General features: G+C 62.3%; 42 protein-coding genes and 1 pseudogene. 17 read left to right on the top strand and 26 right to left on the bottom strand.

Features of this window, described 5'->3' with window-relative positions; genetic code table 11:
• A partial coding sequence (locus KH208_RS04620) for a hypothetical protein (protein WP_291434245.1) occupies nucleotides 1-187 on the bottom strand: 187 nt, incomplete at its 3' end.
• Between KH208_RS04620 and KH208_RS04615 the strand changes: the two genes are divergently transcribed.
• The 5 genes from KH208_RS04615 to KH208_RS04595 all read left to right on the top strand — a co-directional run bounded on the left by KH208_RS04615 (nucleotide 186) and on the right by KH208_RS04595 (nucleotide 5,423).
• The gene (locus KH208_RS04615; protein ID WP_291434243.1) at nucleotides 186-1,331 is read left to right on the top strand and encodes a hypothetical protein; all 1,146 of its coding nucleotides are present in this window, start codon (nucleotides 186-188) and stop codon (nucleotides 1,329-1,331) included. The genes KH208_RS04620 and KH208_RS04615 overlap by 2 nt on opposite strands.
• Nucleotides 1,332-1,350: 19 nt before the next feature.
• Nucleotides 1,351-2,991 carry a glycosyltransferase family 9 protein gene (locus KH208_RS04610; RefSeq protein WP_291434241.1) on the top strand — a complete coding sequence of 547 codons (1,641 nt, stop codon included), beginning with the start codon at nucleotides 1,351-1,353 and terminating at the stop codon, nucleotides 2,989-2,991.
• Nucleotides 2,992-3,092: 101 nt separating this feature from the next.
• Nucleotides 3,093-3,698, top strand: a complete 606-nt coding sequence (locus KH208_RS04605) for a hypothetical protein (RefSeq protein ID WP_291434239.1) — start codon at nucleotides 3,093-3,095, stop codon at nucleotides 3,696-3,698.
• Between the two features lie 82 nt (nucleotides 3,699-3,780).
• A complete protein-coding gene (locus KH208_RS04600) occupies nucleotides 3,781-4,104 on the top strand; it encodes a hypothetical protein (protein ID WP_291434237.1) in 324 nt (107 codons plus the stop codon).
• A gap of 944 nt (nucleotides 4,105-5,048) precedes the next feature.
• Nucleotides 5,049-5,423 carry a helix-turn-helix domain-containing protein gene (locus KH208_RS04595; RefSeq protein ID WP_291434236.1) on the top strand — a complete coding sequence of 125 codons (375 nt, stop codon included), beginning with the start codon at nucleotides 5,049-5,051 and terminating at the stop codon, nucleotides 5,421-5,423.
• 143 nt (nucleotides 5,424-5,566) lie between these two features.
• On the opposite strand, the gene thiE is transcribed toward KH208_RS04595, so the two are convergent.
• Nucleotides 5,567-6,235: a thiamine phosphate synthase gene (thiE, locus tag KH208_RS04590; RefSeq protein ID WP_291434234.1), complete on the bottom strand. Its 669-nt coding sequence runs from the start codon at nucleotides 6,233-6,235 to the stop codon at nucleotides 5,567-5,569.
• A gap of 11 nt (nucleotides 6,236-6,246) precedes the next feature.
• Nucleotides 6,247-7,233 (bottom strand): DUF362 domain-containing protein, encoded by a 987-nt coding sequence (locus KH208_RS04585; RefSeq protein ID WP_291434232.1) that lies wholly within the window; start codon nucleotides 7,231-7,233, stop codon nucleotides 6,247-6,249.
• A 157-nt stretch (nucleotides 7,234-7,390) separates the two neighbouring features.
• Between KH208_RS04585 and KH208_RS04580 the strand changes: the two genes are divergently transcribed.
• The gene (locus KH208_RS04580; protein ID WP_291434230.1) at nucleotides 7,391-10,054 is read left to right on the top strand and encodes a mechanosensitive ion channel domain-containing protein; all 2,664 of its coding nucleotides are present in this window, start codon (nucleotides 7,391-7,393) and stop codon (nucleotides 10,052-10,054) included.
• Between the two features lie 73 nt (nucleotides 10,055-10,127).
• Entirely contained in the window at nucleotides 10,128-10,478 is a 351-nt protein-coding gene (locus KH208_RS04575; protein ID WP_291434229.1) for a cupin domain-containing protein, read from the top strand.
• Between the two features lie 101 nt (nucleotides 10,479-10,579).
• Here KH208_RS04575 and KH208_RS04570 read toward each other — a convergent pair whose 3' ends face one another.
• From KH208_RS04570 to hemB, 7 genes are all read right to left on the bottom strand, one after another.
• Nucleotides 10,580-11,401, bottom strand: a complete 822-nt coding sequence (locus KH208_RS04570) for a hypothetical protein (protein ID WP_291434228.1) — start codon at nucleotides 11,399-11,401, stop codon at nucleotides 10,580-10,582.
• 183 nt (nucleotides 11,402-11,584) lie between these two features.
• On the bottom strand, nucleotides 11,585-13,018 hold the full coding sequence (gene aldA, locus KH208_RS04565; protein ID WP_291434227.1) for an aldehyde dehydrogenase: 1,434 nt from the start codon (nucleotides 13,016-13,018) through the stop codon (nucleotides 11,585-11,587).
• On the bottom strand, nucleotides 13,005-13,691 hold the full coding sequence (locus tag KH208_RS04560; protein ID WP_291434225.1) for a tyrosine-protein phosphatase: 687 nt from the start codon (nucleotides 13,689-13,691) through the stop codon (nucleotides 13,005-13,007). The genes aldA and KH208_RS04560 overlap by 14 nt, the downstream gene beginning before the upstream one ends.
• 348 nt (nucleotides 13,692-14,039) lie before the next feature.
• Complete coding sequence (cycA, locus tag KH208_RS04555; protein ID WP_291434223.1) at nucleotides 14,040-15,461, bottom strand: D-serine/D-alanine/glycine transporter; 1,422 nt, start codon at nucleotides 15,459-15,461, stop codon at nucleotides 14,040-14,042.
• Nucleotides 15,462-15,692: 231 nt separating this feature from the next.
• Nucleotides 15,693-16,193, bottom strand: a complete 501-nt coding sequence (locus KH208_RS04550) for an AsnC family transcriptional regulator (RefSeq protein WP_291434221.1) — start codon at nucleotides 16,191-16,193, stop codon at nucleotides 15,693-15,695.
• 41 nt (nucleotides 16,194-16,234) lie between these two features.
• Nucleotides 16,235-17,410, bottom strand: coding sequence for a heme b synthase (ahbD, locus tag KH208_RS04545; RefSeq protein ID WP_291434219.1), 1,176 nt, complete (start codon nucleotides 17,408-17,410; stop codon nucleotides 16,235-16,237).
• The gene (gene hemB / locus KH208_RS04540; protein ID WP_291434217.1) at nucleotides 17,410-18,399 is read right to left on the bottom strand and encodes a porphobilinogen synthase; all 990 of its coding nucleotides are present in this window, start codon (nucleotides 18,397-18,399) and stop codon (nucleotides 17,410-17,412) included. The genes ahbD and hemB overlap by 1 nt, the downstream gene beginning before the upstream one ends.
• Before the next feature lie 618 nt (nucleotides 18,400-19,017).
• Here hemB and KH208_RS04535 point away from each other — a divergent pair.
• Nucleotides 19,018-20,340, top strand: a complete 1,323-nt coding sequence (locus KH208_RS04535; protein WP_291434247.1) for a DUF6056 family protein — start codon at nucleotides 19,018-19,020, stop codon at nucleotides 20,338-20,340.
• A 126-nt stretch (nucleotides 20,341-20,466) separates the two neighbouring features.
• On the opposite strand, the gene ahbC is transcribed toward KH208_RS04535, so the two are convergent.
• The 3 genes from ahbC to recA form a co-directional block, all read right to left on the bottom strand.
• Entirely contained in the window at nucleotides 20,467-21,648 is a 1,182-nt protein-coding gene (ahbC, locus tag KH208_RS04530) for a 12,18-didecarboxysiroheme deacetylase (protein WP_291434215.1), read from the bottom strand.
• A gap of 11 nt (nucleotides 21,649-21,659) precedes the next feature.
• Nucleotides 21,660-24,338, bottom strand: coding sequence for an alanine--tRNA ligase (alaS, locus tag KH208_RS04525; protein ID WP_291434213.1), 2,679 nt, complete (start codon nucleotides 24,336-24,338; stop codon nucleotides 21,660-21,662).
• 249 nt (nucleotides 24,339-24,587) lie between these two features.
• Nucleotides 24,588-25,685 carry a recombinase RecA gene (gene recA / locus KH208_RS04520; protein WP_291434212.1) on the bottom strand — a complete coding sequence of 366 codons (1,098 nt, stop codon included), beginning with the start codon at nucleotides 25,683-25,685 and terminating at the stop codon, nucleotides 24,588-24,590.
• Between the two features lie 357 nt (nucleotides 25,686-26,042).
• Between recA and KH208_RS04515 the strand changes: the two genes are divergently transcribed.
• From KH208_RS04515 to KH208_RS04505, 3 genes are all read left to right on the top strand, one after another.
• Nucleotides 26,043-27,140: a tRNA(5-methylaminomethyl-2-thiouridylate) methyltransferase gene (locus tag KH208_RS04515; protein WP_291434211.1), complete on the top strand. Its 1,098-nt coding sequence runs from the start codon at nucleotides 26,043-26,045 to the stop codon at nucleotides 27,138-27,140.
• A gap of 157 nt (nucleotides 27,141-27,297) precedes the next feature.
• A complete protein-coding gene (dksA, locus tag KH208_RS04510; protein WP_291434210.1) occupies nucleotides 27,298-27,660 on the top strand; it encodes an RNA polymerase-binding protein DksA in 363 nt (120 codons plus the stop codon).
• Nucleotides 27,661-27,892: 232 nt separating this feature from the next.
• A complete protein-coding gene (locus KH208_RS04505) occupies nucleotides 27,893-29,563 on the top strand; it encodes an NFACT RNA binding domain-containing protein (protein ID WP_291434209.1) in 1,671 nt (556 codons plus the stop codon).
• A gap of 52 nt (nucleotides 29,564-29,615) precedes the next feature.
• Here KH208_RS04505 and KH208_RS04500 read toward each other — a convergent pair whose 3' ends face one another.
• From KH208_RS04500 to KH208_RS04470, 7 genes are all read right to left on the bottom strand, one after another.
• Nucleotides 29,616-30,080, bottom strand: coding sequence for a YbaK/EbsC family protein (locus KH208_RS04500; RefSeq protein WP_291434208.1), 465 nt, complete (start codon nucleotides 30,078-30,080; stop codon nucleotides 29,616-29,618).
• 76 nt (nucleotides 30,081-30,156) lie between these two features.
• Nucleotides 30,157-30,585 carry a DMT family transporter gene (locus tag KH208_RS04495; RefSeq protein WP_291434207.1) on the bottom strand — a complete coding sequence of 143 codons (429 nt, stop codon included), beginning with the start codon at nucleotides 30,583-30,585 and terminating at the stop codon, nucleotides 30,157-30,159.
• A gap of 183 nt (nucleotides 30,586-30,768) precedes the next feature.
• Nucleotides 30,769-31,722, bottom strand: a complete 954-nt coding sequence (locus tag KH208_RS04490; protein ID WP_291434206.1) for a carbohydrate kinase family protein — start codon at nucleotides 31,720-31,722, stop codon at nucleotides 30,769-30,771.
• Between the two features lie 95 nt (nucleotides 31,723-31,817).
• A complete protein-coding gene (gene cutA / locus KH208_RS04485; protein ID WP_291434204.1) occupies nucleotides 31,818-32,141 on the bottom strand; it encodes a divalent-cation tolerance protein CutA in 324 nt (107 codons plus the stop codon).
• A gap of 131 nt (nucleotides 32,142-32,272) precedes the next feature.
• Nucleotides 32,273-34,846, bottom strand: a complete 2,574-nt coding sequence (locus KH208_RS04480) for a response regulator (RefSeq protein WP_291434203.1) — start codon at nucleotides 34,844-34,846, stop codon at nucleotides 32,273-32,275.
• Between the two features lie 308 nt (nucleotides 34,847-35,154).
• The gene (locus tag KH208_RS04475; RefSeq protein ID WP_291434201.1) at nucleotides 35,155-35,505 is read right to left on the bottom strand and encodes an Hpt domain-containing protein; all 351 of its coding nucleotides are present in this window, start codon (nucleotides 35,503-35,505) and stop codon (nucleotides 35,155-35,157) included.
• A gap of 10 nt (nucleotides 35,506-35,515) precedes the next feature.
• The gene (locus KH208_RS04470; protein ID WP_291434199.1) at nucleotides 35,516-36,619 is read right to left on the bottom strand and encodes an HD domain-containing phosphohydrolase; all 1,104 of its coding nucleotides are present in this window, start codon (nucleotides 36,617-36,619) and stop codon (nucleotides 35,516-35,518) included.
• A gap of 702 nt (nucleotides 36,620-37,321) precedes the next feature.
• On the opposite strand from KH208_RS04470, the gene nth reads away from it, so the two are divergent.
• From nth to KH208_RS04450, 4 genes are all read left to right on the top strand, one after another.
• Nucleotides 37,322-38,005 carry an endonuclease III gene (nth, locus tag KH208_RS04465; protein ID WP_291434196.1) on the top strand — a complete coding sequence of 228 codons (684 nt, stop codon included), beginning with the start codon at nucleotides 37,322-37,324 and terminating at the stop codon, nucleotides 38,003-38,005.
• A 103-nt stretch (nucleotides 38,006-38,108) separates the two neighbouring features.
• Entirely contained in the window at nucleotides 38,109-39,062 is a 954-nt protein-coding gene (locus tag KH208_RS04460; RefSeq protein WP_291434195.1) for a chemotaxis protein, read from the top strand.
• Between the two features lie 149 nt (nucleotides 39,063-39,211).
• Nucleotides 39,212-40,003, top strand: a complete 792-nt coding sequence (fliR, locus tag KH208_RS04455) for a flagellar biosynthetic protein FliR (RefSeq protein ID WP_291434193.1) — start codon at nucleotides 39,212-39,214, stop codon at nucleotides 40,001-40,003.
• A 292-nt stretch (nucleotides 40,004-40,295) separates the two neighbouring features.
• A complete protein-coding gene (locus KH208_RS04450; RefSeq protein WP_291434191.1) occupies nucleotides 40,296-42,623 on the top strand; it encodes an ATP-binding protein in 2,328 nt (775 codons plus the stop codon).
• Nucleotides 42,624-43,064: 441 nt separating this feature from the next.
• Here the strand turns inward: KH208_RS04450 and gltX are convergent, their stop codons facing one another.
• The gene (gltX, locus tag KH208_RS04445) at nucleotides 43,065-44,456 is read right to left on the bottom strand and encodes a glutamate--tRNA ligase (protein WP_291434190.1); all 1,392 of its coding nucleotides are present in this window, start codon (nucleotides 44,454-44,456) and stop codon (nucleotides 43,065-43,067) included.
• A gap of 84 nt (nucleotides 44,457-44,540) precedes the next feature.
• Nucleotides 44,541-46,544: an ATP-binding protein gene (locus tag KH208_RS04440; protein ID WP_291434187.1), complete on the bottom strand. Its 2,004-nt coding sequence runs from the start codon at nucleotides 46,542-46,544 to the stop codon at nucleotides 44,541-44,543.
• A 159-nt stretch (nucleotides 46,545-46,703) separates the two neighbouring features.
• Here KH208_RS04440 and argB point away from each other — a divergent pair, with 159 nt between their 5' ends.
• A complete protein-coding gene (gene argB, locus KH208_RS04435; RefSeq protein ID WP_291434185.1) occupies nucleotides 46,704-47,486 on the top strand; it encodes an acetylglutamate kinase in 783 nt (260 codons plus the stop codon).
• 387 nt (nucleotides 47,487-47,873) lie between these two features.
• Here argB and KH208_RS04430 read toward each other — a convergent pair whose 3' ends face one another.
• The 3 genes from KH208_RS04430 to zraS all read right to left on the bottom strand — a co-directional run bounded on the left by KH208_RS04430 (nucleotide 47,874) and on the right by zraS (nucleotide 51,656).
• A complete protein-coding gene (locus KH208_RS04430; protein WP_291434183.1) occupies nucleotides 47,874-48,488 on the bottom strand; it encodes an HD domain-containing protein in 615 nt (204 codons plus the stop codon).
• 143 nt (nucleotides 48,489-48,631) lie between these two features.
• Entirely contained in the window at nucleotides 48,632-49,999 is a 1,368-nt protein-coding gene (locus tag KH208_RS04425) for a sigma-54 dependent transcriptional regulator (protein ID WP_291434182.1), read from the bottom strand.
• Nucleotides 50,000-50,117: 118 nt separating this feature from the next.
• On the bottom strand, nucleotides 50,118-51,656 hold the full coding sequence (gene zraS / locus KH208_RS04420; RefSeq protein WP_291434180.1) for a two-component system sensor histidine kinase ZraS: 1,539 nt from the start codon (nucleotides 51,654-51,656) through the stop codon (nucleotides 50,118-50,120).
• Between the two features lie 398 nt (nucleotides 51,657-52,054).
• Here zraS and KH208_RS04415 point away from each other — a divergent pair, with 398 nt between their 5' ends.
• Nucleotides 52,055-52,528, top strand: coding sequence for a periplasmic heavy metal sensor (locus KH208_RS04415; RefSeq protein WP_291434179.1), 474 nt, complete (start codon nucleotides 52,055-52,057; stop codon nucleotides 52,526-52,528).
• Between the two features lie 12 nt (nucleotides 52,529-52,540).
• Here the strand turns inward: KH208_RS04415 and KH208_RS04410 are convergent.
• Nucleotides 52,541-52,621 (bottom strand): annotated as a pseudogene (locus KH208_RS04410) (IS5/IS1182 family transposase); the annotation flags it as partial.

Here is a 52,621-nt window from a genome sequence, read left to right as displayed (position 1 = left end):
GGCGGGGCTTTTTTTCTTCCTTCCGCCCTGTCGGCAATTTGTCGCGCGCCGTCCCGGCCGCGCGGCCCTTCGCCGCGCGAGGCCCGTGCCGCGTCGCTTGCCGGGCATTGGCACTGTACTTGCTTCGTTCTTTTCGCGCGGCAGGCCCGAAGCCCGTCTTCATTCGCCGCCGCAGGAGGAAGAGCATGTCACAGTCCGCATGGTTGATCCGGCCCCCGGCCGAGCAGCAGCAAAATCCGGCTTCCGCCGCGCCCCAGCGCCGCGCCCCGGCCGCCCCGACCACCCCGGCGGGCGGCGGCGTCTCGCCCTTTGCCGCCCTGATGGCCGGCCAGGAAAAAAAGGGCGCGGACAAAAGCGCCCTTGCGGCCGCCCGGCCGCAGGAAACGGGCAGCACTCTGCAATTGCGCAATCCCGTCCTGGCCGGACGCTCGCCCAGCGATCTCGTGCGCGCTCAGACCTTTACCAAGGCCCAGGCCGATCTGCGCCAGACCCAGGCCATGGAAGGGCTGATGCAAAGCGTTTCCGGCGGGGATTCGCCCCTGGATCTGGCCCGCAACATGGGCATGGCCCGGCATCTGCGCAGCATGACCAACACGTTTGAAGGCCGCCTGAACGGGCTGAGCATGGGCGATTTCATCCATACCCGGTCCGGCGCGGGACGCGCCCGGCGCGCCACGGCCCGGACAGAAGAGAGCGACGGCCTGGGCCGGCTTTCCGCCCGCTTCGAATCCGGCGGCGACGGCATCGCGGCCATCGGCTATGACCGCAACGGCGGCACGTCCTACGGCAAATACCAGATCGCCTCGCGTGTGGGCAGCATGAAGAATTTTCTGGAATTCCTGGACGGCGAGGCGCCGGACATTTCCCAGCGCCTGCGCAAAGCGGGACCGGCCAACACGGGCAGCCGCCGAGGCGGCATGCCCGACGCCTGGCGGAGCATCGCCAAGGAACAGCCGGAACGTTTTGAGGCCCTGCAGGAAGGCTTCATCCGCGAGAGCCACTACAAGCCCGCCGTGGAGGCCATTGCGGAACGCACCGGCCTGGAAGCCGGCAAACTCTCACCGGCCATGCGGGAAGTGATCTGGAGCACCGCCGTGCAGCACGGCCCGGCGGGCGCGGCCCGCATTTTCGACCGGGCCGACGACCTCAGCGGCAAGCCCACGGACCCGGCATATGAACGCAAGCTCATCAGCAACGTCTACAAGCTGCGCGCCGGGCAGTTCGGCTCATCCACCAGCGAGGTGCAGGCGGCGGTGCATAACCGTTTCCGACAGGAAAAGACCCTGGCCCTGAACATGCTGGACGGCGGCGGGCGCACCGCCCTGGCCTGAGGCGCGGGGGCGGCACGGCATGAGCGCTGACGTTCTGCTTCTCAACCTGACCCGTTTCGGAGACCTGCTGCAAAGCCAGCCCCTGATTCAGGACCTGCACGACAGCGGCCACCGCGTGGGCCTGGTCTGCCTGGACAATTTCGCCGCCGCCCTGCCTCTGCTGCGCCATGTGGACGCGGCCTGGCCCCTGCCCGGCGCAAAGCTCATGGCCGCGCTGGACCGCCACTGGCAGACGGCGGCGGCGGCCCTGCTGGATCTGGCCCGGCGCATCCGCGAGGAGGCCCGGCCGAGCCGGGTCGTCAATCTGACGCCCAGCCTGCCGGGCCGCCTGCTGGCAAAACTGCTGGCCCCCTCGCCGGAGGCCGTGCTGGGCTTCGGCCTGGACGCCGAAGGTTTCGGCGTCAACCGGGGCATCTGGTCCTCGTTTCTGAGCGGGGCCACTCTGCGCCGCCTGAACGCGCCCTTCAATCTGGTGGACATGTTCCGCATGGTGGGCGCGCCCCTGTGCGCCCCCGGCATTGCCGCGCGCCCGGGGCTTTTCAGCCTGCAAACGCCCCCGGCGGAGGCCCTGGCGCACGTCGACGCCCTGCTGGCCGAGCCTGAAAATCCGCCCGAGGGCGGCCGTGTTCAGGGATTTGTCGCCCTGCAGCTGGGCGCCAGCGAGGCCCGGCGGCAATGGCCCACAGCGTATTTCGCGGCTCTGGGCGACCGGCTCTGGCACGAGGCGGGCCTCTGCCCGGTATTGCTGGGCGCGCCCGCCGAGAGCCCGCTGGCCCAGGAGTACGCGGCCCGCGCCCGCGCTCCCTTCGTCAATGCCGTGGGACGGACAAATATCCCCCAACTGGCGGCCCTGCTGACCAGAACGCGCCTGCTGGCCACCAACGACACCGGCACCATGCACTTGGCCGCCGGTCTGGGCCTGCCCTGTCTGGCCTTTTTTCTGGCCACGGCCCAGCCCTGGGACACCGGCCCCTATCTGCCCGGCTGCTGCTGCCTGGAACCGGCCCTGGCCTGCCACCCCTGCCCGTACAATCAGGCCTGTCCGCACGACCAGGCCTGCCTGGCGCGCATCAGCCCGCGCCGCGCGGGCGATCTGATTCTGGCGCGCCTGGAAAGCGGGGACTGGCAGGCGGGCCTGAGCCCGGAACTTTGCCGCGAAGCCCGCGTCTGGCTGACGGAAACCGATGAGCTCGGCTTCGCCCGCGTGCGCAGCCTTTCCGGGCATGAGCGCGAGGACCGCAGCCTCTGGCTCAACCGCCAGCGCCTATTCTGGCGTCATATTCTTGACGACCTGGAAAGCACCGCGGACGGCGCGCACGGCCGGACGGCGCGGGCGGAAGCCCGGACGCCGGACGCCCCGCCCTGCTCCCCGGCCTTTGCCGCGCGGGTGGCCCCGGTACTGGACCAGGCCGCGCGCCTGCTGGACATGCTGGCCGAGCAGGGGCGTCTGACGGGCAAATCCCCCAGGGCAGGCCAACTTTTTCTGCTGAATTGCGAGCGCTTGCAGAATCTTCTGGACGCCTGCCCGCCCCTGGCCTCCCTGGGCTATTTCTGGCGCGAGCTGCGGCAGGCGCGCGGCGGCCGCATGGACGAGCTGCTGCGCTTTGTGGGCCTGCTGGCCGGGCATTTGCGGCGCTGGGCCGCGAACATGGCGATTTGAACCGTAATTCATTGTAATTCCTGATTTGGCACATGCCTTGCAATACTAAAGGCACGCAACGTATCGGCAAATAATTCCCCGTGGGGAGCAAGGAGGGCTGTATGATTATTGTTGACGGTTGCAAAAGCGATAAGGAAATTTCCAACTTCGCCAACCTGGAAGAAGTGCTGACTACCCTGATGGACGACGAAAAAATGGATGACCGGGTGGTCACCGATGTTTTCGTGAATAATGAAAGTTTTTCGGAAATCTACCCCCACCAGGCCGAGGATGTGTCCTGCGACACCATCACCTCGGTGGAGGTGCGCTCTGTGCCCGCCGCCGAACTGGCCGTGGACATGTCGGCTGAAATGGGCAAGGTGGCCCGGATGATGGGCAGCGGCGCGCGCAATGTGGCCCGCCTGTTCCGCGAAGCCTCGGACACCGACGCCCTGGAGCTGTTCCAGGATCTGCTGGACGTGACCCGCGACTTCATGGGCATGCTCGGCGTGCTGCGCGAGCGCTATCTCGGCGGCGCTGATGAGGAATTCACCCGCAAGGCCGAAAAGCTGGCCGAGCTGCTTTCCGAAATGAGCGACGTGCTGGAAAACGAAGACTGGATTCTGCTGGCCGACCTGCTGGAATACGAATTCCTGCCCCTGTGCGGCGAATGGCAGGAAGTCAGCGGGCACCTGCATGAGCAGATGGTCAAACGCGTCGCGCAATAGCCGCTGATTTACAAGACAAACCGCCCGGAACGGGCCGGGGCTGTACATGCCCGGCCGCCAGGGGCGGGAAAAAGGAGTGCCCATGAGTCAGGGACTATGCCTGCTGGACCAGGCTTTGGATCTTGCCCGCCAGGAAAAGCTGGCGTTGGAGGACGGAGCCTATGACAGGGCAGTGGAACTGGCGGAGCGGCGCAACGAGGTCACCAGTATGGCATGGCACCTGCTGGAATCCGGCAGCACCGACCAGTACAGGAACCGCCTCATCGAACTTACCCGGCTTCAGGAGCATCTGGCCGATCTCGCCGCCAAGGCGCAGGAGGTCATCCGTGCAAGCCTGCAACGCTCGCGACGGGAAAAACAGCGCATGCGGGGCTACCACCAGGCGGTGGGCCAGGCCCTGCAATAAATCGGCACCCTGCAACGGGAACGACGATGCCCCGGCCTCCAGACGGAAGCCGGGGCTTTTTGCGCGGCAACGGCTGACGCAACGCGCCCACAGGCCCAGGGTCATTCCGCCGGATAAGGTATTCCGGGCCCTGCGGGCACAGTGGCTTTACGCCTCCCGGCGTTTGGGCCGCCTGCGCGGCGCACGGCAGGGGGCCGGGGACGGCTGTCCCCAGGCCCCCTGCAACCCCCTGCCCCTGCTGTGCGCCGCAACGCGTTGGCGCGGCGTCCCACGGGTCTTGCTCGCGGGGCTCGCTGCGCCCCGAAATCGCCGCACGTCAATTTCCGGGAGCGAAAAACGTTTTGACTCCAAGCCCAGCCGCCAATGGCAATTGCGCGGCGCGGAGGGAGACCGCCTGAGCGTAGCAAAGGAAGCTCCCGCAGCAAAAGCCGCGCTGCCCTCGCAGCTCACGCGGAGGAAAGGGGTTGCGCGCAAGCCGTTGCCGCGCCAGCGGCTTGCTTGAGCCGTTCACGACGAAGCCGTGTTACGGATCAAAACAGCAATGACAGGCGGCCCAAACGCCGGGAGGCGTAAAGCCACTGTGCCCGCAGGGCCCGGAATACCTCATCCATACGACAAGCCCACTAAAACTAGGCTCTGCCCTCATTATCACTCTGGCTGCGGGCGGGGAACGGATTGCCCCTGCCCGCCCCGCCTTGCTTTATCCCAGGCCTTCGGGCATATTCTCCACAGGTGCTGATAACACCTTTCCCTAGGCGGACCCGCCGCCGACACACGCGGGGTTGCGCTTGCGCTGCAAGTGCAACCGTCTTTCCGCGTACGCTGTCGGGAGTGCGGTGAATACAACACCTCCTCGTGGGGGAATAAACCCGCTGTCCTAGGGCAGTTATCAGCTCCCGGCAATTGCTTTCGGCAATCGCCAACCAGCTACGCCGGAGAGCGCCATGTCTGAAACGCCCGCCCCATATGGCTTCCCGCCACAAAGAGATTTTGCCTCGCAATACCGCCGCGTTTTTGAGGCCGCCGCGTGCAGGACGCGGGCGGAACTGGCTGTTGCCCTGGGTATCCGGCTATCGGCCGTTTCCGACGCCGAGCGGCGCAAGGCCGTGCCGTCCGATTGGCTCATAACGCTTTTCGAGAAAAAACGGATCAATCCTGAATGGGTACGCACGGGACTGGGCGGCAGAATGGCGTGGACCACGGATGAGACCGGCGTCAGCCCCGCTTCCGCCGCCGTCACAAGCAGACCGGCGACGGAATGCACGACTGAAGACCTGCTGGCGGAAATTATGCGCCGCGCGTTGAAAAGCGTCGGCTAGAGCCTGTTGACACTATAGAATTTTTGTTCGCCCGCAAGGAAGATAAGCCTGTTTTGAGGGAGTGTACTCTTTTGGTGCTCGACCGAAAAAGCAGGTGAAATCTGACGTAGCGAGCGGGCAAAAAGGCATAGTGTCAACAGGCCCTAGCGGGCCGCCGGTGTGCCGTCCGGGCCGAGCCCTTGCTTCATGGCCCGGCGCACCGCCTCCACCTTGGCGTGGATGTCCTGCGCGCCCACCAGTTCCGAGACCAGGGCGCAACAGCGCGCGCCGTGGCGGGCCACCTCCGCGATATTGTGCTCCTTGATGCCGCCGATAGCCACAAAAGGCAGCTCAATGTTGCGCGCCACCCACTCCAGATAATCGAAGCCCACCGGGTCCACCACATCTTCCTTGGTCTGGGTGGCGAAGATGGGCCCCACCCCGATGTAGTCCGCGCCCGCGTTCACGGCGGCCACGGCCTGCTCCGGCGTGTGGGTGGACAGGCCGATGAGCATGTCCGGCCCCACCAGGCGGCGCACCTCGGGCACGGGCAGGTCTTCCTGGCCGATGTGCACGCCGTCGGCCCCCACCAGCATGGCAATGTCGATGTGGTCGTTGACGATGAAGCAGGCCCCGGCCCTTTCGGTCAGGCGGCGCAGCAGGCGGCATTCCTCAAGCATCTTGCCGGCTTTGAGCTTTTTTTCCCGGTATTGCAGAATGCGCACCCCGGACTCCAGCAGGGCTCCGGCCACCACGGCCAGGGGGCGGCCCAGGGAAAGGCGCGAATCGGTCAGGGCGTAGATGTCGGTCCGGCCGGGCAGAATGGCGGGCATGGCGGTCTCCTTCAGGGTTTGCACGCAGCCCAAAGGCGGCGCACGCAGCTTTTCACAAAGCGTGCCGGGTGAAACGAGGTATGGGCCAGTTCACGCGGCAGTTCAAAGCCGCGCGCGTCGAAATCACAGGGCCGCAGCAACGGGTATTCCGCGCGCCAACCGGCTGTGGCGCAGCCCTCGGCCTTACGCCGCTCCAGAGCCGCGCCCAGAGGCGTCTGGGCGGGCGCCAGGCCCAGCACGGCGCAGAGGGCTTCGTCCAGGGCCACGGCGGACGGGCTCGCGCCGATGAGCCCCAGGGCGAAAGGCCGCCCCCGGCTGGGGCCGGTGACGTGCATGGCCCGCACGCCGTCGGCCAGTGCGGCCACCGGCGGCAGGGCCGCCCAGAGCGCGGCCAGGCAGTCCGCGAAACAGCCGGGGTCGCGCCCCTCGCGGGCATGGACAAAGGCCTTGCGCAGGCCGCTGACGCAGCCGAAACAGTTTTTTACCGCCAGGGTGAGCAGCATCTGGCTGTGGGCCTTGACCCTGGGCACGGAGAGGATCAGGTCGCACTCCAGGGCCCGCCGGGCCACCATGAAGCGCGCGCCGCGCCTCCCAGGAGCTTCGGGCAGGGGCAGGCGCACGGGCACGGGCCGGTCCAGGGCGCGCACCTGGAGCTTCAGGGGCCGCAGGGCCGCTTCCAGGCCGATCTTGCGGGCCACGTCCTCGGCACGGCCGAAACCCGGCGAATCGGCCACCTCCACCCTGGCCCCCCGCTCCAGCAGCCAGGCGCAGGCAGCGGCCGTCACTTCGGGAGCGGCGCAGGCCAGAGACCGGGCGGTGAGCAGATTAGGCTTGACCAGCACGCGCAGGCCCGCGCCCACGCGCGGCCCGGCGCTCTCCAGAACCTGGAACACGGCCTGCCGAAGACGCGGCGCGGCGTAGTCCGGGCAGGACAGCAGAGCCACGGGCAGGCCGCGCTCCACAGGGACGCGGGGCGCGGCAGGAGGGATGTCGGTCATGCGGCGACTATGCCGTCAGGGGCCCGATTTGTAAAGACAATCATCCTTCCGCGCAGCTCCGCGCCCCCCTCCCGCCGGCCGGGGGCGCTCTTTTCAAGCCGCCCCTCTTGGCGTAGAGATAGACAAGCGCACGAAGCGCGGACCATAAGGATATACCATGCGCCATTATTGTTTTTCGCTCATAGTTTCGTTCTGTCTGCTGGCCCTGCCTGCTCTGCCCGGCCTGCCTAACCCGGCCGTGGGCCCGGCCCTGGGGGCCGCGTCCCAGGCCACGGCCCCCAAGGCCGCCAAAGCCGAAAAAAAAGCCGCGCCCCAGGCCGAAAAAAAGGACAAGGCCGCCAAAGCCGAGGACGCGGACAAGGGGAAAGCCGACGACGCCGCGCCGGACCAGAAAGCCGAGGACGCCAAAGCCGAGGAAAAGCCCGCGCTCCCGGAGCACGACCCCTGGGAAATGGTTTGGGCCGGCCAGCGCGGCATGCTCAATGAAATCAAGGAAACCGCCGCCAAGCTCAGCGACAGTTTCGCCGATCAGGCCGCCAATCTGACGGGAAGGGTCCAGCCCTTTGAAGAGGAAGCCCGCCGCCTTCTGGTGCTGACCAATACCTTCAAAAACTGGCCCAATCCCATGGAAGCCGTGAGCCGCCGCATCACGGTCACGGTCAACCAGCTGAATGAAGTGCTGGAGCCGGTCATGCTGGCCCGCTCCGAGGCACAGGGCCTGCTGGAGCGCGTCAACTACATGGCCGACAGCCTGCCCGAGGATATGCACGACGGGCGGCTGAGCGCGGAAATGCAGAGCTACATTCAGGACATCGGCCAGGCCCGGCTGCGCCTTGCCGCCGTGCTGGCCCAGTATGATTCGGCCCTGGCCCCTTCCCTGGCCCTGCTCAAGCGCCTGGAAAAAACCCAGGAGAACATCAGCGCCCAGCTGCCGTCGCTCTGGAAAGATTATTATCTGCAAAGCCCGGTGCCCTATCTCAGCCCCCAGGCCTGGGCCGATTTCGGCCAGCAGATGCTCAATTCCTACCAGGGAATGATGCTGCGCCTGCCCGTGGAAATGCCGGTCACGCCCGCCCAATGGGGCACGGCGGTGCTGCGCTTCGTCATCTGCCTGCTGTTCACCGGCGTGCTCAGCCTGCTGCTCTACAAACGCTGGATCAGCCGCAGCGCCAATCCCGCCAGCCGCCACATTTTCCGTGTCAGCCTGCCCTGGCTCTGCCTGGGCCTCTCCCTGCTGGGCAGCTCCCTTTCGGCCTCGGGAGAGTTTTTCCGTCTCTTTCTGGCCCTGGGCAATCTGTCCATCATCCTGGGCCAGGTCTTTCTGGCCTGGGATCTGCGCCTGCTGAAATACCCGGATGTGGAGCAGCAGCCCGCGCCCTTCAGACGGCTGATGCCCCTGACCCTCTGCGCCTACGCCCTGCTCTACCTGCCGCTGACCAAACCGCTGGTGCTGGTGATCTGGATGGGCCTGGTCATCGCCTCCCTGGCCTGGCGGCGGCGCTGGACCAAGGGGGACTACGGCTCACTGCAACTGGAAACCAGCGTGCTGGACGGCGATTCCATTGTGCTCTGGCTCTGCCTGCTGCTGGCTATTTCCGGCCTGCATATCTACAGCATGGCGCTCTACCTGCTCTTTGTCTCCTGCTCCCTGGCCCTGGAACTCAGCCTGGGCGGCATGGCCCTGATCAGCAACGTCAACGAGCATCTGCCCAAGGAAGGCGCGCGCGCCGCCCTGGCCCGCCTGCTGGTGGCCCTGGCCGCGCCCGTGGTGCTGGTGGTGGCTGTGGTGGGCGTGCTGCTCTGGGTGGGCACCCTGCCCGGCGGCATGTATCTGCTGAGCGAATACGTGCTCAAGGGCGTGAACGTGGGGGCCACCCAGTTCAACATCGTCCAGATTCTGCTGATCATCAGCGTATTCTATCTCACGCGCACGGCCGTCGCCATGGGCTCGCGTTTTCTGGCGAAGCTGCCGAAACAGGGCCTGCAGATCGACGCCACCCTGATTCCGCCCATGCAGACAGCCTTCACCTACGCGGTATGGGCCATCTTCGGCCTGTTCGTGCTGCGGGCTCTGGGCATGGAGCTGAGCAATCTGGCCATGGTGGCCGGCGGCCTTTCCGTGGGTATCGGCTTCGGCATGCAGACCATCGTGAACAACTTCCTCTCCGGTCTGATCCTGATCTTCAGCCGCACGCTCCAGGCCGGGGATGTGGTGGAAGTGGGGGGCACCACGGGCCGGGTGCGCAAAATCAGCGTACGCGCCACCATGGTGGAAACATTCGACAATGCCCTCATCTACGTGCCCAACTCCGAATTCGTGGCCAGCCGCCTGATCAACTGGACGCGCAACAGCCGCACCGTACGGCGCGAAATCACCGTGGGCGTGGCCTACGGCTCGGATACGGCTCTGGTCATGAAGCTCTTGCTGGCCATAGCCAACGGCCACGAAAACGTGCTCAAATACCCCACGCCCACGGTCACCTTCAATGATTTCGGGGCCAGCACCCTGGATTTCGTGCTGCGCTTCTGGGTCAAGGATTATGACGTGGGCGTGTCCACTTCATCGGACATGCGCCTGGAAATCGAAAAACAGTTCCGCCAGCACCGCATTGAGGTGGCCTTCCCGCAGCTGGACGTGCATATCAAGGACATGCCGCCGCGTGTCAGGGCCCCGCAGGCCCCGGCCCGCGTCCGGGCGGGACGGCCCACTCGACGGCCGCGCCGCCGTCCGGCCGCCGCGCCAGCCGGGGAAAATGCCGCCGGAACAAGCGTGCAAGCTGAAAAAGAAACCGAGGAGAAGGACGTGCCGCAGACCGCCTGAAGCCTTTCGGCATCCAGGATGTCAACGTGCTCCGGGGGCTGCCCCCCACCCGCAACCGTCAAAGGAGGCCGCAATGATCCGCCGCGCCCAGGAACGTGAAACGTGTGACAAAACCATGTTCGGCGGGCCGGGTATGGCCCATTTCACCAAACTCCTGAACGAAACGGAATTCGAGGACAAAGGACGGCTGTACAACCACGTCCTGCTCCGGCCCGGCGACGCCGTGGGCAAGCACCGCCACAACGGCGACTTTGAGGTTTTTTTCATCCTCAAGGGCGAAGGGCTCTATGACGACAACGGCTGCGAAACCACGGTCAGGGCCGGTGATGTGACCATCTGCCGCCACGGCGAGGAACACGCCCTGCTCAATAACGGCCCGGACGACCTGGAAATGATTGCCCTGATTCTCTATGCCGGAAAATAAAAGTGGCGCAGGCGAAGGAGGCGGCCTCAGGGCATTTCAACTTTGAAGTGCTCCAAGGCCGCCTCTTTCGCATTTTACGGCTCAAACCGTCAGCGAACGGCTCAGGCGGCTTCGGCCTTTTTCTTCTTTTTCCGGTTGACCACCCAGCCGACCAAACCGCCGACCAGGCCGCCGATCAGCGCGGCCAGCACCAGCTTGCCCGCAAAGGAATCCAGGTACGACGCCCAGGGCACGCTGTGATCGATATTCAGTTCCTTGAGGATTTCCCCGGCGTGGGCTTTGGCCGCGTCCAGTTGCGCAGCCATGTTCTCGGCCGGGTTGAGAATCTGGTACTGGTTGACGATGACCAGTTTCCCCTGAGCCAGCAGATAACTGGAAATCACGGCCTGCTTGTCCACTTCCCGCTGCCCGCCCGCGCGGCTCACCTGGTCCATGACCGCCATAAAGGAAAGGCTGGTGTCGCTGGTGTCGAAAACGCCCAGCGTGTCAATCTCGCCGATGCTCATGCTGCCGTCGCCGGCCTTGCCCAGTACCTTGTTGATCTTCTTTTTAAGCGTTGTCTTCAACTGCTCCTGCGCCTTGGCGATGCCTTTTTTTACCTCGGCGAAATCCTTTACGCTCAGATTTTTGTCCGCAAGCGGCCGCAATGTGGAAATGATGAAATATTTTTCCAGGCGCTGCCCGTTGGGGTCCACGAACTTTTTGTGGCTTTCCTCGTCCACGTAAAGCGCCAGGATCTGCATGTTTTTGGGCGAAATCCCGGTCAGGAATCTGCGCACGCTGAGATAGGGTTCCTTGTCGCCTGGCAGATAGCCTTGCGGCACGGTGTAGCTGATGCTCTCGCCCCCGATGGACAGGCTGGCCGCATGGGCGGTCCCGGCCAGCAGCAGACAGACGGCGCAGGCGAACAGAATTTTTTTCATGACGGTTTTTCCTTTTCCGGCAATGAGGGGATGGCGGGGCACGCGTGAGGCGCGCTCCACTGTTGGACAGCAACGTCGATGCGCATCAGAACCCACCGGCGCGGTTTCTTGGCCTTGCGGCACGCACCCGGCGCGGAGGTTCCATAACATGCGCGCCGGGCGATGTTATTTTTGAAGCCGCCCTCAATACTGGATATACGCCACGTGCGTCTGCAGATATTCCAGAAGACCGTGCTTGCCGTCAGCGCCGCCGATGCCGGACTTGCGCCAGCCCGCATGGAAGCCCTGCATGCCTTCGAAGTTTTCGCGGTTGACGTAGGTCTCGCCGAACTTGAGCCGGTTGACGGCCTCCATGGCCAGGGAAACATTGCGCGTGTAGATGGAGGAGGTCAGGCCGTATTCGCAGTCGTTGGCCAGGGCAATGGCCTCGTCGAAATCGCGGAAGGTCAGCATGGGCAGTACCGGCCCGAAGATCTCCTTGCGCACGATTTCCATGTCCTGGCGGCAATTGCGCAGGAGCGTGGGCGTGTAGAAATAGCCCGTCTTCCTGTCTGCGGGCGCGCCGCCCGTGACCGCCTCCGCGCCGTCGGCCCTGGCCCGGCGGACCATGCCCTCAATTTTCGCCAATTGCTCGGCATTGATCTGGCTGCACATGTCCGGCGCGGGCTCGTCAAAGGGGTCGCCCAGGCGCACGGCTTCAAAAGCCTTGACCAGTTTTTCCGCAAAGGCGTCGGCAATGCTCTCGTGCACATAGACCCGCTCGGCGCAGTTGCAGACCTGGCCGCTGAAGATCACCCGCGAGGCCGTGACGGCCTTGGCCGCCAGATCCAGGTCCGCGTCCGCGCAGACGATGGCCGGGGCCTTGCCGCCCAGTTCCAGGGAAACCTTGGTGATGTTGGCCGCGCCGGCCGCGATGATGCGCTGCCCGGCCTCCACGCTGCCGGTGAGGGACACCATGTCGGTCAGCGGGCTCTTGGCCAGGGCCTCGCCCAGGCGCGCCCCGCCGCCGGTAACCACGTTGAGGATGCCCCTGGGCAGATCAAGCCCGGCGGCGATCTTGGCGAATTCCATGACCGTGACCGGGGCCACGCTGCTGGGTTTGACCACCACGGTACACCCGGCCAGCAGGGACGGGGCCACCTTGCGGGCCGTGACGAAGAGCGGGAAATTCCAGGGGCAGATGCCCGCCACCACGCCGATGGGCTGGCGGTAAAGCAGAATGTTTTCGCGCGGGCGGTCGCTCTGGATGGTCTCGCCTTCGTAGATCCGAGCCCAACCCGCGTAGTAGTCGAAATACTCGGCGGTGAAATCCACTTCCACCTGGGCCAGGGGCAGGGTTTTGGCCTGTTCCTCGGCCAGGATGGCGGCCAGTTCGGTTCGACGCCCGCGAATGCCCTCGGCCAGTTTTTTCAGCGCCGTGGCGCGTGTGGGCGCGGGCAGCGCGGCCCAGGCGTCCTGCGCGGCGCGCGCGGCCTCCAGCGCGGCCTGGGCGTCTTCCGCCCCGCCGTCCGGCACCTGGGCCATGATTTGGCCGCTGGAAGGATTTTCCACATCAATCATGCCCTCGCCGGGCCTGCTGACCAGTTCGCCGTTGATGAATTGTTTATACGTGCGCATGGGCGTTCTCCTTGAAAAGGTTTTCGATATGAACGAGGGCGGCACCCCGTTGGAGCGCCGGAACGGCGGCCGTGCTTTGCTTTTTGAAAATCCGGGCCCGGATGGCCGCGATATCCGCCGTGTCTATTCTCCGCGTGATATTGACCCAGACGGCATGAAAGCCGTAGCCGCCCTCAAGCATTTCCTTCTTGGCCTGTTCCTTTGTCCAGCCCTGAAAAACCACCCGGTACATGGCCATGATCAGGCCCGTCCTGTCCGCACCGTGCCGACAGTGCACCAGGATGGGCTTGGGCGCGTCGTGGATGACGCGCAATGCGCTGATGATATCCTCATCATGGGTGTTCCAGGAGCGCATGGGCACATTTCTGAGCAGCAGGTCCGCGCTCTTGTCCAAGGCTCCATCCCTGTTGGTGGAGCGCAGAGACAGAACGGTTTTGACGCCCAGATTTTCCGCGCTGCGCAGGCCCGCTCCCTCGGGCTGGCCGGAGCGATAGACTTCGGAATTCACCCGGTAAAGATTGGGCAGCCCCTCCGCCCGCACGGGCTCGGCCCATCGGCTGTCCCTCTGGACGGCCTCGGCCCGGGAATCATGTACGTTTGCGGCGTGCGGCGCGTATCCGGCGGCCGCCGCAAACAGCAGCAACAATACCATCGCTTTTGCCAAAAACCGCATCTGTCTCTCCCGCCGGGCTCGCGCCCGGCCCGCATTTTCGATTTTGAGGCAGGCATGCTTTGAAACTGTGTCCGGGTTCAAAGCATGCGCGGTCCTCAAGCCGCGGCGAGAATGCGGTCCCGCCTTATTTGCGAACATACCTCCAGAGCGGCAAAGCCGTAAAGAGCGCGGCACCCCTCAAACGATAATCCCCAATCCCCGGTTCCGCAGTTCCGTGATTCCGTAGCTCCGTGATTCCGTGGTTCGCCGCTTTTCAGACGGGCAGCGGACGGGACACGAAGCCGGGGAATTATTACAGTCCGGGCCTGCGGCAACTTCGAACGTGTCAATTCTTAACGTTACTCCGCTCTATGGCCGGGTATTTTCCTTCCTGTAGCTGATGTGGTTCTTGCGACTGCAATAATAGCCGACGCCCAGGACGATAAACCAGAGAGGCGTGGCCAGCAGCGCCATTCTGGTATCGTGCTCAAGCGCCATCAGGACAAGGATGCCGATAAAGAACGCCAGGACCGCCCCGCAGGAAAACACGCCGCCGGGCAGCCTGAACTTCGATGCCGCATGGCGCTCGGGATGTTTCTTGCGATACACATAATAGGCCACCATGATCATCGACCAGATGAAAACAAAGCACACTGACGAAACCGACGTCATAATCGTGAATGCGGACATGATGGTGGGCATGATGATCAGCATGGACGCGCCGAGCAACAGGCAGATACAGGAAAACAGCAGCCCGTCGGCGGGCACCCGGCGGGACGAAAGCCTGCCGAATCTCCGTGGGGCCACTCCTACCAGCCCCAGGCCGTAAAGCATGCGGCTTGTGGAATAGATGCCGCTGTTTGCCGAGGATGCCGCGGACGTCAGCACCACAAAATTGATGATGCTGGCCGCGGCCGGAACGCCCACGGCCACAAAGGTGTTCACAAAGGGGCTGCTCTGGCTGTCGATATCCGACCAGGGCGTGATGCACATGATGGCCAGCAGCGCGAAGACATAGAAGAAGACGATACGGTAAGGAATGGTGTTGATGGCCCTGGGCAGGCTGGTTTCAGGGTCCTTGGCTTCCGCGGCGGTGGTGCCGATGAGCTCAATGCCGACAAAGGCGAACAGGGCGATCTGGAAACCGGCGAAAAATCCGAGAGCGCCCTTGGGGAACCAACCCCCATACTCCCACAGGTTCGCCACGGAAGCCGTGTGCCCGGAAACGGAAGAAGTGAACCCCGTAAGCACCATGTACACGCCCACGGCGATAATGACCAGGATGGCCATTACCTTGATGGAAGCGAACCAGAACTCCAGTTCGCCAAACAGGTTCACGGAAACGAGATTCAGGCCCATGATCAGGAGCACTACCAGAATCGACGGAATCCAGACGGATATGGCCGGAAACCAGAAGTGAAAGTATGAGGTGATGGCGATGACGTCCGCCGTGCCTGTCACCACCCAGCAGAACCAGTACGTCCATCCGACAAAAAAACCCGCCCACGGGCCGATGATGTCCTCGGCCATGTCCATGAAGGATTTGTAGCGCAGGTTGGAAAGCAGCAGTTCGCCCATGGCGCGCATGGCCAGATAGATGAACGCGCCGATGATCATGTAGACAAAGACGATGGACGGCCCGGCGAGATTGATGGTCTTGCCCGAACCCATGAAAAGGCCGGTGCCGATGGCGCCGCCGATGGCAATAAGCTGGATATGCCTCTGACTCAAACCACGCTTGAGCGCGTGCGGTGGATCCTGCCCGTCGGGGTTGACATGATGCTCGCTCATTCTGTTTTTCCTCAATGGCGGCAATCGGTTGTCACCCTCCCGTCTTAAGCATGCCAAACTGCCGGAGATAGGTCGAGAAAAAAATCCGGCGCAAGGACGCTTTCCGTCATCGCGATGACGGAAAGCGTCCTTGCGCCGGAGTGCGATTGCGGCTTCGGGCTCCGGGCTAGGGGCTGATCGTGAAAATTTCGGGCACAATTTATGCGCGAAATTTTCACCGACTCACAGCGGCTACGCCTCGTCCCCCATGCGGAAATCCACGCGGATCTTGTACAGCTTGGTGGCCGGCAGATTGAGAATGCTCACGCCGGTGCGCGCGCTGATGCCGTCCAGAACGGCCCGGCTCTCCTCGCGCGAAGGGCTGATCAGGGTGAACCAGACGTTGTAGCTGTGCTCGCGCAGATAATTATGGGTCACGCCGGGCTGGGCGTTGACCTCGGCAATAAAGGCGTCCAGCTTGTCCTCGGGCACCTTGGACGCGCAGAGCGTGGACACGAAGCCCAGTTTGGCGGATTGGAAATTGGCTCCCAGTCGGCGGATGATCTTGCGGCCGCGCAAAGCCCGCACCCGCTCCAGAGCTTCCTCCTCAGGGATGCCCAGGCGTTGCCCCAGCTCGGCATACGGCCGGGATACGAGTGGAAAGTCCGTCTGGATGATGTCCAGCAGATGTCTGTCCACGCTGTCCATCTGACCGGCGGCATTGTCCGTGATGCCGCGGCTCTGCTTATCCATGCTGCGATCCTGCTGTTTGACTGTTATCTTGTTGTCCGGATTCAGCGTGTCTTCATTTTCGAGGGCACGTAGGTGCACAGGGGCTCAGGCCCCATATGGTCGCCGCTCATGCTCCGGGCGCGGGCCCGGCAGCCGCCGCAAACCTTGTGGAACTCGCAGACGCCGCATTTGCCCGTGTAACAGGACTGGTCGCGGAACTGACGAAAGTATTCGCTCTTGCGCCAGATCTCCGGGAAGGGCATTTCGCGCACATTGCCGCAATTCAGCTCCAGATACCCGCAGGGCTGCACCTGGCCGGTATGGCTGATGAAGCAGAAACCCGTGCCGCCCAGACAGCCCCTGGTCATGGCGTCCATGCCGAAGGTTTCCGGCGTGACGCTCAGGCCTTCCTCATGCGCGCGCTGGCGCATGATCCGGTAATAGTGCGGCGCGCAGGTGGCCTTGAGGTGCATGTTTGTGCCCTTGCGGAAATCATACAACCAGTGCAGCACGTCCTCGTATTCCTGTGCGGTGATGACCTGATCCGCCAAGCCCGAGGCCCGGCCCATGGGCACCAGCAGAAAGATATGCCAGGCCGCCGCGCCGATGCGCTCGCAGAGCTCGAAGATCTTCTTGAAGCTGCTCAGGTTGTTGCGGGTCACCGTGGTGTTGATCTGAAAGGGCACGCCCACGTCCTTGAGATAGCCGATGCCGCGCATGCTGTCCTCAAACGCGCCGGGCACGCCGCGAAAGGCGTCGTGACTGGCCGCGTCGGCCCCGTCGATGGAAATGGAGCAGCGCTCCACGCCCGCCTCTTTGATCCGGCGGGCGCTTTCCGGGGTGATCAGGGTGCCGTTGGGCGAAAAGGCGCAGGTCAGGCCCTTGGAGTGGGTATAGGCCACCAGTTCGTAGACGTCCGGCCGCATCATAGGATCGCCGCCGGTGAAGATGATGATGGGATTGCCCACCTGAGGAAACGTGTCGATGAGCGCCTTGGCCTCGTCCGTGGACAGCTCGCCGGGATACGGCTCTGGGTGGGCCTCGGCCCGGCAGTGCTTGCAGGCCAAGTTGCAGGAGCGGGTCACTTCCCAGGCGACCAGACGGCAGACCGGGCTGCCGTCTTCCAGAACGCGGGCGGGCATGCCCGGCGCATTGCCGGGCTCACTCCCCGGATGGCCGCCGGGATGGCCTTTAGGCATGGCTCCCGGATGCCCGCCGTGTTGCTCGTGTCCGTGCATCAGCGCGCCAGCCTTTGCCTTAGGATTTCCTCGGCGAAATAGGTGATGATCATGTCCGCGCCCGCCCGTTTGAGGCCCAGCAGGCTTTCCAGCATGACCGCGCGCTCGTCGATCCAGCCGTTGAGCCCGGCCGCGCGGATCATGGCGTATTCGCCGCTGACCTGATAGGCGCAGAGCGGCACTTCCACATGCTCGCGCACCAGGCGGATGATGTCCCCGTACGGACCGGCGGGCTTGACGATGAGCGCGTCCGCGCCTTCGGCCAGATCCGCGCGAACTTCAATGAGCGCCTCGCGGGCATTGCCGGGGTCCATCTGATAGGACTTGCGGTCCCCGGCGGCCGGGGCGGATTCCGCCGCGTCGCGGAAAGGACCGTAATAGGCAGAGGCGTACTTCACGGCATAGGACATGATGGGCAATTCCTTGAGGCCGCCCTCGTCCAGGGCCGCGCGGATAGCCGCCACCCGCCCGTCCATCATGTCCGAGGGGGCCACCATGTCCGCCCCGGCGGCCGCGTGGCTGACGGCCGTCTTGGCCAGCAGGGGCAACGTGGGATCATTGAGCACCGCGCCGTCGGGCATCAGCACGCCGCAGTGGCCGTGGCTCATGTATTCGCAGAGGCAGACGTCGGTGATGACGATGAGCTTGGGCCAGCGCTCCTTGAGGCGGCGCACGGCCTGCTGCACAATGCCGTCCTCGGCGTAGGCCGAGCTGGCTTTTTCATCTTTTTCAGCCGGAATGCCGAAGAGCAGCACGGACATCAGGCCCGCGTCCACGGCCTTTTCCACCTGCTTTTCCAGTTCAGCCAGAGAGAGCTGGTACTGGCCGGGCATGGAAGCCACTTCCTTGCGGAAGGATGCGTCTTCGGTTTCCACCACAAAATAGGGCATGATCAGGTCTTCCACCAGCAGGGGCGGAGTTTCGCGCACCAGGGTGCGGAGTTCCGGGGTCCAGCGCAGCCGACGGCCGCGATGAAATGTCTGGGACATAGCAGATACCTCGTATAAAATTTCCGCAGTTGCGGTCATTGACGTCCTTTTCAGGATAACGCAAAATTCTCTGAGGGGAAAGTATGTCCAGTTGCGGGCGATTACTGACATACAGAGAGATGTGGCAGCATGATGGCGTATCCCGGATATATCGGGAAAATCCCTTTCGTGTCCGCCCGCTCTTCTGAACCAGCGCTCCCAGAACTGATTCTCTTTGAAACGCCACACGGTTAAAAGGTGTCATTCCGGCAAAAAAACGCGGTTATCGCTACTGTCGATCCCCGTATGGCTCCGTTGTCGCCAACGGGGACAGCCCTTCGGGCTGCCTTCGGTCGCTTTGCCGGAATCCACACCCCTTCGTAGCGTGCCTCACCGTGTTCGGCGTTAGAGCATTTCAAAGATGAAATGCTTTAACGTTCTTCCGGCCTGCGACGAGCTCTTGACGGCGAGGTAAAATGTTAAAAAAAACTCTGGACAGCAACCCGTCCGCCAAATGTTGCCGCCAAACAAAAACAGCCTGATGTGATATCAAAATGGGAGGAACAATGAGAGAGAGAGAGAGAGAGAGAGAGAGAGAGAGAGAGAGAGAGAGAGAGAGAGAGAGATGTATACGTTTTTATCTTTATACTTCTTCTAACATACTTTCAGAGTAAATACATTGGTTTTTATCATGATGATTATGGATATGGTTCGCTTGTTTATGGTGTGACAGGGGAATACAGTGGTCGCGGACTTGCTGATATAATAGCCTTTTGCAAGGATCATTATATGAATTGGGGAGGACGTGTCCTCTTCTTTTTTTTTCAAATTCTGAGCATGAAGCTCGGTATGCAGGGCTTCATGCTTGTTCAGGCATTCGTTACGGGAACAGCGTTATTTTTTGCCTATAAAACAGTCCTGACCGTCGTCAACGATCATGAAAAAAACTGGTTATATGTTCTTTGCGTTCTACTGGGCAGCTATCTTCTTTTTTATCCGGACACATACAAAAATGCTCTTTTCTGGGCTTCTGCGTCCGTACTATACGTCTGGCCGTTATGCCCCCTAATGATCGGAATATACCTTGTCTATGCTTGGCATTTTCAGCATGCCCAGTCTTGTGGGCGCCTTTTTCTGATGGGTATGATGTTCTTTCTTGCGGGCTTTTCGCAGGAACAGATCATCTTGGCGGCAATCAGCTTTGCACCGCTGTTTCTTGTGAGTGCTTCTTCCATCAGCCAGTTCAGGATACTGAAAAAACCGCTTCTGACAGTGCAGTGTGCGGCATTGCTGGGCTCATGCTGCATGCTGGCGGCACCGGGAAATTTCAAAAGGCTTGCTTCCGGGCATGACGGAGGAATGCACACGCTGGCAGAATTGCCCGCAGTGACATGGGAACTTGTCCGGGATATGCTGCGGGCACCGGGGGCAGTGATCTGGCTACTTTCCCTAGCGGCGGCTCTGTTTCTGCTGCGGGGGACGGTCATTCGGCGCCTGCTGCCCTTCTTGGGAATGGCAGCCGCTACGCTTGCTATTTTCTACGTTATCCGCCTGCGTTATATCTCGCCCAGAATCTATTTCCCAGCCAGCTTTTTACTGGCCATATTCTGTAGCGGAGTTTTTCCTGTCCTTGTCTCTAAATACAGTAGTATGAAAAAATACGCGACGAAATTTGTACTAATGCTTCTTATGTTGGGGGTGCTGCATCATTCATATTATGTTATCTATGGATACTATTTAAACTATCCAACTGTCATTGCAAACGACATGAATTTTAAAAAAGCGGGAGAGCTCCCTACACCGCCCCATGAAGTCATTTTCTACAAATTACCGGCACGTTATTACCATGAATGTATGCCGTATGATAACAGACCATATATCGAAGCGTGGATCAAATCTTACTATGGTCTGCCAGCGACAACCATTATCCGCTATGAGGATTCCCCTATTGGAGTAGATTAACTTTGAGCATTGGCATTCTCAAAAATTTTAAGACGCTCACTCTGGCGCAAAACGACGCTCTGCCCCCTAATTTACACCGGGCAGAGCGTCGTAGTTCATTCGATTTGCAACAGGCAAATGCCTTACTTACAGGCCGATCTCTTCATCGGTGAGATAACACGCCGGATCCTGCGCCCATTCGTCGCCGTAAAAAGCCTCGGCCCGAGCCCGGAAGTTGCCGCCGCAGATGTTCAGATATTTACATTTCGCGCAACGCCCGCCCACATGGACCTTTTTGTTCTTGAGCTTGTGCAGCAGTTCGATGTCCGGGTCGTCCCAGATCCGGGAGAAGGGGCGCTCCAGCACATTGCCGAAGACGTGCTCGCGCCAGAACTGGTCGGCGTGCACCTTGCCGTCCCAGGAGATACAGCCGATGCCCCGGCCTGAATTGTTGCCCTCGTTATACTGCAACAATTCAAAGACTTCCTCGGCCCGCTTGGGGTCTTCGCGCTTCAGGCGCATCCAGACGTAGGGGCCGTCGGCATGGTTGTCCACGGTGAGAATTTCCTTGGGATGGCCCGCGTCGAACAGGGCGCGGGTTTCATCCATGATCAGGTCCAGCACGGCGCGGGTTTCGGCGTGATCCAGGTCTTCCTTGATCAGTTCCGAGCCCCGGCCCGAATAGACCAGATGGTAGAAGCAGGCACGCGGCACTTCCAGCTCCTTGAGCAGACGGAAGATGCCGGGAATTTCCGCCACATTGCGCTTGTTGATGGTGAAGCGCAGGCCCACCTTGAGGCCCTCGGCCTGGCAGTTGGCAATGCCCTGCAGGGCTTTTTTGAACGCGCCGGGCACACAGCGGAAATGGTCGTGCACGTCTTCCATGCCGTCCAGGGAAATGCCCACGTAGGAGAGGCCCACTTCTTTGAGTTCGCGCGCCTTCTGGGGCGTGATCAGGGTGCCGTTGGTGGAGACCACCGCGCGCATGCCCTTGCCGGTCGCATGGCTGGCCAGCTCCACCAGATCCTTGCGCACCAGGGGTTCGCCGCCGGAAAAAAGCATCACCGGCGCGCCGAAGGCCGCCAGGTCGTCGATCATGGCCTTGGCCTGTTCGGTATTGATATCATCCGTGCCGTCCACTTCCACGGCATGGGCATAGCAGTGCACGCACTTGAGGTTGCAGCGCTGGGTCATGTTCCAGACAATGACCGGTTTCTTGTCCTTGGAGAATTGCAGCAGATGCGAGGGCAGTTTGCCGGATTCACGGCCGTAGCGCAGTGCGTCCGAAGGTTCCACCTGTCCGCAGTACAGTTTTGAAATGCCTATCATGGAATATGTCCTTATTTTTCAATCAGAGTTTTCAGTACGGCAAAGGCCTCGTCAATGCCCTCGGGCCTGGTGCCGCCCGCCTGGGCCAGATCCGGGCGGCCGCCGCCCGCGCCGCCGCAGGGCGCGGCCACTTCCTTGATCAGGGCCGGAGCCGTGAAGCGGCCGTGCAAATCTTTGGAGACATAGAGCAGCAGGCCCACCTTGCCTTCTTCCACCGTGGCCAGGCAGGCCACCCCGGCGCTGGAAAGGCGCGAGCGCACGTCGTCCATGATCTCGCGCAGGGCCTTGACCGGCACGTTTTCCAGACGCGCGGCCAACAGGCGCACGCCGTTGACCTCCTCGGCCCGGCGCAGCAGGTCCGCGCCCGTCACAGGCGCGGCGGCGGCCTTTTCCGAGGCCTTGCGCATTTTCTTGACTTCCGTCTGCAAGGTCTGTACGCGCTCGGCCAGCTGACCGGGTTTGGATTTGAGCAGACCGGCCAGGGCCGCGGCTTCGGCGCGCTGTTCCACAGCCAGGCCGTAAGCGTTCCAGCCGGTGACAGCCTCAATGCGGCGGGTTCCGGCGGCCACGCCGGTTTCAGCCACGATCAGGAAGGAGCCGGCCTGGCCGGTGCGGCTGAGATGGGTGCCGCCGCAGAGTTCCACGGATTCGGGCTCCCGGCCTTCGCATCCCACAGTAAGGACACGCACGGTTTCGCCGTATTTCTCGCCGAACAGGGCCATGGCCCCTCCGGCCAGGGCTTCCTCGCGCGGCATTTCGCGCGCGGCCACCGGCAGATCGGCCATAATGGCGCGGTTGACGTCGCGTTCCACGGCGGCCAGCTCCTCCGGGGTCAGGGCCGTAATATGCGAAAAGTCGAAGCGCAGGCGCCGGCTGTCCACCAGGGAACCGGCCTGCTTGACGTGTGTGCCCAGCGTCCGGCGCAGGGCCGCGTGCAGCAGATGGGTGCAGGTATGGTTGCGGGCAGTGGACTGACGGCTGTCCGCGTCCACGCTGAGAGTCGCTTCCTGCCCCAGATGCACTTCGCCGCGCAACACTTCGATTTCATGGACAATGAGATCCGGCGCGGGCTTGCGGGCGGTCAGCACTCCAGCCTCGCCCGACACGACGGCAAGCAGCCCGGCGTCGCCCGCCTGGCCGCCGGATTCGCCGTAAAACGGCGTTTTTTCCGTGACGGCAAAGCCTGTTTCGCCTTCGCCCAGGTGGTCCACGGGCACGCCCCCGGCGTCCAGCAGAGCCGTGACCGGACTTGCGGCCGTAAGGCTTTCATAGCCCACAAAGACGCTACGCAGACCGTCGTCGGCCAGCTTTTTGAAGGCCGCGTCGCCCTCGCCCGCGCCCTGGCCCAGCAGGCCGCCCTTTTTCTGGTGCTCGCGGGCGCGTTCGCGCTGTTCGCGCATGTGGGCCTCAAAGCCCGACCCGTCCGCCGTAAAGCCGCGCTTGCCCGCCACGTCCGTGACGATGTCCAGGGGGAAACCGTACGTATCGTAGAGCTTGAAGCAGAATGCGCCCGGGATGACAGTCTGCCCGGCGGCTTCCAGGCGTTGCAGCTCTTCTTCCAGCAGGTGCAGGCCCTTTTCCAGGGTCAGGGAGAAGCGCTGTTCCTCCTCGAAGACCGCGCGGTCGATGAAGTCCGCGCTCTCCAGAAGATCGGGATAGGCCTCGCCCATGACTTCCGTGACCTTGCGGGCCACCTTGTGCATGAAGGGTTCATGCACGCCCATGAGCGTGGCAAAGCGCAGGGCCCGGCGGATCAGGCGGCGCAGCACGTACCCCCGGTTTTCATTGGAGGGCAGCACGCCCTCGGCGATGAGAAAGGCGGCGGAACGGCTGTGGTCGGCGATGACGCGCAGGGCCGTGTCCACGTCGTTGGTGTCCGGCGCGCTGAAGCTGTAGGTCACGCCCGCCAGCCCGGCCGCGTACTGGATGATTTCCTGAAAGAGGTCGCAGTCGAAATTGGAGCGCTTGCCCTGGCAGACCGCGGCGATGCGCTCCAGGCCCATGCCGGTGTCGATGTTGGGCGCGGCCAGCAGAGCGCGGCTGCCGTCGGCGGCCTGATCGAACTGGGTGAAGACCAGATTCCAGATTTCCAGAAAGCGGTCGCAATCGCACTTGCCGATGCCGCAGTCCGGCCCGCAGGACATGTCCTCGCCCTGATCGATATAGATTTCGGAACAGGGGCCGCAGGGGCCGGTGTCGCCCATGGTCCAGAAGTTGTCCTTCTCACCCATGCGGATGATGCGCGCGTCGGTAAGCCCGGCCACGTCCTTCCAGATCTCGGCGGCCTCGTCGTCCTCGCGGAAGACCGTGACCCAGAGTTTTTCCTTGGGCAGTTGCAGTTCTTCGGTCACGAACTGCCAGGCCCAGGCAATGGCCTCGCGCTTGAAGTAGTCGCCGAAGGAAAAATTGCCCAGCATTTCGAAAAAGGTGTGGTGGCGCGCGGTGCGGCCCACGTTTTCCAGGTCGTTGTGCTTGCCGGACACGCGCAGGCATTTCTGACAGGAAGCCGCGCGGGTGTAGGCGCGCTTTTCCTCGCCCAGAAAGAGCTTTTTAAACTGGACCATGCCCGCGTTGGTGAACAGAAGGCTGGGGTCATTGGGCGGGATCAGCGGCCCGGAAGGCACGATTTCGTGCCGGTGGCGCAGAAAAAAGTCCAGATAACGGCGGCGGATTTCTTGGGCAGTCAGCATACGGGCTCCGTGGCGGCTGCACCCGGCCGAAACTGCAACGGCCGGGGAAAGGATTACGGCCGGGGGATGCCCCCGGGTCCAGGCTGATGACAAAGTCCGCTTCGCGGCCTTTGCGCCGCCGGCGGCGGAGCCGCCGGGCGGAAAAACACGAAAATCGCTCGTCTTACGGCGCGGCACGTCCTGCTCGCGTTTTTCGATTTCGTTGGCGTTGTCAACGCTCTTTGGCCGGGGGATGCCCCCGGCCTCAAACTACTCGTATTCCGGCGTGGCCGGGGAATCCAATGGGGCAGCGCCTTCGTCCAGATCCTCGGCGTTGGGCGTGAACTCCTTGGGATGCATGCCCAGAAATTCAATGACCTTGGCCTCGACCTGATTGCGCAGATCCAGGTTTTCATCCAGCAGGGCACGCACCTTTTCCCGGCCCTGGCCCAACTTTTCGGAACCAAAGGCGAACCAGGAGCCGCTCTGCTCGATGATCTTGGCCTCGATGCCCAGGTCCAGCAACTCGCCGGAACGGGAAATGCCCTGGCCGTACAGGATGTCAAAGGTGGCGATGCGGAAGGGCGGGGCCACCTTGTTCTTGACCACCTTGACCTTGGTGCGCGAGCCGAAGGCTTCGTCCTTGTCCTTGAGGGTCTGGATGCGGCGGATGTCCATGCGCACCGAGGAGTAGAACTTGAGCGCGTTGCCGCCGGTGGTGGTTTCCGGGCTGCCGTAGCCCTGCACGCCGATCTTCATGCGGATCTGGTTGATGAAGATCACCGAGGTGCGCGATTTGTGGATGGTGCCGGTGAGACGGCGCATGGCGTGGGACATGAGGCGGGCATGGCCGCCCACCTGGGTTTCGCCCATGTCGCCTTCCAGTTCGGCCTGGGGAATCAGGGCCGCCACCGAGTCGATGACCACCATATCCACCGCGCCGGAGCGCACCAGCATGTCCGCAATGTCCAGGGCCTGTTCGCCGTAATCCGGCTGGGAGATGAGCAGTTCGTCGGTATTCACGCCCAGACGCCGGGCATAGGCCACGTCCAGGGCGTGCTCGGCGTCCACAAAGGCGCAGGTGCCCCCCAGCTTCTGGCATTCGGCGATGATGTGCAGGGTGAGCGTGGTTTTGCCCGAGGATTCGGGCCCGAAAATTTCCGTGACGCGCCCGCGCGGAATACCGCCCACGCCCAGGGCCAGGTCCAGGCCGATGGAACCCGTGGGGATCACGGGAATATCCACCTGCACGTCGTCGGACAATTTCATCACCGCGCCCTTGCCGTATTTGCGCTCAATGGTGGACAGCGCGGTGCTCAGGGCTTCGGCGCGGGCGTCTTCAGGGCTCAAGGCCGGTTTTTTGGCCATACTGCTGTTGCTCCAGGTAAAAGATATCGCAAGCATCGGCATGGCCGACGCGACCGGGGCTCAGAAACGAGCCGTGACTTTTCGTCCGCAGGGCGCCCCACAGAGGCATCACGTGCCGCACGCGGCATGACTTGCGGAGACGAAAAACGGCGCAAATGCCGCCACGCGGCCTTTGCCGTCAGTCCGGATATTCAAGCGCACCATAATAACAAAGCACCCGGCGCAAGGCAAATCCCCTTTCGCCCTATGGCTGGCCGCATTCTAACTTAACAGAGATAATTATCAATAGCTGGAATGCCGGACTTTTCCGAGCAAAAGCCTTGCCTTTGAGCGCGTCCTTCGCGTACAAAGCCGGGCATGACTGCAACGCCGGACGTTATCGTACTTTTTTCCGGCGGCCTGGACAGCATCCTGGCCGCCAAGCTGCTGGAAGACCAGGGACTGAAGGTGCGCTGCCTGCACTGCGTCTCGCCCTTTTTCGGGGATGAAGCCGCGTTGCCGCGCTGGCGGCGGCTGCACAATCTGGACATTGTCAGCCTGGACGTCAGCGAGGATTTCGCGGCCCTGCTGCGCCGCCGCCCTGTTCACGGTTTCGGCAAGGTCATGAACCCTTGCGTGGACTGCAAGATCCTGCTGCTGCGCCACGCCCGCCTGTATATGGAAGCCGTGGGCGCACGCCTGCTGGCCTCGGGCGAGGTGCTGGGCCAGCGCCCCATGTCCCAGCGACGCGACACCCTGCATGTGATCCCGCGCGACGCGGGCGTGGCCGGCCTGCTGCTGCGCCCGCTCTGCGCCCGGCTGCTGGCCCCTACCCCGGCCGAGGAAAGCGGCCTGGTGGACCGCTCGCGCCTGCTGTCCATTTCCGGACGCGGGCGCGGCGAACAACTGGCCCTGGCCGGGCGCTTCGCTCTTAAGGAAATTCCCACTCCCGGCGGCGGCTGCCGCCTGACCGAACGGGAAAACGCCCGGCGCTACTGGCCCGTGCTCACGCGCCGCGCCGACGCCGGGCCGTCCCTGGCAGAGGATTTCGCGCTGGCAAATCTGGGGCGGCAGTTCTGGCGGCAGGAAGACGGGCGCGACTACTGGTGCAGCGTGGGCCGCAACAACACGGACAACAAGCGTCTGGCGGCGGCCGCCGGGCCGGAAGACGCCCTGCTCAGCCTGACGGGCCTGCCCGGCCCTCTGGGTCTGGCACGCCGGGGCGCAACCTGGCCGCGTCCCCTGCTGGAGGAAGCCGCCGCCCTGACCGCCTCATACGCGCCCAAGGCCGTGGCCGCCGGCGGCCTCACCGCCCTGCGCGCTTCCTGGAAGAACGGCGGCCTGGAACTGGCCGTCCCGCCGCACCGCGCGGGCACGCTCTGGGCCGAGCCTTCCTGGGAAGAGGTACGGGCCGAAATCCGCGAAGAAGCGCGCCTCAGGCGGGAAATCCCTCCCGGGTCCGCCTCCGGAGCCTGAGCCGCGCCGCTGGCGCAAGCGGGCGCGACTTTCCCTTTCTGAAGACGACGGCTCTTTACAAAAGCGCCTTTTGCAGCTATACATTCCTATTGCAATCTAGAGAAGTTTATATGCCGAACCGATATCGTGCAAACGATACAACCCGGCCGGAGGATATATGGACCACAAGGACCTTGAATTTTTCCGCAAACTCCTGTCCGAGATGCTGGAGGAAGCCCAACAGAAGGGCGACAGCACCATCGAGGAGCTTACCGACAGCAATGAAGTCTTCGCCGACCCGGCGGACCGGGCCACGGCCGAGTCCGACCGTGCCTTCACCCTGCGCATCCGCGACCGCGAACGTCGCCTGATCCGCAAGATTCAGGCCGCCCGACAACGCATCGACGACGGCACCTACGGCATCTGCGAGGAATGCGGCGAGGAAATCAGCATTCCCCGCCTCAAAGCCCGGCCGGTGACGCGTCTGTGCATCAACTGCAAGGCCAAGCAGGAAGAGGACGAACACCTTCGCGGGGATTAGGACGGCCGCGTAAAACGCGTCTTTTGCCGTCTGGACAGCGCCAGCGGACCGGCGCGGCCCGGGTCTGTACTGTTTTGTACTATCCCCGAGCCGCGCCGGTCCGCTTTCTTGCCGGATAACAAAATCCATCGTTTTGCACGGCCGTCCAGTCCCGGAGAGGCCGCTTCCGTAATCTTGTAATTTTCATCCCGCAATTCCCATCCCGCTGCTCAGACGGAATTTTTCATGGTCAATGACGCGGCGGGAACGGGGCGCGCCGCTGTTGCCGCCCGGCCCGTTCCGCTGTAGTCTCCCGCGCATGGACGCCCATCTTTTTCGCCGTTTCTGCGACCTGCTGATCCCGCTGCTCACCGGCGCGCGCCTGGAAAAATTCCAGGAACCCGCGCCGGGCATCCTGACCCTGACTTTTTACGGCGCGGGCCGCAAGCGTCAGCTCTGCCTGCGCTTCGGGCGCAAGGAGCCCTTCTGCTTTCTGACCGAAAGCCGGATCAGCGCGGGGCACGCGCCCACGGCCCGGCTCATGCGCCTGCGCAAGTACGCGGCCGACCGCCGGGTGGCCGCCTGCGTGCCGCAGTTCTGGCAGCGCAGGCTCTGGCTGTTGCCGGGCGGAGCGGCCGGGGCCGCGCCGGGCACAAGCCTGACCTGGCTGTTGCTGGACCTGCGCGAGGGCGCGTCCCTGCATTTTCTGGATGCCCAGACCGGGCCGGAGACGGAAGACGCGCGCTGGCCCGCGCCCGCCGAACTGGCCCAGGCCCGCAGCGACTGGCGGCAGTGGCCCGTGCTCACGCCCGCCCTGCGCCGCAGCCTGGAGCGGATGGAGGAACCCGAACAGTGGGCCCTGCTGGAAGATCTGCGCGTGGGCGGGGGCGATGTTTTTCTCTACAGCGCCGAGGGATCTGACGGCCTTCGGGGCGGTTGCGGAGACATCCGCTCCGTCTCGGCCTGGCCCCTGCCGCCGGACCTGCGCGGCGGTCTGAAAGAGGAAAGCGGCCCGGACGTCCTGTCCCTGCTGGAGCGGGCCGGGCAGAGCCTGGTGCTGGAGCGCCTGGCCAGGGACAAGGCCGTGGCCGCCGCCCTGCCGCTGACCCGGCGTGGCCGCAAGCTGGATCGCCTGCTGGACAAACTGCGGGAGGAAGAAGCCCGGCTCACGGCCATGTGCGCGGCCCGGGCCGACGCCCTGGCCCTGCGGGAAAACCTCTGGCGCTGGCCCGCGGAGTTACGCGCGCCCCTTGTCGATGTGCCGGAAACGGAACACAGCCCGGCGAGGGAGATCAGGCTGGACCCGCGCTATACAGTGCGCGAAGCCATGGAACGGCTTTTTCACACCGCCCGGCGCGGGCAGCGCGGCCTGGAGCATCTGGCCCAACGCCGCGCGGCTCTGGAAGCCGAAGCCGCAGCCCTGGAACGCGCGCGCCGGGAAAGTCTGGCGGGCATATCAGGCGGGGATGCGGACAAGGCGGATTCCGCCTTCGGTCCGGGAGAAGCAATGCGCCGGCCCCTGCCCGGCGGTTTGCCCAAAAACGTGCAGCTCTTTATCAGCGAGGACGGCTTCGCCCTGCTGCGGGGCCGCGACGCCAAGGGCAATCTGGCGGCGCGCAAGCTGGCGGCGCCCCATGATCTCTGGCTGCACGCCGACAACGGCCCCGGCTCGCATGTGATCATCCGGCGGGCTCATGGCGGCCAGCCCGTGCCCGAGCGCACCCTGGACCAGGCCGGGGGCCTGGCGGCCTGCAAAAGCTGGCAGCGCGACGCGGCCAGCGCGCGCATCATCTATGCCGAGGTGCGCCATGTGAAGCCCCTGCGCAACGCCCCGGCGGGCACCGTGCGGATAGACAAGGTATTCGCCTCGCGCGAGGTGCCCGTGGACCATGAGCTGGAAACGCGCCTGCTGCCCGGCGTATAGAGCATTTCAAAGTTAATCTGCTCTGGAGGAAATGCGCAAGCTGGGGCCGCCGTCACTCCGCCTTGCAGACGTCCACCCAGACGCCGCCGGTGACGCGTTCCAGGTCCGCCAGGGAGATTTCCACGGCGTTGTTGGGCGCGCCCGCCGCCGGATAGACCGGGTCAAAATTCTTCAGGCTTGCGTCCAGATACACGGGCACGCCCTCGGGCAGGGCAAAGGGGCAGACCCCGCCCATGGGATGGCCCACCAGGCTTTCCACGTCCTCGGCCTTGATGAAATGGGCCTTCTGGTGAAAAACATCCTTGAACTTGCGGTTGTCCAGCCGGGCCGTGCCCATGACCACCAGCACCAGCGGGCCGTCCTTGCCCAGCAGGGAAAGGGTCTTGGCGATGCGCCCAGGCTCGCAGCCCACGGCCTGCGCAGCCAGATCCACGGTGGCGCTGGAGACCTCAAACTGGCGGTAGGCCGCGCCCAGCCCATGCCGTTCCAGAAATTCCCGTACCGCATCCACCCGCATGTTTTTTCCTCCCGGCGGATATGGCCGACCCGCCGTCTCGCATTGCAACGTTATCGAAACCTTCCAGGGGCTGAGCCTAACGCCGGAACACCAGCAGCAGCCCCGCCAGCACCAGGGCAAAGCCCGCCAGCCGCCGCCAGCCGAAGGGCGTCACCGGCAGGCCGAACCAGCCGAAATTGTCGATAACCGCCGCCATGACCAGATTGCCGAAAATCATGGCCAGCACGGTGGTCAGCACGCCGATGCGCGGCACGGCGATAATGGTGTTGAGCACCATCACCGCGCCCAGGATGCCGCCGATCCACTGCCAGGGCGGCGTTTCCGTCACGCGCGGCAGCTGACCCCGGCCGAAGAAGAGCACCGCCAGAGCCAGAAAGAGCGTGCCTACCGCAAAAGAAATCAGGCTGCTTTCCAGCACGCCCACCGTGCGGCTCAAGGCCGCGTTGATAGGCGACTGCATGGCGATCATGCAGCCGGCCAGCAGCATCAGCAGAATATACAACATGGCATCTTTCTTGTCCGCATTTGAAACCATTTACACCGGAGCGCATCGTCACGGGATGGATTTTCGTGTTATATCAAGGAAAACGAACCCGCTTTGAAGGAGTGTACTCTTTTGGTACTCGACTGAAAAAGCGGATGAAGTTTGACGCGGAGATAACCGAAAAGACACCCGTGACGACGAGCGCTACGGCAGCAGTCCCTCGGGCAACGCCCCAAACACCGCCTCATAGCGCTCCCGGAACCGGGCCGGGGTATAGATGTGCTCCTGGGTGCCCATCTTTTCCAGGGCAAAGCTGGCGCTCACCGAGCCCAGCTTGGCGGCCTCGGGCATGGGCAGGCCGTGGGTCAGGCCCTTGAGCAGGCCCGCGCGGTGGGCGTCGCCCGCGCCCGTGGGGTCCACCACGCCCGCGGGCGGCACCGGCGCAATGCGCACTTCAGTGCCGTCGGCCCCGCGCACCAGCGCGCCTTCCGCGCCCAGAGTGGTCACCAGCCAGAGGGTGCGGCCCAACAGCTCGTCCTCGCTCTTGCCCGTGGCCTTGCAGATCATGTTCAGCTCATAGTCGTTGGTGATGCAGGCCAGCGACCCCTCAATGGCCGACAGCAGGTCCGCGCCGGAAAGCACGGGCAGCTGCTGGCCGGGATCATAAATATACGGCACGCCATTTTCCTTGTAGAAGGCGGGCAGGCGGCGCATGTCCTCCACATTGCCGGGCGAGACGATGGCGATGTCCGTATCCGGGTCCAGATCGGGGAAAGAGTACTGGGCGGGCAGGGTCATGGCGCCGGGATAGAAGCCGGTGATCTGGTTGCTGTTCATGTCCGTGGTGATGTAGCAGAGCGCGGTGAAAATGTCCGCGTCGCGCCGGATGCCGTCCAGGGGCAGGCCCAGCGTGCTCAGGGCTTCGGCGTAGGGCACGAAGTCGCGCCCGGCGGCGGCCACGATGACCGGCTTTTCGTCGAGCAGGGCCAGGGAATAGGCGATATTGCCCGCGCAACCGCCGCGCCGCTCGTCCATGCCGTCCACCATGAAGCTGACGTTGATCATGTGCAGCTTGTCCATCAGGATGTGGTCCTGAAAATTGCCGGGAAAAGTCATGATGCGGTCAAAGGCCAGAGAACCGGAAACATAGATGGACATGGTCGCCTCACTGTTGCGGATATATGCCGCCTCGGCCGCTTCAGGGCTGTCGCTCACTTGAGAAACGGTCTAAAGCAGATCAACGTTAAAATGCTCTATCCCACGGACGGCAGGCTGTTTTCCTCAATCCAGCGCAAAAAGGGCTGGTGCCCGGCCTCCAGGGGCAGGGCCACAATACAGGGCACTTCGTAGCTGTGCGCGCGGCGCACCGCCGCGCAAAAATCCTCAAAAGCCGCGCGCCCGACCTGGGCCAGCAGCAGGCATTCCCCGGCCTCGCGCACCTCGCCTTGCCAGCGGTAGACCGACCGCGCGCCGGGCAGCACGTTGACGCCCGCCGCCAGCCGAGCTTCCACCAGCATACGGGCCAGGTCCAGGGCTTCCCGCTCATGGGGCACGGTGACGTAAACCAGAAAGGACATGCTTCCTCCGGCGCGCCGGGAAACGGCACGAAGTTCAGTTTACACGGCAATGCCGCGCCGGTCCAGAAGCAGAGGAGAAACAGCCCGGCCGGGCGCATCCAGGGTCAGTCCTCATTAAAATGCCGCCCGCGTCAGCCTCCAAGATGCGAGGCAATCAGCCGGTACAGGGCGGCCACGTCAATGGGTTTGGCCAGATGGCCGTTCATGCCCGCCGCGGCCGCGGCCGCGATGTCCTCGGTAAAGGCATTGGCCGTCATGGCAAGAATGTGGATTGTTTCCGCGTCCGCGTGGTCCGAGGCGCGGATGGCCCGTGTGGCCTCATAGCCGCTCATGACCGGCATCTGCACGTCCATAAGAATAAGCGCATAGTGCCCGGGCTCGGAAGAAGTGAATTTTTCCAGAGCCTCCCTGCCGTCCCCGGCGCACTCGACGGCGGCCCCCGTCATTTCCAGGAATTCCTTGGCGACTTCCCGGTTGAACTCGTTGTCCTCGGCCAGCAGGATCCGCCTTCCGGAAAAGTCATATTCCCGGCGGTTGGGAATGCCCACTTCGGCCTTTGCCGGGGCATGCCGCGTTATGGAAAGAAGCGTGTCGTGCAAGGTGGAGGCGAAAAACGGTTTGTTGATAAAGGCATTGACTCCGGCCTCGCGCGCCTCCCGCTCAATGGGAGACCAGTCATAGGAGCTGATGATAATGATCAGCGTATCCGGCCCGACTTCCCGGCGGATGCGCCGCGCTGTCTCCACGCCGTCCATGTCGGGCATCTGCCAGTCAATAAGGCAGACGTCGTAGTCATCGCCGCATTCACGCGCCCGCAGGATGATATCCACGGCCTCCTTGCCGGTGAGCACCCATCTGGCGCGCAGCCCCATCCTGCCCAGCAACAGCGAGGCATGCTCGCAGGTGCCGGGGTCGTCATCCACCACCAGCACCTTGAGCGGGTCCAGAGCGGATAATTCCCGTGAGGTCTGGCGGCCGCTCAGGCCGAAGGGAAGCTCCACGGTAAATTCCGTGCCCCTGCCCTCCTTGCTTTTTACCGAAATCATGCCGCCCAGCAGGGAAACAAGGTTTTTGGTAATGGCCATGCCGAGCCCCGTGCCGCCGAACTTCGAAGCGGTGGAAGCCGTGGCCTGTTCAAAGGGCATATACAGGCGGCTGATGAATTCCTCACTCATGCCGATGCCCGTATCGCGGATAATGAAGCGGAACCGGACATTATTACGGTTTTTATGAACTTGCCGGATATCCAGCCGGATGGAGCCGCCCCTGGGCGTGAACTTGACGGCGTTGGAAAGGATGTTGATCAGAATCTGATTCAGGCGCATGACATCGCCGTTCAGCTCTTCCTCATCAACTTCAGACAGGGAGACCTCGAAATTCTGTCCCTGTTCCTGGATCTGCGGCTGAATGAGATTCACGACCCCCTGGAGGGACAAGCGAAAATTGAACGGCTCGTGCGCGATGGACAGCCTGCCCCCCTCGATCTTGGACATGTCGAGCACATCGTTGATGAGACCGAGCAGATGGCGCGAGGACTGGGCGATTTTGCCGAGGCAATCCTCAAGACGGGCCCGGTCATCCAGCCTGCTCATGGCAATGGTGGTCATGCCGATGATGGCGTTCATGGGCGTGCGGATCTCATGGGACATGTGCGAAAGAAAATTGCTTTTGGCGGCATTGGCGTTACGCGCGCTTTCGAGGGCGTCGCTCAGTGTCCGCTGATAGCCGATGGCGTCGGTCTGGTCGGCCAAAACCGTAATATAACGCTCCAGCGCGCCGTCCTGGCAAACGGGATAGACCCGGATTTTGAATTGCCGCCCGCTCTCCGCAAGCGCGACATCCCGCTCCACCGGGCCGCGCAGGCTTCCGTCGCTGAAAACGGCCCGCAGCCAGTCGCCCACATCGGGCGGCAGCAGGGAATACAGCGTATTGTTGTCCCGGTACAGTTCGTTCGAGTCCAGGCCGATGATGCGTTTGCTGTTGGAGCTGATGTATTCAAAATTTTCTTTGCTGCGGGCGATGAGAAAAACTTCATCAATATTTTCGGCCAACAGATTGAAGAGTCTCTCGCGGTACGCTATCTCCTTGTTTTTCTTGCGCTCAAGCCTGTTTGTGAAAACGATCAGCCAGATGATCAATCCCCCCATCAGCAGGGTAACCAGAATGGAGAAAATCCGTGTCCTGTCCATATCGGCCAGAATCATCGCGCTTCTGAGGTCGGCGGATTTGCCGAAACGGTTCAGCACGCTGTCCAGCGTGTCCAGATACGGAAGCACCTCACGCTTGTAGTAGGCGTTTACCTCGTCAAACGTTGCGAGACCGGCGCCGGCAGCCGCCTGGACCGCCCGCCTCCGGGCCTGCCGGAAATCACGCAATGCCCTTTCCAGAGCGCTCAGATCCTCTTTGTCACCCAGATAGAGAGTCTTGATCCTTGCAATGGAATCATTCTGCGCCTTCTCCTGCCGGTTCAGTATTTCTTCAAACTTCTCGGGGGCCAGGTCAGGCGTGGCGAGCATGGCGGGAAACGTGTTCCGCATCTCATATATGCGGGCTTTCATTTCACGCGCCTCGCGTGAAACCAGATATGGATGCTCATAGAGCGTCGCCGTTGACTCTCCCATCCGGTACATGGCGACAACCACAAAGGCCACATAACAGGCAGTGATGGCGCAAAGGCCCAGCATCCGCAGGTTTCTTGAGGACACGGCGCCGTGCTTTCCGCCGGCAACGGCCCCGCCGGTCTTTGGAAAAGGCTCTGTCGCCGCCCTGTCCGGGATTGCAGTGCGAAATTTCATAGGATCATCTCCAACCCGTTTCGCCTGCCGGCCCCTGCGGGTTCATCAGTTGTAAAAATGTCCGGCACGCCCCGCCGGGCACTACGGCGGATAACGCCTGAAATGCCCGTTTACCCGCGTTTCACGGCAATACTCCGACGGAAGCCGCAAGACAAAAAAAGCGATGTAGCAACACGCCCTGGTCCGTGCCCCCGGGCGGACACAGCCGGACCGTTGTCCTACGCGCGCAGCACCGCGCAGATTCCGTTGTAGCTGCTTGCAATCTCCGGCATCATTGTGACGGCTTCATCCCAGTTGCCTGCGCGGATGCACTGTTCCTGCCGCAGCACCAGCTTTTGCATGGTTTCGCAGCCCAGAGTGCCGCAGACGCTTTTCAGCGAATGCGCCGCGACGCCCGCCGCTTCCCGGTCACCGGCCGCAACGGCCTCCAACAGTTGGGCATAACTTTTTTCAGTAAGAAATTTTTCCAGATAGCGCTCGAGCATGGGTTCATTGCCCATAAAACGCTCCAGAGCGCCGCTCAGATTGATCCCACCCTCTTCCAGCCGCGTTTTCCTGTCCTGATCCATCTCTTCAACCTCATTCCCCGGCATCCGCCGCGCCGGTCAGGTAAAGATTGCGTATTTGGCCTTCAATAGCCTGAAAACACTCCAGAAGCCGCGGATTGAAGACGCCGCACGCTCCGCCGGAAATCATCTCGACCGCCTTGTCGAAACCGAAGGCCTCTTTGTACACCCGCTTGCTGACCAGGGCGTCGTAAACGTCGGCAATGGAGACGATCTGCGCCCAGAGGGAAATATCCCCGCCCCTGAGCCCGTCCGGATAGCCGCCCCCGTCCCAGCGCTCATGATGATGCCGGGCGATGTCATAGGCACAGTCAAAAAAGGGAAGCTCACGCATCTGGGGAATTTGCGCCAGAAGGCGGCATCCCTCGGTGGTATGCGTCTTCATTATGTCAAATTCTCTGTCGGTAAGCCGCCCGGGCTTATTCAGTATGGCGTCGGGAACGGATATCTTCCCCACGTCATGCATGATGGCGGCCAGGGAAATCTGCTCAATCGCATCCTCCGAAAAACCTTCTCCCAGCGGGGAACTCGTAAGAAAGAGGCTGGTAATGTCGTGAATCCGCCGGACATGCTCGCCGGATTCGCCGCTGCGGAATTCAATGGCCGTGGCCAGGGAGGCTATCATCCCCATGTTCAGCTTGAGGATGCGCTCGGCCTGCCGCTGTATTTCAGCCTTTTGTCGGTCGACAATATCCGCGAAACGCTCACGCGCCACAAAAAGCTCGATGACGGAGTTGACGCGGCGCCGCACGATATGGGGAGAAACAGGCTTGGGGATGACATCCATCACGCCGAGATCATAGGCCTTCTTGATAACGCGGTCGTCCGTTTCGCCCGTGATGAGAAATACGGGAATCTGGTTGACCACATTTTCTCTGCCGAGTTCCTCCAGCATGGCGATGCCTCCCATCACAGGCATAACCACATCAAGAAGAACAGCGCAGACTTCCCGCCTGCGCATCCGCAGTTTATCAAGGCCTTCCCTGCCGTTCTCCGCTGTTTCAATGGAATGAGCCGCCGCGAAAATGTTCGCCAGCACTTCGCGGTTCATTTCGTCATCGTCGACAATAAGCAGCGTGTTTGGAGCATCCGCCTGACATTTAAATGAATTTTCCATGAATATTTACGGTGAGTTATACAGCATACCACACTGTGTTTTATTCGCCGCCGTATATCATGCCGCCGTTCTTTCCTTGAAGCCATACCTTATTTAATTTCATGATTTAATTTCATGTCATGACGTTATTTAAACAAAATATGCATATAAATTTATGACTCATAATTATATAAAACATATAAACATAGTTAATTATTTTAATTTGTCTGACTTTATTTATTTACTAAATACAAACAATTTTTTTTAGATACGGAATTTTTCCGATCCCGGCAAGTGTTCCCAGGCGGTTTCCACCCGGCGGCCGCCCTGCCTCCGTACCCCCCCCAAAGTAACCTCAGCAAATACGTAAGAGAGACTTTCCCGTTGCCGGTCTGCGCGGAACAATCGCGGTATTTCGCGTGGGAAAAGGCATGAATGCTGTACGGAATATCGTCTCCATGGCGACGCTCTGCTTTGTTTTTTGTTGCTCCTCCCGGTTCCGGCCGCAAGCTGGCGGAAGCCATGCACGGCAAGGGCACCTGATTCAGCTTCACGGCCCCGTTCGATCCGGGCGGGACGCAAAATACGGCGTCGGAACCGGGTATTCCCGCCGCCGCCCCGGTAAGGGGCGCGGCTTTGGCCGACGTGTCTCCGGCCATCCGGGACAAGGCCATCCTGCCGGACCGCCTTGCGGGCCGCTGCCGCCTGTGGCATAGCAGGGACATGACAAAAGCAGATCCCCGCCCGGCTCGGGCGCAAAAAGTCCTGGCCGCCCTGCGGGCCCGTTACCCCAGGCCCGAAACCCATCTCAATTCCCATAACGCCTGGGAACTGCTGGTCGCCACCGTGCTGGCCGCCCAGTGTACCGACGCGCGGGTCAATACCATCACGCCGGAACTTTTCCGGCGCTGGCCCGGCCCGGCGGAGCTGGCCGGGGCCACCCGGGAAGAGCTGGAAGAGGTCATCCGTTCGGCGGGTTTTTACCACAGCAAGGCAAAAAACCTGTTGGGCGCGGCCCGGCGCGTGCGGGACCACTTTGAATGCCGGGTGCCCCAGGCCCTGGAGCATCTGGTGACCCTGCCGGGCGTGGCCCGCAAAACAGCCAATGTGGTTCTGTTCGGCGCGTTCGGCATCAATGAGGGCTTGGCCGTGGACACCCACGTGAAGCGGATCAGCTACCGGCTGGGCCTCACGGACCAGACCGACCCCGTGGCCGTGGAACGGGATCTGATGGCGCTGTTCCCGCAACAGGAATGGGGCGACGTCAACCACCGCATGGTCTGGTTCGGGCGGGATGTCTGCCACGCCCGCAAACCCCGTTGCGGGGAATGCGAAATGGCCTCCTTCTGTCCCCGCCTGGAGCCGCCCAAGGAAAAAACCGGGCGCAACAGCGCGGGACGGCGCTGAACGCGGCGGAAATTTTGCGGATATTTTCCCACGCGTCTTAAGGAAAGCGTGCGGCCGCCGATAAGGTTCATTGACGCCGTTTCAGCCAAGGACGAGGAATGCCATGACCCAGAACAGCTTGCTCAACGTCAATAATAATGAGCTCGAAATCATAGAATTTCTCATTGATGAAAAGCAGCCGGACGGCAGCGCCTACAGCGGGCACTATGGCATCAATGTCGCCAAGGTGCTTGAAATCATCCGGCTGCCCAGCGTGACCAGCGTGCCCAGCAAGCATGACTCCTCTGTGCTCGGCACCTTCAATTTGCGCGGCAAGGTGCTGCCCATCCTGAATCTGGCGGCCTGGCTCGGCAAGGAAATGGCCAGCGATGAGAACAACAAGGTCATCGTCACCGAATTCAGCGGCGTACAGGCCGCCTTTCTGGTTTCCTCGGTGACCAGCATCCACCGGATGACCTGGGACCGCATCGAGCCGCCCAACAGATATGTGCAGGCCTACTCGCGCGAGAGCATCACCGGCGTGCTGCGCATCCAGGACCGGGTGCTCTTCATTCTGGATATGGAAAAAATTCTTGCCAGCCTGGACAGCACCCTGGACATGTCCCAGGTGGAGGTGGACACCACCCCCGTGGAAGGCGCGGGCCAGTTCCACCTGCTGGTGGCCGACGACTCCAGCTCCTTGCGGCATATCCTCAAATCCTCGCTGGAAAAATCGGGTTTTCAGGTCACGGTGGTGGGCAGCGGCCGGGAAGCCTGGGACTATCTTTCGGAACTGCGCAACGATGCCCAGTCCAAACAGGTGGAACTCACCGAACTGGTGCATCTGGTCATTTCCGACATCGAAATGCCGGAAATGGACGGCCACGCGCTCACGGCCAAAATCCGCGAGACGCCGGGCATGCAGCAACTGCCGGTGATCCTCTTCTCCTCCCTGATCACCGAAGCCCTGCACGCCAGGGGCGTCAAAGTGGGCGCGGACCGGCAGGTTTCCAAGCCCGATCTGCCCGGCCTGAACAAAATCATCCGCGAGCTGATCGCCGAAAAGCTGCATAAGTAAGCTCCCGGCGGCCTGATCCGGCCGCAACCGCCTTTCAAACAATCCCGGCCCGCGCCCTGGCGCGGGCCTCTGCTCGTCTTTCTCCCGGGCAAAGCAACTTTTCAAAGTTGCTTTGCTCTATCTGGCAGCCTTTTTGCATACTGCCCGGCATGGATGCCTTCAACTATGATCCGGCGGCTGTGCTCAGCCTGCTGCTCACCATGATGCGGGTGAGCATCGTCATGTTCATGCTGCCGGTCTTTTCCACCAACAACATCCCCATCCCGGTCAAAGCGGCCGTCACCATTGTCTTTTCACTGGGCGTGTGGCCGCATCTGGCCCTGTCCGGCGCGGCCATGCCCGCCCACCCCTTTGATATGGTTCTGATGCTGCTGGGCGAGGTAGTGCTGGGTCTGGTGCTCGGCATGGCCGTCAATTTTTTGTTCATGGGCATCCAGGCGGGCGGCGAGCTGCTGGGTTTTCAGATGGGCTTCACCATGATCAACTTCGCGGACCCGCTCACCGGCAACCAGACCGGCGCCACGGCTTTTTTTCTCTGGATGGTCTCTCTGCTGGCCTTTCTGGCCCTGGACGGGCATCTGTACATGATCAAGGGCTTTGCCGCCTCCTTTGCCCTGGTGCCGCCCGGCGGCCTGTTCATCGGCGAGAATCTGCTCTGGCAGGTATTGCATCTGGCGGCCCAGGTCTTCGTGCTGGCGCTGAAAATCGCCGCTCCGGTCATGGTGGCCCTGTTCATGGTGGAGGTGGCCCTGGCCCTGGTGGCCCGCACCTCGCCGCAGATTCACATCATGGAATTCGGCTTTCCCATCAAGATCGGCGTGGGCTTTTTCTTTGTGGGCCTGCTGCTGGTGGTCATGGCCGACCATGTGGAGCACTTCATCAACGGCATGGGCGGGCTGTTCACCCATCTGCTGCGGGCCATGAGCCCGCTGTATCAGTGACGGACTCGGCACAACGCCACACGACAATATTTCGTCATTAACCTTGTTATTCAGTTATTTTTAGAGGTTTTGATAATTATACCATATTTAATATATTTTTTATGTCCATATTGGATCCGTCATATGCTCCAGCATGGAATACAATCCTCTGGAAATTCAAATTTCAACTGAATACCACATATTGAACTATCTCGCCCCTTGCGGTAATGACATTTCGTGGAACATACGGCATATCCGTATGCTTCGCGAGGTTGCACATTTCACACGCTGCCAAGTGTCCGGGGGGGCCAGCATGAGCCAGAATGGGAATGGGCAGGAACGCCTGCTGGATGTCTTTGGCGAGTTTCTTTATGTGGCGGACGTTCACACCTATGAACTGCTGTACATGAATGAGCGTGCCATCAACCTCCTTAATCTCAATCCGAAAAACTACAAATACAGAAAATGTTATGAGGTCATCCAGGGAACCGACGCCCCATGTTCCTTTTGTACCAATAGATATCTAAGTTATAATAACGTCTACATCTGGGAATATGAGAATAAATACCTTGGACGCCACTTTTCCATACATGACAAACTTATTGACTGGGATGGACGCAAATCACGCATTGAGCTGTCTTTTGATATTACCAAGTTCAAAAATAAAGTACATAAGCTCGAAAATAAAGTCGCTTCCATAGTTGGAAGCATACCTGGCGGCATCTGCCAGATGGCTGACGATGGTTTTCTGACTATTCTGTGGTATAACGACACATTTCTTAAGCTCATCGGCTATACCAAGGAACAGTTCAAAACGGAGCTGAACGGCACGGCGGACTATATTCTTCCGCAGGACATGGCAATGGTGGCCGCCGCTCTGGAAAAAACAAAGCGGACGCATCAGACCCAGCTTCTTGAAATGCGCATCCGGCGGCGCGACGGAGAAGTCCGCACTCTGCTGACCACCATCGGCTACAGCCACGCCTCGGAGAGCGCGCCCCATCCCGCCTATTACAGCGTCATCATCGACATTACCGAATACAAACGCCTGCTGGAACGGAACGAGCGGGAAGTCAAGGATGCCCTGTTGACCAGAGCGCAGGCGGCCAGCGAGTCCAAAAGCCGCTTTCTGTCCCGCATGTCGCATGAACTGCGCACGCCGCTGAACGCCGTCATCGGCATGAACCGCCTTGCCATCCACCGGCAGGACGACGCAAAGGAATTGCAAAACTGCCATGCGAAAATAGAAGCCGCCGCCCGGTATCTGCTCTCGCTCATCAACGACGTGCTGGACTTTTCCCGCATTGAAAACGGCAAACTGCAGTTCGCCATCCAACCCTTTTCGCTCCCGGCTTTTCTCTACGACCTTTACGACCTGTTCTCCGGCGAGGCGGAACAGAGACTGCTGGACTTCACCCTGCGCGTGGAGCCCTTTGAGGAAGAGCATTTCAACGGCGACGCGCTTCACCTGAAACAAATTTTCGTGAATCTTCTGTCCAATGCCTTCAAGTTCACCGAAAAGCATGGGCGCGTCACCCTGGCGGTCCGCAAGCTGACACGCAGGGGCCGGACAAGCGTGCTGGAATTTACCGTTTCAGATACCGGCATCGGCATCTCCCCTGACGGCCTGACGCGGATTTTCAACATTTTTGAACAGGAAACCACCGAGATCGTCAACCAGTACGGCGGATCAGGATTGGGGCTTTCCATCAGCAAGTCCCTTGTGGAACTGATGGACGGCACCATCAGCGTGCGCAGCGAAAAAGGCCGGGGAAGCTCCTTCACCATTGTCCTGCCGCTTGGCGCCGTGGCGGCACCGCCGCCATCCGCCGTGGCGGAGGGCACTTTTTCAGGTGTGCTGGTGGTTGACAACAGGGAGGACGGGGAGACGGCGACGCGCATCCTGAACGCTGCGGGCATCAAAACGGTTTTCGCCTCCGACGCTTCCGAGGCCATTCGGCATCTGGAGGCCTCGGCGGCGGGCGGCGAGCCCCTTGGCACAGTGTTGCTGGCTGCCGCCCTGCCCGGCGCGGACGCGGTCAGGCGGCATCTTCGCAACCGGCCGAAGCCGTCATGCGTCCGGCTGGCGCTGACAGGCGGCCGGCTTCCCGATCCGGAAGCAATGGCCGACGACAGGCCCGGTTTTATCCGCAAACCATTTTTCCGCACGTTCCTTCTGGACGGTCTGCGGGAACTCCACGGAAACGCGCCCAAAGAAAGGCCGCAGGAAGACCTCTTTGATTTTAGGGGGAAAAGCCTTCTTCTGGTTGAGGACAACGAGCTCAACATGGAGATCGCCCGCGAGCAGCTCAAGGCCTGCGGGTTCAGCGTCGAAGCGGCCTGTAACGGAAAAGAAGCGGTGGAACGCTTCGCGGCCAGCCCGCGGCATCACTTCGACGTCATCCTCATGGATGTTCTCATGCCGGTCATGGACGGCCTGACGGCGACCAGGAAAATCCGCAATCTGCGCCGCGACGACGCGCGCACCGTGCCTATCGTCGCCCTCTCCGCCAACGCCTTTGAGGAGGACCGCCAGAAATCCCTGGCCAGCGGCATGAACGCCCACGCCAGCAAACCTCTGGAAATCGACGCCTTGTGCGCACTGCTCAGGTCGTATTTCAGCGTGCCGTCCAAGGCATAAGCCCCGATTCACGCGGAAACGCTCCCACCCGGGCCGGAACGGCGTAACGTTAAGCAAGCCCGCTCCCGGCGGTGTCCTGACAAGGCCGGACATGGCCTTTGCCGCGTTGCGCGGCTCCCCGGGCAGGCCGCCCGCCGGGGTATCCTCACAATCCAACGCATACACTGTTTTTCGGGAGCGGGAAGCGCATCGCCACAGTTCGGAATTATTCTTCCCGCTTTGCCGTGACCCCAGGGTCAGCCCTCATTAAACCACCTGCTGCAAAGCTGCCTTTTTCCGTGTGGCGGCCTTGCAAAGCGAAATTGACCTCGCGGTATTTCAATACAGCTTCGCACAATTTCGGTTTTGCGCCGTGCCGCCATGATACGGAAAAGGGATTCGGAGGGGCCTGCCCCCTCCGAATCCCTTTTCCGTCCTCAGGACATAAAAACGTCGGACAGCCTATCCGGCGGCCCGGTCCAGTCTCGCCAGCGTCGCATCCCGGCCCAGAAATGCCATGATTTCGTTGAGATGCGAGCCGCCCATAAAGCCCATAAGCGCCGTGCGCAGAGGCGGGGCCACTTCCTTGAACTTCAGGCCGTTGTCCGCCACATAGGCGTTGAGCGCGGCCTCCAGGGCCTCGGCGCTGAAGGGCTCACAGGCATTGAAGACCGCGGCCAGCGCGCGCAGATGGGCCTTGCCCGCGTCCGTAAAATGCTTGTTGGCGTCCTTTTCCGTATACACCAGCTCGGCGGCGGGCACGAGCAGGGGGCGGAAACTCTCGGCCAGGGCCTTGAGATTGTTGGCCCGCTCGCGGAACATCACGCACAAGGGTTCCAGGCGCTCCCTGGGCAGTTCGCCCAGACCGGCCTCCCGCACAAAGGGCTCCACCAGTCCGGCCAACTGGTCCAGAGGCAGTTCGCGCATGAAGTGGGCGTTGCACCATTCCAGCTTGGCCGGGTCAAAGGCCGCTGCCGCCGGGTTGAGATTGCTGCCGTCGAAATACCGCACCAGTTCGTCCAGGCTGAACAGCTCCTGATTGCCGTGGGACCAGCCCAGGCGCACCAGATAACTGACCAGGGCCTGGGGCAGCAGACCGTCCTTCTGGTATTCAATGACCGCCCGGGCGCCGTGGCGTTTGGAAAGCTTCTGGCGGTCCGGGCCCAGAATCATGGGCACATGGCCGAAGCGGGGCACGGGCAGGCCCAGAGCCTCATAAAGCAGGATCTGGCGCGGGGTGTTGGACACATGGTCATCGCCCCGGATCACGTGGGTGATGCCCATTTCATGGTCATCCACCACTACGGCCATATTGTAAGTGGGCATGCCGTCGGCGCGGCGGATGACCATGTCGTCCAGCTCGCTCACATCCACCGCGATTTTGCCCTTGACCATGTCGTCAAAGACCACCTTGCCCGTGAGCGGGGTCTTGAGGCGCACGCAGCGCCCCTCGCCGGGTCCCAGATCACGCGTGCGGCAGTGGCCGTTATAGCGCGGCTTGAGGCCGTTTTGGCGGGCCTCCTCGCGCATGGCCTCCACCTCTTCGGGCGTGCAGGAACACCAGTAGGCGTGGCCTGTTTCCAGCAGCTTGTCCACATAGCTGTTGTACAGATCCGTGCGCCGGGTCTGATAGGTAAGCCCGCCGTCCCAGTCCAAGCCCAGCCAGCGCATGGAAGCCAGGATGGAATCCGTATATTCCTGCTTGGAGCGCAGCAGATCCGTGTCTTCAATGCGCAGATGGAAGCGGCCGCCGTAATGGCGGGCCAGAAGCCAGCAGAAAATGGCGGTGCGCGCGCCGCCGATGTGCAGATGCCCGGTGGGACTGGGCGCAAAACGGGTAACAACGTCTGACATGGTATGACTTTCCTTAAAGAGTGAAGTGTCCGCCGGACTTACGCGCTCACGCGCGGCCCTGTCAAGAAGCGGCCCGGGCGGCGCTCAGTCCCGCCGGGCCTTGGGCCGCCGCCGGGCATAGCTTTTGAGCATCCGGGTCAGTTCGTTCACATTCACGGGTTTGGTCAGATGCCCGTCCATCCCGGCGGCCAGGCTGCGCTCGGCGTCGCCGCGCATGGCATAGGCCGTCATGGCGATGATCGGGGTTTCCACCGCGCCGGGCAGGCCGCCGGCGCGAATCTCGCGGGTGGCCGTGTAGCCGTCCATGACCGGCATCTGCACATCCATGAGGATGAGGTCGATGTCCGCGTGCCGGGCACGCCAGATCTCCAGAGCTTCCCGCCCGTTGACCGCGGGAATGCAGACCGCGCCCATGCCGTCCAGCAGGGCTTCCATGATTTCGCGGTTGATGTCGCCGTCCTCGGCCACCAGCACGCGCAGGCCCTTGAGACAGTTCAGATCCTCGGGACCGTCGGCGGCGTCGGCGGGCAGATCCGCGCCCGCGCACAGCCGGAACGGCAGTTCCACCCGGAATACGCTGCCCTTGCCTTCCTCGCTCTCCACGGAAATACCGCCGCCCATCAGCGCGGTGAGACGGCGGCAGAGGGCCAGGCCCAGGCCCGTGCCTCCGAAACGGCGGGTGATGGAGGTGTCCGCCTGGGAAAAAGGCTTGAAAATGCGGGCCTGGTCCTCAGGGCTCATGCCGATGCCCTCGTCGCTGACGCTGCAACGCAGGCGCACCGTATCCGTGGTGCGGCCCACCAGTTCCAGATCAATGCGGACCGTGCCGTGCTCGGAAAATTTCACCGCGTTGCTGCCCAGATTGAGCAGTATCTGACGCAGGCGCAGGGCGTCGCCCGAAAGGACGGGCGGGATGTCCGGATCAATGACGGTTTCCAGGCCGAGCTTTTTGGCCTGGGCCTTGGGCTGGAGCAGGGTCAGCACGGCCTCGATTTCATGCGCGGGCTGGAAGGGGAGATTTTCCAGCTCCATGTGGTTGGCCTCAATTTTGGAAAAATCCAGCAGGTCGTTGATGATGTCCAGCAGAGACACGCAGGTGCCGTGGATTTTCTCGATGTAGTCCCGCTGCTGCGGCGTGAGGTCGGTATTCAGGGCCAGATAGGCCATGCCCATGATGCCGTTCATGGGCGTGCGGATTTCGTGGCTCATATTGGCCAGGAAAATGCTTTTGGCGGCATTGGCCGCCTCTGCCTCGTCCTTGGCCTCGCGCAGCATGCGCTCGTGCAGGCGATGTTCCGTGACGTCGTCGGTATAGCCCGCGATGCGGCGGTTCTCCCCGGAACCCATGACCTCATAGGCCAGCTTGAGCCAGCGCTGGCCCAGTCGGGGATGCAGCACACGCACCTCGGTATGTTCGTGCCGTCCCACCACCCAGTCCCCGGGACGCCGCAGAAGCCGCCAGGTTTCACGGTCCTCGGGCACAAGGCGCGCTTCCACCGCATCCACGCGCTCTTCATCGCCAAGGCCTTCAGGCAGGCCCAACTGGCCGAAGAAAATGTCGTTGCCCGTGAGTTCCAGCTCCCCTTTGCCGTGCCGCAGCTCGAACACGCCGAGCCGCCCCAGGCGGCAGGCCAGGGAAAGCCGCGCCAGACTCTCCCGCAGGGACTGGTGCATGGCCTGAATCTCGCTGACGTCCTGATGGTAGCCGGTGATCCGCACCAGAGGATCGTCGTCCGCGGAAATGCGGCGGCCGCCGCAACGCACGAAAATCACGCCCCACTTGGGATGATGGTAGGGATAGCGCACTTCGTGCATCTGGGTGTCGGCCAGAAACTGATCCACCACGTCATTGACGTCGTCGTCGCACTTTTTGTCCACCCGGCCGCGCCAGAAAGCGAAACATTCCTCCGGCGCGGGATGCTCTTCCAGTCCCAGCAGGCGCAGCATAGGCGCGTTGGCCAGCATGGAGCAACAGCCGTTGCGGGTGTCGATCATAATCACCCAGAGGCCGGTATTGGCGGCATCCATGGCTTCCTGCATCCAGGACTGTTCTTTGAGCAGGTCACGCCAGGCAAGATCTTGGCTCATGAAAACTCCGGAAAAATGAACGTGTTCGTTTTTACCTCTTTTAACAGTGCAAGGCAATGCAAGGACGCGGGCAGGCTTGCGCCCCATGCCTCCGGATGCTATTTCTTCCGCTTCCGTAACGCGCTGAACATGCGCCGGACATTGCAGCGGAGAACAGCCATGACACAGCCCACAGTGGTCATTAAATACGGCGGCCACGCCATGGACAAGCCGGAGTTGAGCGAAGCCTTCGCCACGGATCTGGCCCATCTTGCCGGACAGGGCATGCGCCTTGTGGTGGTGCACGGGGGCGGGCCGCAGATCAGCGCCCTGCTCGCACGCCTGCGGGTTGAAAGCCGCTTTGTGGACGGCCTGCGCGTGACGGACGAAGCCACCATGCGGGCCGTGGAAATGGTGCTCTGCGGCCAGGTCAACAAGGCGGTGGTCAGCGGCTTCTCGCAGCACGGCGTGCGCGCGGCGGGCATTTCAGGCCGCGACGGCAACCTGCTGCGGGCGCGGCGCAAGAACCCGGCCCTGGGCCTGGTGGGCGAGGTCACGGAAGTGGACCCGTCCCTGCCCCGCTGCCTGCTGAACGCCGGTTTTCTGCCGGTGGTGGCGCCCGTGGCCTCGGGCCCGGACGGCGAAGCCCTGAACATCAATGCCGACACGGCGGCGGGCGCGCTGGCCGGTGCCCTGGCGGCCGAGTATTTTGTGCTGATTTCCGATGTGCCGGGCGTGCTGAACGCCGACGGCAGGCTGATTCCCGGCCTGAACCGGGCGGAAATCGCCCGTCTGAAAGAGGACGGCGTGATCAGCGGCGGCATGATCCCCAAGGTGGAAGCCTGCCTGAACGCGCTGGACGCGGGCTGCTCGCGTGCGTTGATTCTGGACGGCCGCGCCCAGTCCAGCCTGCGCCGCTATCTCCTGGATGACGCGCCGCTGGGCACGGTGGTAGTGCGATAGAGGCTGCCTCCGGATGCAGAACGCAACGGCAGTATGCCGGAGCTGTTCTACATTGAGAAATTTGGTTGTTTCGGCAAGGAAGACGAGTTGTTTGCGGCGGGAGCAACTCTCACCGCACTCGGCCAGAGAAAAAACGTCCGGCGTAGCCGGAAGTCAAACGAGCCGGTTCAGAGGCAGTTCCCGAGGTCAGCCCTCATTAAAACGCCGTCCGCGAAAAGTTGCATCTTTTCGGGCGGCAAGGCGCAAAACGGGCAGAAAGCTACGGATGAAGACAGCATGCGTAACGTCGCAGACTGTTCCATGCAGATGCCGTCGCCATCCGTAAGCCCTTTGGACAACGGCTGCCGCACGCGGCGGGAGGGCAAAAAGGCAGAGCGTCAACAGGCTCTAATCCGGTTCCCGGTGGTGAACCCACCAGCCCTTGTCCACCCGGCCGTACCACCAGCGGTTGGGGTCCGTGCGCAGAACGGCCTCGGCCAGCTCGCGGGCCAAGGGCGTGCGCAAGCGCTTGAGCGCGCTGTCCAGCCATTCCTCGGCAAAGGCGTTGCCCTTGCTCAATTCCACATGCAGATTGCAGATCAGGTCCAACTGATCCGCGTCGTGGGCCAGCTCGGCTTCCAGGCTCCGCCCGTCAGCCAGTTCGTCCCGGAAGCCGAGGATATCTTCCGCCAAGCCGGTGCCTTGCGTGGCGTCCTCCAGAGCTTCCCGCGCGCGGCACTGGTTATAGCGGTGGTTCACGTAGTTGAAATCGCCGGTGCGGGCCTCGTGCAGATCATGAAACAGGCAGAGAAAGGCCACCCGCGCCGGATCCGCACCGGCCAGGCGCGCCAGGGCGTAACCCAGCACGCTGACCCGGTAGGAATGCTCGGCCACATTCTCCCTGCCCGAACCCAGAAAGGCATAGCCGCTGCGCGGCGTGTGCCGCAGCATGCCCACTTCGTTACAGAAGTCCGCCAGCCGTCCGAGCTGTTCCGGCGGCAATTGCACAGTTTTTTCAGCCATAATTTACTTCTTCCAACCTTGATATGAGGCCACAGGAATTTTTGTCGCCGACAAGGCAAACGAGCGGCGCGGGCGCATAGCCGTCTATGTAACCAAGACGCGCCGCGGTGTTTAACACAGCCGGCGGCGAAAAGGACATGGCCTCATTCCAGACCGTACTTGCGCAGCTTGTTGTGCAACGTCGCCCGCGTAATGCCCAACCGCCGGGCGGCCTCACTCTTGTTGTCGCCGGTCTGGCGCAGCGTTTCCTCAATGGCCCGGCGCTCCACCGTGTCCAGGGACAGCCCGGCCAGGGAGACATCCCCTTCGGGCACAGGCGCCGCTTCCGCCAGGGGCGGGGCATCAATGACATTGGCGGGCAGTTCGCGGCCCGTGATCAGATCGCCGTTGCAGAGAATCACGGCCCGCTCCACGGCATTTTCCAGCTCGCGCACATTGCCGGGCCAGGGATAGCGCAGCATGCTGTCCAGGGCCTGGGGCGCGAATCCCTTGATGCTCTTGCGGTTGCGTCCGGCAAAGCGCTGGAGGAAATGCGCGGCCAGCAGAGGAATGTCCTCGCCGCGCTTGCGCAGGGGCGGCACTTCGATGCTGATGACATTGAGCCGGAAATAAAGATCCTCGCGGAAGCGCTTTTCCGCCGCCTCACGGCGCAGGTCGCGGTTGGTGGCGGCCAGCACGCGTACATTCACGGTGATGGGCGAGTCGGAACCCACCCGCTGCACCTCGCCCTGTTGCAGGGCGCGCAACAGTTTGGCCTGGAGCTGCATGGGCATTTCGCCGATCTCGTCCAGAAACAGCGTGCCGCCGTTAGCCTGGACAAAACGACCCTCGCGGCGGCGTTCCGCGCCGGTGAATGAACCCTTTTCATGGCCGAAAAGCTCGGATTCCAGCAGATTTTCCGCCAGGGCCGCGCAGTTCACGGTGACCAGCGGCTTGTCCGCGCGGGCGCTGCCCTCATGCAGGGCGCGGGCCACCAGCTCCTTGCCGGTGCCGGATTCGCCGGTGATCAGCACAGTGGCTTCAGTAGGGGCCACGGTACTGATGATCTGAAGCATGTCCTTGACCGCCTGGCTGCGGCCCAGAATGCCCGGACGGGTCGCGGCGTCGGTGAGCTGGCGGCGCAGTTCGCGGTTTTCCACGCTCAGGCGGGAATGTTCAATGGCCTTTTCCAGCGTATGTTTAAGGGCCTCGAAATCCAGGGGCTTGACCAGATAATCATACGCGCCCAGGCGCAGGGCCTCCACAGCGGTTTCCACCGAAGAATAGGCCGTCATCAGCACCACCGGCAGCGCCGGATTATATTCCAGAATGCCCTTGAGCGCGTGAATGCCGTCCATGCGCGCCATGCGCACATCGGTCAGCACCGCATCAAAAGCCTTTTCCCGCACCCGGTCCACGGCTTCGTCGCCGTCGGTGGCCTCATCCACCGTGTAGCCCCAGGATCCCAGCATGGTTTTGAGCATGCCGCGGTGGGCATCGTCGTCATCGACCACTAAAATGTCGGCGTTCACCCTTACCCCTCCTTGCCGTATATACGATACACGCCGGGGACACGGGCCGGACGGACGGCTCCGCCGCCCGCGCCGGCGTGCACCCGGATTATTCTCATTTTCGGGATTGCCGCAAGGCCTAGTTTTTTCGCCCCTTGCCGCGATAGCGCAACTCGGGGAATTCCTCGGGCGCTTTAGGCGCCAGAGGCAGCCAAAGGCGGAAAATGGTTTCCCCATGGCCGTCTTCACCGGCGAGATGCGAATAGACGCTGATCTCGCCGTTATGCGCCGCCACGATCTTGTGCACCATGGCCAGCCCCAAACCCGTGCCCTGGCCCTTGGTGGTGAAATAGGGATCAAAAATATGAGCCCTGGCGGCGGGATCAATGCCCTTGCCCGTATCCCGCACCATCAGGCAGACCCGCCGTTTGGCCTTGGCGATGACCAGGGTCATGCGGCCGCCGTCGGGCATGGCGTCCAGAGCGTTGAGGCAGAGGTTGAGCAGGGCCTGGCCCATGCGCTCCGAATCCACCAGCACGTTGGGCACGCGCCGGGAGGTGCGGTATTCCAGCCTGACATTGCGTTGCTCCGCGTCCTGACGGATCAGGCGCATGACATGCGCCACCACATTCTCCAGGCAGACCGGGCGCGGGCGCACGTCGCTGGGCCGGGAAAGACCGATCAGATCCGTGATCACCCGGTTCAGGCGGTCCACCTCGCGCACCATGACGGCGGCGGCTTCGCGGTCGTCGCTGCCCTCGGGGAAGCGCTGGCCGAAATAGGTGGCATAGCCCTTGATGGAACTCAAAGGATTGCGGATCTCATGCGCCACGCCCGCCGCCAGATTGCCCACGGCGGCCAGTTTTTCCTTGCGGCGCACCTCTTCCTCCAGACGGCGCACTTCGCCTTCGGCCTTGCGCTGCCGCTGACGCGACTCGCGGGCACGCTGGGCATAATACAGGGCCAGCAGGCAGAGCAGCCCCACCAGCAGCGTCACCGCGGCCAGCATGGCCACATAGTCGCGGTTCTGGCTGCGGGTGATCTCAAAGGGCGAGACATCCAGGCCCAGAAAAATGATCGGCATGGGAAAGCCCTTGGGAATGTCGCGCAGGCCCGGCGTGAAGTAACGGTAGACCACGAAGACCCGTTGCCCCTCCATTCTCATGATGCCCCATTGCGCCGCCGCGCCCGGGGCCAGCTCGCGCATGCGCCTGTCATCCAGTTCCCGGCCCTCAAGCTGGAGAATCTCGCCCAGGCGCACCCGTTTGCTGTGGGCCACGATAGTGCCGTCGGGCATGGTTACGGCCACGAACATAATATCCGGGCTGGCCGCCATTTCCTCCAGCAGAACCTGCAGGCGCACCCCGGCCTCGCTGCGCATGCCCGAACGCAGAATGCTTTCAAAAGCCATGACCAGCGAAGAGCCTTTTTCCGCCAGCAGACGGGCCATGGCGGCTTCACTGCGTTCAATGGAGATGAAGGCCAGCAGCCCCACCATCAGGGCCAGCACCACGGCCGCGCCCCCCAGTACCAGACCCAGGGGCGTGCGAGAAGCCCCCACGCGCATGGCCAGAGCGCGGGGAGGCGCATCGGGAGCGGGGGCGTCGCCTCCGCCGGGCACACCAACCAGGCCGGGCGCTTCCGGCTCGGACCGGACGTCGTCTTGCTCAGCATTCATATTTCGACTATAGCCGTCCCGCCCGCGGCTGTCATCCCATGGGTCGCCGTGGGGTTAAATTTTTTGCACGTTTTTTGCAAGAAATTCCTAACATAGACGAAAGCAAACAACAGGCGCTCTTAACGCTTGCGCCACGGAAAACGGCCTGATATTGGCTGAACGATATGCCGGTTTAGTCAAAGCTCTGCGGCAGGCGGCTTACGATTCAGCTACGACAGAGAGAATGACAGCGATTTCACCGCCTGTCGGCCCCTATAACACAGCATTGTCGTTGTTTGCGCTCATATCGCCGTCTATAGCCGCATGGTTCGCAGAGAGGCCCACGGATACCGATCCCGCGCCGCACCATTCGGTATCACGAGGGCATAGCCGGATCGAACTACAATAAAGGTTAACATATGTTAAAAACTTGTTTTTCGCTTTGCCTTCTGGCGGCCTTCAGCCTGTCGCAGCCCGTGGTTGCGGGGCATAGCGGCCCCGGCCCATACAACGGGCAGGGCGAATACAGGATGGGACGCTACCGGGGCAACATCCAGGATATAGATGATTGGCTGGAACAGCTTCCCCCGAATCAGCAGAACAAAGCCAGAAGAATCATAGATGACGCCCGCCCAAGGGTCCGGGAACTGCGCGGCCGCATCCGGGAAAAGATGGCTGAACTGGAAAGCCTCAGCTACGACCAGGGAACCTCCCCGGATACTCTGCCCCGCCTGGGCCGGGAACTGCAACAGTTGCGCGACGCCCTGCGAGCCTCCCTGATGGATGTGGACGAACGCCTGCGCCGTGAAGTGGGGGTTTCGCTGGGACCGCCCGCCAGCCGGGGCTGCCGGATGAGCCATGCCGGCATTCCCCCGGTGGATGAAGAAGACTAGGCTCAGGACTCATTAAAGGTAAAAAATGACAATAGCTGCGATGCAAATGGCGGAGAAGAAAGTGTGGGCACACCGATCATAGCGCGTGGCAAT

The organism is Desulfovibrio sp. (genome assembly GCF_018379785.1).
Taxonomy (GTDB): domain Bacteria; phylum Desulfobacterota; class Desulfovibrionia; order Desulfovibrionales; family Desulfovibrionaceae; genus Desulfovibrio.
Note: the sequence above shows the minus strand (reverse complement) of the source record. Positions and strands in the feature narration are given on the sequence as shown.

Coding starts and splice junctions, on each gene's coding strand:
- KH208_RS04615 (WP_291434243.1), top strand. CDS start 186: ATGTCACAGTCCGCATGGTTGATCCGGCCCCCGGCCGAGCAGCAGCAA.
- KH208_RS04610 (WP_291434241.1), top strand. CDS start 1,351: ATGAGCGCTGACGTTCTGCTTCTCAACCTGACCCGTTTCGGAGACCTG.
- KH208_RS04605 (WP_291434239.1), top strand. CDS start 3,093: ATGATTATTGTTGACGGTTGCAAAAGCGATAAGGAAATTTCCAACTTC.
- KH208_RS04600 (WP_291434237.1), top strand. CDS start 3,781: ATGAGTCAGGGACTATGCCTGCTGGACCAGGCTTTGGATCTTGCCCGC.
- KH208_RS04595 (WP_291434236.1), top strand. CDS start 5,049: ATGTCTGAAACGCCCGCCCCATATGGCTTCCCGCCACAAAGAGATTTT.
- thiE (WP_291434234.1), bottom strand. CDS start 6,235: ATGCCCGCCATTCTGCCCGGCCGGACCGACATCTACGCCCTGACCGAT.
- KH208_RS04585 (WP_291434232.1), bottom strand. CDS start 7,233: ATGACCGACATCCCTCCTGCCGCGCCCCGCGTCCCTGTGGAGCGCGGC.
- KH208_RS04580 (WP_291434230.1), top strand. CDS start 7,391: ATGCGCCATTATTGTTTTTCGCTCATAGTTTCGTTCTGTCTGCTGGCC.
- KH208_RS04575 (WP_291434229.1), top strand. CDS start 10,128: ATGATCCGCCGCGCCCAGGAACGTGAAACGTGTGACAAAACCATGTTC.
- KH208_RS04570 (WP_291434228.1), bottom strand. CDS start 11,401: ATGAAAAAAATTCTGTTCGCCTGCGCCGTCTGTCTGCTGCTGGCCGGG.
- aldA (WP_291434227.1), bottom strand. CDS start 13,018: ATGCGCACGTATAAACAATTCATCAACGGCGAACTGGTCAGCAGGCCC.
- KH208_RS04560 (WP_291434225.1), bottom strand. CDS start 13,691: ATGCGGTTTTTGGCAAAAGCGATGGTATTGTTGCTGCTGTTTGCGGCG.
- cycA (WP_291434223.1), bottom strand. CDS start 15,461: ATGAGCGAGCATCATGTCAACCCCGACGGGCAGGATCCACCGCACGCG.
- KH208_RS04550 (WP_291434221.1), bottom strand. CDS start 16,193: ATGGATAAGCAGAGCCGCGGCATCACGGACAATGCCGCCGGTCAGATG.
- ahbD (WP_291434219.1), bottom strand. CDS start 17,410: ATGCACGGACACGAGCAACACGGCGGGCATCCGGGAGCCATGCCTAAA.
- hemB (WP_291434217.1), bottom strand. CDS start 18,399: ATGTCCCAGACATTTCATCGCGGCCGTCGGCTGCGCTGGACCCCGGAA.
- ahbC (WP_291434215.1), bottom strand. CDS start 21,648: ATGATAGGCATTTCAAAACTGTACTGCGGACAGGTGGAACCTTCGGAC.
- alaS (WP_291434213.1), bottom strand. CDS start 24,338: ATGCTGACTGCCCAAGAAATCCGCCGCCGTTATCTGGACTTTTTTCTG.
- recA (WP_291434212.1), bottom strand. CDS start 25,685: ATGGCCAAAAAACCGGCCTTGAGCCCTGAAGACGCCCGCGCCGAAGCC.
- KH208_RS04515 (WP_291434211.1), top strand. CDS start 26,043: ATGACTGCAACGCCGGACGTTATCGTACTTTTTTCCGGCGGCCTGGAC.
- dksA (WP_291434210.1), top strand. CDS start 27,298: ATGGACCACAAGGACCTTGAATTTTTCCGCAAACTCCTGTCCGAGATG.
- KH208_RS04505 (WP_291434209.1), top strand. CDS start 27,893: ATGACGCGGCGGGAACGGGGCGCGCCGCTGTTGCCGCCCGGCCCGTTC.
- KH208_RS04500 (WP_291434208.1), bottom strand. CDS start 30,080: ATGCGGGTGGATGCGGTACGGGAATTTCTGGAACGGCATGGGCTGGGC.
- KH208_RS04495 (WP_291434207.1), bottom strand. CDS start 30,585: ATGTTGTATATTCTGCTGATGCTGCTGGCCGGCTGCATGATCGCCATG.
- KH208_RS04490 (WP_291434206.1), bottom strand. CDS start 31,722: ATGTCCATCTATGTTTCCGGTTCTCTGGCCTTTGACCGCATCATGACT.
- cutA (WP_291434204.1), bottom strand. CDS start 32,141: ATGTCCTTTCTGGTTTACGTCACCGTGCCCCATGAGCGGGAAGCCCTG.
- KH208_RS04475 (WP_291434201.1), bottom strand. CDS start 35,505: ATGGATCAGGACAGGAAAACGCGGCTGGAAGAGGGTGGGATCAATCTG.
- KH208_RS04470 (WP_291434199.1), bottom strand. CDS start 36,619: ATGGAAAATTCATTTAAATGTCAGGCGGATGCTCCAAACACGCTGCTT.
- nth (WP_291434196.1), top strand. CDS start 37,322: ATGACAAAAGCAGATCCCCGCCCGGCTCGGGCGCAAAAAGTCCTGGCC.
- KH208_RS04460 (WP_291434195.1), top strand. CDS start 38,109: ATGACCCAGAACAGCTTGCTCAACGTCAATAATAATGAGCTCGAAATC.
- fliR (WP_291434193.1), top strand. CDS start 39,212: ATGGATGCCTTCAACTATGATCCGGCGGCTGTGCTCAGCCTGCTGCTC.
- KH208_RS04450 (WP_291434191.1), top strand. CDS start 40,296: ATGAGCCAGAATGGGAATGGGCAGGAACGCCTGCTGGATGTCTTTGGC.
- gltX (WP_291434190.1), bottom strand. CDS start 44,456: ATGTCAGACGTTGTTACCCGTTTTGCGCCCAGTCCCACCGGGCATCTG.
- KH208_RS04440 (WP_291434187.1), bottom strand. CDS start 46,544: ATGAGCCAAGATCTTGCCTGGCGTGACCTGCTCAAAGAACAGTCCTGG.
- argB (WP_291434185.1), top strand. CDS start 46,704: ATGACACAGCCCACAGTGGTCATTAAATACGGCGGCCACGCCATGGAC.
- KH208_RS04430 (WP_291434183.1), bottom strand. CDS start 48,488: ATGGCTGAAAAAACTGTGCAATTGCCGCCGGAACAGCTCGGACGGCTG.
- zraS (WP_291434180.1), bottom strand. CDS start 51,656: ATGAATGCTGAGCAAGACGACGTCCGGTCCGAGCCGGAAGCGCCCGGC.
- KH208_RS04415 (WP_291434179.1), top strand. CDS start 52,055: ATGTTAAAAACTTGTTTTTCGCTTTGCCTTCTGGCGGCCTTCAGCCTG.